Source organism: Bacillus sp. FSL P4-0248, from assembly GCF_038593305.1.
Taxonomy (GTDB): domain Bacteria; phylum Bacillota; class Bacilli; order Bacillales; family Bacillaceae; genus Bacillus; species Bacillus safensis.
Genome location: NZ_CP151983.1, coordinates 2588896 through 2646566, shown reverse-complemented (window position 1 = coordinate 2646566; position 57671 = coordinate 2588896). Strand labels below are relative to the sequence as shown.

Below are 57671 nucleotides of genomic sequence, written 5' to 3'. Positions count from 1 at the left end.
GGTGTACAGCTGATCCAGGCTGGGTTACAGGCACAGTGTACGGTATTTTTTCACCGTGGTTAAATGGGGCGACGAATGTGATTTTAGGCGGCCGGTTTAATCCTGATACGTGGTATGAAACCATTGAATCACTCGGTGTAACCGTTTGGTACAGTGCCCCGACCGCCTTTAGAATGCTCATGGGGGCAGGGGATGATCTCATTCAAAAATATGACCTCAGCTCGCTCCGCCATGTCTTAAGTGTGGGAGAGCCGCTTAATCCAGAAGTCATCCGCTGGGGAGATGCTGTTTTTGGCAAGAGAATTCACGACACTTGGTGGATGACAGAAACGGGTGCACAGCTGATTTGTAATTATCCATGCATGGACATCAAGCCAGGCTCGATGGGAAAACCGATTCCAGGCGTAGAAGCGGCAATTGTCGATAATGCAGGAAATGAACTTCCGCCATACCGGATGGGCAACCTTGCGATTAAAAAAGGCTGGCCTTCTATGATGCATACGATCTGGAACAATCCTGAAAAATATGAATCTTACTTTATGCCGGGAGATTGGTATGTTTCAGGAGATTCAGCTTATATGGACGAAGACGGATACTTTTGGTTCCAGGGACGTGTCGATGATGTCATCATGACGTCAGGAGAGCGGGTCGGTCCATTTGAGGTGGAAAGTAAACTGGTCGAACATCCAGCTATTGCGGAGGCTGGTGTCATTGGAAAGCCAGATCCGGTCCGCGGTGAAATTATTAAAGCATTTATAGCGCTTAGAAGTGGATATGAGCCGACAGATGAGCTGAAAGAAGAGATTCGTACATTTGTGAAAAAAGGACTCGCAGCACATGCGGCACCGCGAGAAATTGAGTTCAAAGACAAACTGCCCAAAACGAGAAGCGGAAAAATTATGAGACGTGTGCTAAAGGCGTGGGAGCTGAATTTACCTGCTGGCGACCTTTCGACAATGGAAGATTAAATTTTTTCATCAGTTGACTTGATATCAAAAGTGTGTTAAAAATGACATTAGTTGAATATGAAAAGGTTTTGACTGAGATTCAGTAGAATGATCTTTCCCTGTTGAAGAGAGCTGACGGCTGGTGCGAGTCAGTACAAAGAGATATTCGAATTACCCTCACGAACCGCTTTTACGAAAAGGAGCATGCCCTGATTAGTGAAAGAACGGATCTGTCCGTTATCAGTGTAAGTGAAAAGACGAGATTTTTTGTCTTTTAAGCAGGGTGGTACCGCGATATATATCGTCCCTTCGTTCATTCGAAGGGGCGTTTTTTTGTTGAATTGTAAAAAAAGGAGATTTGGAAATGAGTCAATTGATGGAAGAGCTATCGTTCAGAGGATTAATCCAGCAGCAAACAGATGAAGAAGGTTTAACAAAATTATTAGCAGAAGAAAAAATCAAACTATACTCCGGCTTTGATCCGACAGCTGACAGCTTACACATTGGTCATCTATTGCCAATTTTAACATTACGCAGATTCCAAGAAGCAGGTCATCATCCGATTGCTCTTGTTGGGGGCGCAACTGGACTAATCGGCGACCCTAGCTTCAAGAAAGCAGAACGTTCACTCAACCCAGCAGAAATCGTCGAACAGTGGTCAGAAAAAATCAAAGGACAGCTGTCTCAATTTCTTGATTTTGAAGCAGGCGAGAATCCAGCCGTCATCGTGAATAACTACGACTGGATCAGCCAAATGAATGTCATCACGTTCCTTCGTGATATTGGAAAGAACTTCGGTGTAAACTTCATGCTGGCAAAAGATATCGTGAGCTCACGTATCGAAACAGGGATTTCTTACACAGAATTCAGCTACGTCATCCTGCAGTCTTTAGACTTCTTAAACCTTTACAGAAATGAAAATTGTAAGCTGCAAATTGGCGGAAGTGACCAGTGGGGAAATATCACATCTGGACTTGAGCTGATCCGTAAGTCTGAAGCAGAAGGGGCAAAAGCATTTGGTCTGACGATGCCGCTTGTCACAAAAGCAGACGGCACAAAGTTTGGTAAAACAGAAGGCGGCGCCATCTGGTTAGATAAAGAAAAAACGTCTCCATATGAGTTCTACCAATTCTGGATCAACACAGATGACCGTGATGTCGTGAAATACTTAAAATACTTTACGTTCTTATCAAAAGAAGAGATCGCATCGTACGAAGAAAAAGTGAAAACAGCACCTGAAAAGCGTGAAGCGCAGCGCCGTCTAGCAGAGGAAGTGACAACACTTGTACATGGCCGTGAATCACTAGAACAGGCTGTTAACATCTCAAATGCACTATTCAAAGGTGAGATCAAATCTCTTACAGCTGAAGAAGTGAAAGTAGGCTTTAAGGATGTTCCATCAATGGAGAAAAGCAGCACAGAAGAATTAACACTAGTCGATATCCTTGTGGAATCAAAGCTGTCTCCATCAAAGCGTCAAGCACGTGAAGATATTACAAATGGTGCTGTCTCCATCAACGGAGAGAGACAAACAGATAAAGATTATGTTCTTTCAGCTGACGACCGAATTGAAAACCAATTTACCGTTTTAAGAAGAGGGAAAAAGAAATACTTCCTCGTAACGTATAAATAAATCTTTATGAAACAGTAAGCATCATGGAAAAGCACCCCAACATTGAGGTGCTTTTCTTTTTTTATGTAGAAGTAGCTCATTCGTCTGCTTCTTGTTCAAGGAGTGAATCTTTGTTTGTATAAGCATGTTCTACCTTACAAATTCGGGTTGTATAGGATTCATACCAATCTTTTTTTCCCTTTTTTTGGACACGCTGATGTGCTGTATGTGCTTTCCATTCTTTGATGGCTTCTAATGAATCCCAGTAAGAGACAGTGATTCCAACACCATGTTCATCTCGTACACTTTCCATTCCAAGAAACCCATCTAGATCTTTCGCTAATTCTTCCATTTTTTGAGCAGCAGCAGCGTATTCTTTCTGCTCGACATTTGTTCGTTTTGATGTGAAAATCGCGGCGTAGTAGGGTGGTGCAGGTGTTTGAGTAAATAGCATCTAGTAGAACCTCCTTAGTCTATTGATATTATATATGAAAGAAAGAAGGTCTCGTAGTCTTTTTGTTTTAATTTAAAAAAGTCCAAGGTGCTTTTTGATTATTTATATTTTTGTAAAATCATCTCATAAACATTACCTTGTTCACTTTTCTGACATATTTTTCTTGTATAAAATAGAGTCGTATAAGATGAATAAGGGGGAATGAAAGTGATGTTTGTTAAGAAAAGGAGTTTGCAAATTCTCATTGCGCTTGCATTGGTGATTGGTTCAATGGCGTTTATCCAGCCGAAAGAGGCGAAGGCGGCTGAGCATAATCCGGTTGTGATGGTGCACGGCATTGGCGGTGCCTCTTATAACTTTTTTTCTATTAAAAGTTATTTGGCCACACAAGGCTGGGATCGAAACCAATTATATGCTATTGATTTCATAGACAAAACAGGAAATAACCGCAACAATGGTCCGCGTCTATCGAGATTCGTCAAAGATGTGTTAGACAAAACGGGTGCCAAAAAAGTAGATATTGTGGCTCATAGTATGGGTGGAGCGAACACGCTATACTATATCAAGAATCTAGATGGCGGCGATAAAATTGAGAACGTTGTCACAATTGGTGGAGCAAACGGACTCGTTTCAAGCAGAGCATTACCAGGCACAGATCCAAATCAAAAAATTCTTTACACATCCGTCTATAGCTCAGCAGATCTTATTGTCGTCAACAGCCTCTCTCGTTTAATTGGCGCAAGAAACATCCTGATCCATGGCGTTGGTCATATCGGTCTATTAACCTCAAGCCAAGTGAAAGGGTATATTAAAGAAGGACTGAACGGCGGAGGACAAAATACGAATTAAAAAACGAAAAAAGACAGCGGCATATGCTGTCTTTTTTGATGTCAGCTGGCATATGGCAGCTAGAGATATTGAAAAGAATGGCAAAACGATGATACAGAAACAGACCATCGTACATAGCTGAATAAAAACATGTACAAAACGTTCACCATTCCTTACACTACATGTAGTGAATGTGAATATTCGGAGGTGGGCGTTTGTGAAAACGAATCAAAAGGTTTTCATCATTGTCGATGTACAAAAGGCGTTCGAGCATGAAAAATGGGGAGAACGCAATAACCTAGAGGCAGAGGAGAATATTAGCCGGCTATTAACGTTTTGGAGAGAGAAAGGCTGGAAAGTGATTCATATTCAGCATACATCCGACAATCCGGACTCTGTATTTCATCCAGCAAATGAAGGGCACCTTTTCAAAGATATGGCTAAACCGCTAGAGGAAGAAATGGTGATACAAAAGAAAGTCAACAGCAGCTTTATTGGTACTAACTTAGAGGAACATCTAAGATCAAACCAGATTGACACGGTCGTCATTGCAGGATTAACAACCCCTCACTGCGTATCAACAACCACAAGAATGAGCGGAAATCTTGGCTTTGATACGTATCTGATCTCAGATGCAACAGCCGCCTTTGGACTAACAGATCAAAATGGTACATATTTTGACCCAGAATCGATCCACCGGCTCTCACTTGCAACCCTGCATGATGAATTTGCGACTGTCATGACAACAGAGCAGCTCATCGCAAAATGGACAAGTCAAGAATAAAAGTTTGAAAGCTCCTAGAAAGAGATCTAGGAGCTTTTTTTATGCTAATGATATGTGTCCAGCGATTGTTTTCGTTGTTTCTTACGTGAGTAAACGAGATCAATCTCAATAAATAAAAAACTGACAAAGAATGATAAAATCAATACGCCGGAATCCTCTATCGATACATTCATTAAGTTTAAGTAAAGGACATACTTGATAGAGAAATGTAAAACGATCCAAGAACTCACCCATTCCAAAGCATAAGTGAGCCATACAGGAAGTTTAAGGAGATAAGCCAGTCCTTTTCCTATGAATAGAAGGACAGGTGACCAAAAAACGACGATAACACTCACGAACAAAGAGAAAGAGATCAAAGAAAAAAACGAATCATACGTGATGGTTTCTCCAAAAAGAAAATTCACGCCTAAAACGGTGATGTATAGCAATACACTTGGAACCGCGATCACAAAGCAGATAGAAAAAAAGAGCAGGAAGATAAACAGACTTGCAGCAAATCTATTGGGCGGCTCATCGATAATCTGTTTTTTTCGTAGAAGAGAATAGGCAATCACTGATAAGGTTAAAAGTAAGAATAGAATGATCGTGATACTATACATGGAACTCCTCCATCTAAGTACTATAGAAGACCATACGACTGATATGTCATCTATCATGATTGTACCAATAGAAAAAAGGCACTTCAATGAAATGTTTCCTATATTTGTATATAAAAATAGAGACAGGTTTGATTGAAGTAAGAATGGAGCAGGCAGCCGGGGAAAATAAGTGTTGAAAATGGAAGATGACTTCAAATGATTTCATGTATAATTGAGAACATACAAAAAACCCTAGAAATCCTTGAACAATCAAGGGATCTAGGGTTTGTTTGCTCTCTCTTAGAGAAGTAAAGAAATTAACGAGAGTAGAACTCAACGATTAGTTGTTCGCTGATTTCAGGCGCTAATTCAGAACGCTCTGGAAGACGAGTGAAAGTTCCTTCAAGCTTTTCAGCATCGAAAGAAAGGTATTCAGGAACGAAGTTGTTTACTTCAACTGATTCTTTCACTACTGCAAGGTTTTGAGATTTCTCACGAAGAGCAATCGTTTGACCTGGTTTCACAGAGAAAGATGGGATGTCTACACGGCTTCCATCAACAAGGATGTGACCATGGTTTACTAGCTGACGAGCTTGGCGGCGAGTACGAGCAAGGCCAAGACGGTATACTAGGTTGTCAAGGCGAGTTTCAAGAAGGATCATGAAGTTTTCACCTTGTTTACCAGGAAGTTTAGCAGCTTTATCATATAGTGTACGGAATTGACGTTCGTTGACACCGTACATGTGACGAAGCTTTTGCTTCTCTTGTAATTGTAAACCGTATTCAGATAGTTTTTTGCGTTGTCCTGGACCATGTGGGCCTGGAGCGTAAGGGCGTTTTTCAAGTTCCTTACCTGTTCCGCTTAATGAAATGCCTAAACGGCGGGAAATCTTCCAACTTGGACCTGTATAGCGAGCCATAATGTGACTCCTCCTTATTGTTTTTATTTGTGAAAAATAAAAACCGTCTGTTCTTCCTCTTTTTCGTCATTATGTTTTCATGCATCCTCGCTCCAGCAGCAGGGAGTTACAAGATGCACCTTCATAATATAGAAGGAACAAAATGATACAAAAAAGCCGAACAAAAAGGCTGCCATATTTCACACAAACTCTATTATATGACGCTGGATAGGAGAAGTCAACCTATTTAGAGGCAGAGGTGACGTTCTCCATTATATAAAGAAACATAAAAAAGCAGACAATGTGCCTGCTTTTTCTGCATGATTACGCATCCGTAGAGACGGATAACGCCTGTTGGAGAATTTCTGTAAATTGAATAAGGTAGGACTCATCTACTTCACTGAAGCGGTCTTTCACAGGGCTGTCAATATCGAGGACCCCAATGATCCGTCCATTGACCTTGAGCGGAATGACTATTTCAGATTGCGATGCTGCGTCACAGGCAATATGTCCAGGGAATGCATGGACATCAGCGATACGCTGCACTTCACCTGTCGCAAACGCTGTACCGCAAACGCCTTTTCCAGAAGGGATGCGCACACATGCAGGCAGTCCGTTAAACGGTCCAAGCACAAGCTCGCCGCCCTTTGCTAAATAAAACCCTGCCCAATTGACTTCAGGAAGTGAATGATAGAGCAGCGCAGCTGCATTTGCCAAGTTGGCAATCAGATCAGGTTCACCATCTGTAATGGCTTCTACCTGTTTGACTAGCAATTGATAGTCTTTTGAAGGATCGCCAGACTGTTTTTCGACATGAAACATGAAAATCTCCTACTTTCTATCTTAAAAATACATAACTTGCGTCTCGCATGTGGGATTTGTCGAGCAATTGTAAAAGGAACTTCCGCCTTCATCTTGAAGTATGTACACATGAAGAGGGGTGAGCGGATGAAAACATCAACAACCGTGCAAACAAAAGACCGTATTATGGATGCTGCCATCAGACTTTTTAACCAAAAAGGATTTTCTGGAACCTCTGTCCGTGAGATTGCGAAGGAAGCAAACGTCAACGTTGCCCACATTTCTTATTACTTTCAAGGAAAAGGAGGGCTGCTTGAGCAGCTCGTATCCGATTTTTATGAAGGTTACATTCACATGATTGAATCACATCTCCATCACATGGAAACCCGTCATGCAAAAGAATGCTTACTACATGTGGTTTTTGATATTTTATCTTATCAGCACAAGCACCGTCAATTAACCCGTTTCGTTTATCGGGAGGTGACGATTGATTCGACACTCATCAGAGAAATCATGTCGACATATTTAACGAAAGAAAAATATTTGTTTCAGCTTATCATTGAAAAAGGAAAAAGCACCCATGTTATTTGTGAGCAGCTTTCACTCGCATCCTTTATGATTCAGCTTAAATCACTTCTCATGATGCCATATTTACAACCGCAATATTTAACAGAGGTGCTTTATTTGAACCCAAGTGAGCCGTATTTCTATCAAATGTACTTTAAGGAGCTGAGCCGCTCGCTTCATTATTTGTTAGAACCAAAAGAGCCGGCACTAGATTCTTATCTGAACCTCATGATGTCCTCGAATTGATCATACGCATATCCGAGATCTTCCGCTTGATGGGCATCAGAGCCGAATATGAGCGGAATTTTTTTCTTTTTTGCAAGGTCTATCATCCATTGATCTAAATAGATACTTCTGGCATATGTTTTCCGAAGACCTGATGTATTAAAATCTAAGGACATGCCTTTTTTTGCCGTTTCTTCAAGGCAGAGGGTGACCTTTTGACAAAGTTCAGGTGACATTTCATATGGAAAAAGCTGTTTGAATTTCTGGACAAGGGTGATATGACCGATTCTCTTTGGCTTATATTGGCCTAAAGATGATAGAATAGAAGAATGAATTTGGTCATAGTAGCTTTGATAGACCTGTTCGATGCTGCCATAGATGCTTATTAGCTGCTGGAAGGCATGCTCGTCAAAATCAAGGCAAATATAATCATCGCCAGCAGGAAGAAAGTGAACAGATAAAATGGCGTCGTCTAGTTCTGGACCGTAGCAGTCTAAAAAGGTTCTTGTTTCCTCTTCATACGCTTTGATAAAGTCAACCTCAAGCCCAGTTTTTACTATTAATTGTCCTTTGTATTCTTGTTTCAGCTGAGCCAGTTTCGTTATATACGCTTCAAGGTCTTGGAGCTTCATGGCACTATCCTGCTCAGGTGTTGGATCTTGAAACGATGGAGGCAGCGGGGCATGCTCGGTAAAGGTTATGGAATCAAATCCCTTTTTAATGGCTTTTTCAATATAAGAATGAAAAGAATCAAGCGAACCGTGCGGGCAAAACGGTGTATGTAGATGTGCATCTTGTTTCAGCATGTCGTCACCTCTTGTCGATATTTTGAAAAACGTGATGTTTATCAGCGAAAATAATGAAAAATCATGACCAAAAATGCTGGTTACATGGTATCATAATAACAATGAAAACGACAGCTTCCGCATACATAAAAGCAGGTCACATTGATACGTGTGATCAAATGATAGAAAGCGCACAAATACTTTCTTGAAAAAACATACATAAAACCGTGAATGGATGGTATTGGAAAACATACGATCCTGCTTATAAAAAAACAAATGCAAAGCGGACACGAAAGGGTTCTCAGGTCTACTCGGGACACTTTTACCCTGACATCACTTAGATCACAACAAGGGGGCTCATTATGGAGTTAATCATCGGTTTAATTGTCATTTTGCTTGCTTTGTTTTCAGTCGGTTATTTCCTGCGAAAAAATATATATAAAGAGATTGACCGATTGGAAGCATGGAAAATTGAAATTTTAAACAGATCAATTGTAGAAGAAATTTCAAAGATCAAACATTTAAAAATGACCGGAGAAACAGAGCAATTTTTTGAAAGATGGCGTGCAGAGTGGGACGATATCGTCACAGCCCATCTTCCAAAGGTAGAGGAGCTATTATATGATGCAGAAGAGTATTCTGATAAATATCGATTCTCCAAAGCCAAGCAGGTTCTTACGCACATTGAGGACTTGCTGAGTGCTGCTGATTCGAACATTGAAGACATTTTAAAAGAGATTGCAGACCTTGTCACAAGCGAGGAGCAAAATCGCAAGGACATTGAAAAGGTCAAAGAACAATATCAAACAGTTCGAAAAAATCTGCTTGCGTACAGCCATTTATACGGCACCCTTTATGACAAAATGGAGCAGGACTTAGATGAAGCCTGGGAAGGGATCAAGCAGTACGAAGAAGAGACAGAAAACGGCAACTATATGAAAGCAAGAAAGATTTTGCTTGAGCAAGACCGCAGACTCGATCAGCTTCAGCTGTATATCAATGATGTACCGAAGCTCATTGCAGACTGTAAACAAACCGTACCAGGCCAGCTGACGAAGCTGAAAGACGGATATAAAGAAATGACAGACAAAGGCTACAAGCTCGAGCACATCCAGATCACTAAAGAGCTTGAGAACTTAAACAAACAGCTGACCCGTGCGGAAAAACTACTGATTGATGAACTCAATCTGGAAGAAGCATCAAGCATTTTGCAAATGATTGATGATGCCATTCAGACGCTGTATGATCAGCTGGAAGCGGAAGTAGAAGCAGGTCAGGAAATCAAAAGTAAAATGCCTGAGCTGACGGAAGCATTTGAAAAGCTCGAGCAGGATCACACCCAAACCAAGGCAGAAACAGCTCTTGTAAAAGAAAGCTACAAACTGACAGCCGGAGAGCTTGATCAACAGAAGGCGTTCGAAAAACGCTTAGAAGAAATTGAAAAGCTCATGAAACAAATTCGCGAGAAGCTTGATCGTGATCATGTCGCATATTCACTATTAATGAATGAAATCAATCAGCTTGAGACCTTTATCGATGATGCAAAAACATTGCATGATACATTTAAGGATCATCTTCAATCATTAAGAAAAGAAGAGCTGCAAGCGAGAGAAACACTGGCTGAGCTCAAAACGATGCTGACAGATACAGTGCGTCAGCTGCAAAAAAGCAATATTCCAGGTGTACCTGCTGACATGAAAGAGCAGGCTGAAAAAGCGCAGGAGATGATTCAGCAAGTGCACGAGCAGCTGGAGAACCTGCCGCTCAACATGCCAGCTGTGAATGAGCAATTAAAAGAAGCCTCTGACATAGTGAGACATGCTGTGAATGAGACGGAAGAAATGCTCACTAAAGTGGATCAAATTGAACGAATCATTCAATATGGCAATCGTTTTAGAAGCCAAAATCATATTCTTTCAGAACAACTAAAAGAGGCAGAGCGAAGATTTTATGCGTATGATTATAATGGCTCATTTGATGTAGCAGCCTCAGCTGTTGAAAAAGCATCACCTGGAGCCGTTCAGAAGCTATTAGCTCAGCACGAAAAAGAATATCAGCATCAATAAAAAAGCTGAAGTCCATTGATAGGACTTCAGCTTTTTTTGTATTATGATGCCTGTTTCTGGCGTTCTTCTGAAGCAGAAGAAGTGAAAAGTGAGATCACGAACCCAATGGCGACCCCAAGTATCGCAGGGACAAGCCAGCCAATGCCAAGGTCATAAAAAGGCAGCACTGTTTGGAAAATGTCTTTTACTGGACCGATTGGAAGCTTTGCTGCTGCTAAGCCGTCAAATAAGCTGATGCACCCTGTTAAAATTAACGAGAGGACATATACTGGTCTTCTATGTCCAAGCCATTTATCAGCAAGTGATAGAACGATGATCACAATCGCCAGCGGATAAATCGCTGTTAAGACTGGAACAGAGAAAGCAACAATATGAGCAAGTCCAAAGTTAGAAATGATGAAACTAAATAATGTAACAAGTGTCACGACCATTTTATAAGAAAGTTTAGGAAGTAACTTTGAGAAATACTCTCCGCATGATGTGACAAGACCGATACTTGTTGTTAAACAAGCGACTGTGATGGCAGCACCTAACACAATATTTCCTAGACTGCCGAAAAGGAACTGAGAAGACTGAGCTAAGATTTTGCTTCCATCTCCAACGAATCCAATGGCATGTGTACTAGAAGCGCCTAGATACGCAAGCGACAGGTAAACGAAGGTTAATCCAGCAGCTGCAATCAAACCCGCTTTGATACAAGCAGAAGCCAGTGCCTTTTTGCTTGTCACACCGCGTCCTTTAATCGCGTTGATGACAACAATTCCAAATACAATAGAAGCAAGAGCATCCATCGTTTTATAGCCCTCTAAAAATCCTTTGAAAAACGATCCGTTGCTATAAGATACATCTGGTGTACCAATCACGCCCATCGGCGTCAAAATGGCTTTTACAATGATAATAAAAATAATCGTAAATTTAATCGGTGTTAAAATTTTACCTACACGATCCACGATTTTCGTTGGATTTAAAGCAAGGTAATACGTAATACCAAAAAAGACGAGTGTAAATAAAAGCAGAGACAGCCAAGCTGGTACGCTTGATAAAAATGGTAATGCGCCAATCTCATACGAAACCGTTCCTGTACGCGGAATAGCGAAAAGCGGCCCAATGGATAAATATAAAATAACGGTAAATGCTGTTCCAAACACTGGGTGAGCCTTATCCGCAAGTCCTTTTGCATCACGTCCTGTAATAGCGATCGCAATAATACCTAGTAGAGGTAAACCGACACCTGTTAATAAAAATCCGCCCATTGCTTTCCATACATTTGTTCCGGCATATTGCCCAAGCTCTGGTGGATAAATCATATTTCCGGCGCCGAAGAATAAAGCAAATAACATAAAACCTATAATAATCGTATCTTTCGTCGACAATGTTGCCTTCATTGAATATAAAGCCTCCAATATTATGTTGAAATATTCTGTTAATTAGCTGCTAAAACGGTTCTTCATTAACATTCACTAATTATAAAGGATGTACGCCTGATGTCAACATGTGTTTTCATACAAAAGTCATGAATTTTTCTATTTTAGTATATGAAGAACATAAAAAAACATCCCTTTCTCTTATGGAAAGGGATGTTTTTAGTTTTGATGCTTGATTAAGCAGGCTGTTTAGGTGGACTCGTAAACAAAGAAATAAGAAGACCAATAATGGCTCCAAGTACGGCAGGGATGGCCCAGCCGATCCCAAGTTTGTATAAAGGAACAGTAGCTTCTAAAATTTTATTTAATCCGCCAAGAGGAATCTTCGCTGCCACTAACCCGTCGATTACGGCAAAGATACCTGTAAAAATGAGTGAAGCGATATAAATAATCCGTCTTCCGTTGATCCAGCGATCAAGAAAAGATAAGAGAATGATCACGATGGCTAACGGATAAATCGCAACAAGAACCGGAACAGAGAGCGAAATAATTTGTGCCAGTCCAAGGTTTGCTACAACTGTACTGAATAAAGATACAACTAAAACAACTGTACGATAAGAAAAGCGTGGAAATAGTGAAGAAAAATATTCCCCACAGGATGAAACCAGTCCAATACTTGTGGTCAAACATGCAAATAAAATCGCAGCCCCTAGCACAATATTACCAGCAGAACCAAATAAAAAGTTCGCCGCAAGCGAAAGGAGTTTTCCGCCTTCATTTGCCCCGACCATGCCTGTAGCCTCAGGACTTGACGCTCCGACATAAGCGAGTGATATGTACACAAGAGCTAGTCCAGCAGCTGCGACAAGCCCAGCTTTAATACAGGCTGCGGCAATCGATTTACGATCTGTCATACCGCGCTCTTTCACAGCCGTGACAACGACAATTCCGAAAACGATCGAAGCAAGAGCATCCATCGTTTTGTAGCCTTCTAAAAAGCCGGTAAACAGCGGGCTTCCTTCATAGGTTGGATGCGGACTGCCAATTCCACCCATTGGTGTCGCGATCGCTTTGATCACAATTAAAGCAATGACAGCGAGTAAAATTGGTGTTAAAATTTTACCGATTCGGTCAACGAGTTTCGATGGATTTAAAGCAAGAGCATAAGTAATGCCGAAAAAAGCAATCGAAAACAAGAATAATGGAATCCATGATTCAGACTGCGCTTCAGTCAGAAACGGCGCCAGCCCAATTTCATAAGAAACCGTTCCAGTACGTGGGATCGCAAAGAAAGGCCCAATGGATAAATATAAAATGACGGTGAAAATGGTACCGAATGTTGGATGAGCTTTGTCAGCAAGCCCTTTTGCACCAGTTCCTGTCAGGGCAACGGCGATGACACCTAAGAGCGGAAGTCCAACTCCTGTCAGTAAAAATCCACCGATCGCAAGCCATACGTTTTCACCTGCGTACTGTCCAAGTACAGGAGGGAATATCATATTGCCTGCGCCGAAAAAGAGTGCAAACAACATTAAGCCGATGGCTAATGTGTCTGTTTGACTTAACTTATTATTCATAAGGTTATCCCCCTATTATTTTATTTTTCCGCCATGTTTAAATATTCTGTCAATTTAGGAAAAAATATGACAATGGCACTATGCATGATATAGTGAATTGATGAGGTTGTCAATATACCGCTTTATATTGAAATAAAAGGGAATTCGGATCATATTAGTTAAACGCAAGAGGATAAGGAGTTTCGCCATGATGTATCTTGATAATAGTGCAACCACAAAACCGTACCCTGAGGTTTTACAAGTATATCAGCAAGTGAGTGAACGTTATTTTGGAAATCCATCTTCGCTTCATCAGCTCGGAATTGATGCAAGCCGGCTGTTAAATGAAACGAGAAAACAAATGCTTCACTACACGGGCTTGAAACAATATGAGATTATTTTTACTTCTGGTGCAACAGAAGCGAATAACATTGCCATTAAAGGGGCAGCACTTGCCAAAATGAACCGGGGCAAGCATATTGTGACCACAGCAATTGAGCATCCTTCTGTTATTGAATCGTTTGAACAGCTGAAGGCGTTATTTGGCTTTGACATCTCCTATATTCAAGTAAATGAGCATGGCCATGCAGATATGACTCATTTAAAAGAAGTGCTTCGCCCTGATACAGTGCTTGTCAGCATGATGCACGTCAATAACGAAACCGGTGCCATCCAGCCAATTGAAGAAGCTGCTGGCATTATTCGCGAGCATGCCGAAAACGCACTTTTCCATGTCGACGGGGTGCAGGGAATGTGCAAGGTAGCACTCAATAAACAGCTGGATGTAGACCTTTTGACGATGTCAGGCCATAAAATTCATGGTTTAAAAGGCACTGGAGCACTCTTTTTAAAGAAAGATGTCACTCTCGCCCCTTTCATTACTGGGGGAGAGCAGGAATTAGGACTTCGTTCAGGTACTGAAAACCCTGCTGGAGCTGTCAGCTTAGCAAAAGCCATGAAACAATCATTTGAACAGCTTGACAAGTATCATGATGAGATGCTGAACTTAAAAACGCAGCTGCAAAAACAGCTTGGAGACATAGAAGGTATTGTGATGAACACACCGCAGGCGCTAAGTGCGCCGCACATTGTGAATTTTTCAGTGCCGGGTATTCAAATTGAGGTCCTCCTCCATATGCTTGAAAAAGAAGGCATATATGTTTCTACAACCTCTGCCTGCTCAGCTAAGAAAAAAGAGCCAAGCCGTGTCCTGCTGGCAATGGGAAAACCAGAGGAAGTAGCCAAAAGCAGTATGAGAATCAGCTTGACGTATGGACTAGGACCAGAGCTAACGCCGCAAATCATCACATCGATCGCACAAAGTGTGAAAAAATTAAAAGGAATGAGATAACAGCATGAAATATGATCATATTTTAGTCCGTTTTGGTGAGATCTCAACAAAAGGGAAGAATAGAAAGAAATTTATTGAAAAACTAAGACAGCACATTCGGTTCGTCTTAAAGGATTTTGAAGCATTAAAGGTTGCATCTGATAGAGACCGCATCACGATTATGCTGAACGGAGAAGACCCTGAACCAATTTCAGAACAGCTCAAAAGTGTATTTGGCATTCAGAGCTTTAGTCTTGCGGTTAAATGTGAGACGAATCTAGATGCGATTAAAGAAGCGGCACTAACAGCGGTACAGGAAGTGTATGAACAAGGAAATACATTTAAAGTCTCAACGAAACGCTCTTATAAACAATTTGAACTTGATTCAAATGAAATGAACCGTGAAATTGGCGGACATGTTCTAAGGAATACGGAAAACTTAACGGTCAATGTGAAACAGCCGGATGTGCATTTACGCATAGAAATCAGAGAGAACGCAACGTACATTACATTTAAAGATGTTAAAGGTGCAGGCGGCCTGCCGGTCGGTTCTAGCGGAAGAGCGATGCTCATGCTTTCCGGCGGCTTTGACAGCCCGGTTGCCGGCTATCAAGCAATGAAACGCGGAATTGAAATTGAAGCTGTGCATTTCTTTAGTCCGCCGTATACAAGTGAACGTGCCAAACAAAAGGTCATTGATCTTGCAGAATGCCTGGCAGCATATGGAGGCGAAGTGAAGCTTCACATCGTACCTTTTACAAAAATTCAAGAGCTGATTCACAAACAAGTACCTGAAAACTATACGATGACATCAACAAGAAGAATGATGCTGAAAATAGCTGACAAAATAAGAGAAAAGCGCGATGCCCTTGCGATTATTACCGGAGAAAGCCTTGGTCAAGTGGCAAGTCAGACACTTGAAAGCATGTATGCCATTAACCATGTGACCAATACACCAATCATCCGCCCGCTCATTGCTGTCGATAAAAATGACATTATTGATGAAGCGAGAAGAATTGGCACATACGATACAAGCATTCAGCCTTTCGAGGATTGCTGTACGATCTTTACGCCGCCGTCCCCTAAAACAAAACCAAAGCTTGAGAAGGTAGAACGCTACGAAAGCTTTGCTGATTTCGAGCCGATGCTGGACGAGGCAGTAGAGCAAATTGAAACAATTATTGTGACAAATGAAAAGAAAGCAGCAGACGAATTCGCTGATTTATTCTAAAACGAAAATTTCATAATAATTACCATAAAATCAATCGCATGAAGTCATGTGTTTCTACACATTCTATATTCACAAGGAGGTGAGAACACATGGCTCAACAAAACAGACAAAGCAGTTCTAACCAATTACTAGTACCAGGCGCTGCACAAGCTATCGACCAAATGAAGTACGAAATCGCTTCTGAATTTGGTGTAAACCTTGGTGCAGAAACTACATCTCGCGCTAACGGATCAGTTGGTGGAGAAATCACTAAGCGTCTTGTATCTTACGCTCAACAACATATGGGTGGCGGATCTTTCTAAGACACACAATTTAAAAGCTATGGCTTATGAGCGGGATCCTTCCCGCTCTTTTCTTTTTGTACATATAAATAGTTAGAATATTTTTAAAAAAGAAGACGGATGAAAAAAATTATGGCATAATACTAGGAGTAGGTCCTAATTCAAGCATTTTTCAGTTATGAGTGTTAAAATAGGTAAATTGAAACATGTTTCGTTTCATAAGAAAGAGGCTAAAAGGAGCTGTACCATGAAAAGAGAAGACTTAATTGCACCAGAACAATATAACTTAGTCAGCGAGATTGAAGCGTTCAGTCATGACAAGGAGAAAATGGCCCTGCACTGGCAGGATGGCAATGGCCACGAAGCGCATGTGACGTATGCAGCATTAGTGGAAGAGGCAAATAAAATTGGACATGTTTTATTAAAAGCAGGCTTCAAAAAAGGCGATAAAATCATTGTGATGGTGCCGCGCATGCTCGAGGCATACAGCATTTATTTAGCGATTTTGAAAACAGGAATGGTCGTGATTCCTTGTTCAGAAATGCTGCGTGCAAAAGATATAGATTATCGAATTGAACATGCAGAAGCAAAGGGAGCGATCGTTTACTCTTCATTCATTCAATCGTTCGACGGAACCAAACAGCCAAACGATTTTAAAACATTCTCAATCGGTGAAAACGATCATGGCTGGAGAAACATTCTAGCGCAAAAAGAAGAGCAATCAAACGAACTTGAATTGGCAGATACAAAGCGCACAGACATGGCGTTTTTATCCTACACATCAGGTACAACAGGGAACCCAAAAGGGGTTGTTCATACACACGGATGGGCGTATGCACATTTACGCACAGCTGCAAAAGCATGGCTCTCCATTAGTGAAGGAGATAAAGTATGGGCAACAGCAGGACCAGGCTGGCAAAAATGGGTGTGGAGCCCCCTCTTATCTGTGTTAGGAAGTGGAGCAGAAGGCTTTGTGTATGGAGGGAAATTCAATCCAAATACATACTTAGAGCTGCTTCAAAAAAATGAAATCAATGTCCTATGCTGTACACCGACAGAATACCGCTTTATGGCAAAAGTAGATGATTTAAGTCAGTACGAGCTGCCAAAGCTGCATAGTGCTGTTTCTGCGGGAGAGCCGCTGAACCGTGAAGTCATTGATACATTCAAAAAGCATTTCGATATAGAAGTACGAGACGGCTATGGCCAAACTGAAAGCACACTGCTCGTAGGGGTGCTAAAAGGAATGGACATCAAGCCAGGCAGTATGGGAAAACCAACCCCTGGCAACGAAGTAGATATCATTGATGAGGATGGAAACGTCTGCGCACCTGGAGAAATTGGTGACATTGCGGTCCATCTTGAAACGCCGGCTTTATTTAAGGAATACTATAAAGACGAAGAGCGTACAAAGGCGCAGCGCCGCGGAAATTACTTTATTACGGGTGACCGCGCGAAAAAAGACGAAGATGGGTACTTCTGGTTTGAAAGCCGCAGAGATGACATCATTGTCAGCTCAGGCTATACAATTGGACCGTTTGAAGTAGAGGATGCGCTGATCAAGCATCCAGCAGTGAAGGAATGTGCAGTTGTGGCAAGCCCGGATGAAATCAGAGGATCAATCGTGAAAGCATACGTCGTCCTTCGTGATGGAACTGTGCAAAGTGATGAATTGATCAAAGAGCTGCAAACACATGTGAAAAACACAACAGCACCATACAAATACCCAAGAGAAATCGAATTCATTGACGAACTGCCAAAAACACCGTCAGCGAAAATTCGCCGTGTAGAGCTGAGAGAAAGAGAGCTTGCACGAAAAAGTCAATCATAAAGAAGTGAGAAGCGTATGGATGGAAGCATCCAGCGCTTTTTTGTATGGAAAATCAAATTCGTTGAAAGTGAGCATAATGTTTTATGTTAAAATGTGTAGGAATTTCTGAAAAAGGAGAATGTTAGTAGATGTCCATTGCGATCATTCATGGAATTGTACTTGCCTTTGGTCTCATTTTACCTTTGGGCGCACAAAATGTATTTGTATTTCAACAAGGAGCGCTGCAGCCTCGATTATATCGAGCATTGCCTGTCGTCATCACGGCTGCTCTTTGTGACACACTTTTAATTGCTTTAGCTGTCATAGGTGTTTCTGTTGTGGTGTTTACCATTCCAGTGCTGCAAATCGGTCTTTATATCATTGGTTTTTGTTTTTTAGTTTATATGGGATGGTCTGTATGGAACACAAGCTCATCAGCAGGGGATCAAGAGAAGCAGAAATTAATGCCTGCAAGAAAACAAATTTTATTTGCTTGTTCAGTTTCTCTTTTAAATCCCCACGCGATTCTCGATACGATTGGTGTCATTGGTACGAATTCGCTGCAATATAGCGGCGCAGAAAAGCTGGCGTTTACACTTGCCTGTATCATCGTGTCCTGGTTATGGTTTATTGGGCTCGCCCTTTTAGGGAAGATGTTAGGAAAGTTAGATACAAACGGCAAATGGATGAACCGTATTAATAAGGCTTCAGCGGTCATGATCTGGCTGGTTGCGTTATACATTGCGTATCAATTGATTGTGTAAAGATACATAGAGAATTAAACAAAGAAGCGTTTGGACGTAATGATCCTGCGCTTTTTTTATGTTGGAAGTGTAGCAGTCTTACAATATATCGGAATCAAACCTATGAAATTCTTTGAGTTTGGGATGGTCGAAAGAACTATTTCAGAAACGTCTGCTCTTCATATGTTGAGATAAGTCACTTTTCTTCTAATTTGATCCTGTTCTGTTTTAAAATGACATTGAGACGGGGTCACTCATCCTCGTCATTTGAAAAGGGGGATATGGATGAAAAAAACATTGTTTAAAGATGCAGCTCTTTTAACACTGGATCCATCTTTAGGTTTTCTTGAAAAGGGAGATTTATTAATTGAAGGGAAACATATTTTAGAAGTTGGACCTTCAATTGAAGTAAGTGATGCTGACATTGTTGATGCATCTGATATGGTCATCATGCCAGGTCTTGTAGATACACATCGGCATGTGTGGCAGTCTGTCATCCGGGGCATAGGAACAGATTGGTCTTTGCAGACATATTTGAGCAAAATCTATTATGGCAACTATGGAGCGATGAGACGCCCATCCGACGATCGAATCGCCAATTATTTAGGGGCATTAGAGGCTTTAGATGCAGGTGTGACCACGTTTTTAGACTGGACGATGATCAATTCAATGGATCATACAGAAGAGCTCATTGAAGGATTAAAAGATGCGGGCATACGAGCTGTTTTTGCTTTTGGGTCCTCTGGAGATGCTGAATATTGGGATAGAGAGAGTACGCTCACCAATATGGAGGACGCAGCACGTGTGAAAAAAGCACATTTTCAATCATCAGATCAGCTTTTAACAATGGGACTTGCGATTCGTGGACCAGAGTTTTCTTCATGGGAGACGTCGGTATTTGAAATTGAAACAGCCCGGTCTCTAGATGCTCTATGCAGTATGCACATCGGCTTTGGGAATTGGGGAGCGGAGGATCGATCGATTGAGCGGCTTCACAAAGCAGGGTTACTCGGACCGGATTTGAACATGGTGCATATTAATGCAATAGATGCGGATCAAATGAAGATGCTGGCAGACAGCGGAAGCTCCATATCCATTACCCCTGAAATTGAAATGATGATGGGTCACGGTTATCCTGTCACAGGACTTGCGATTGCACAAGGTGTTCTTCCAACGCTCGGTGTAGACGTAGTGACAGCGACAGGAGGAGATTTGTTTGCCCAAATGAAATTCGGACTTCAAGCAGAGCGCGCGATCCAAAATCAATCGTTGTTAATGGATGGGATCATGCCGGGGCCTGAACTTGGGCTGTCTGCTCATCAAATGCTTGAAGCTGCGACGATCAATGGGGCTCGTGCATTACAGCTCGATCATAAAATTGGGTCGCTTACACCTGGGAAAGAAGCTGATTTCATCCTAATCGACCGGACAAGCATGAATCTTCTGCCGATGACAGATCCGGCTGGCGCGGTTGTCCAAACGGCACACCCTTCAAATGTTGATTCTGTTTATGTGGCTGGGAAAGCAGTGAAACGAAACGGAAAGCTTGTTGATGTGAACCTAGAAGAGGTCAAACGAAAAGCTTATGCAGCAAGAGACCATATTTTATCACACAAGTTTGAATCAACACCTTCGTAAATAAAATAACCCCATAGGCGATGCCTATGGGGAATTGTTTACAAGGATTCTTTGATGACCTTTTTATAATATTGGACAGACAGAAATCCGAAGACAGAATAGAGGGCAGTGTAAATCGACATGACGATGAGCATTGGAGTCCACAATTCTCCACCGAACAAAAACCAGCCTGATTGTACAGCAAAGTAGCTGTGCAGCAATCCGATGATGAGCGGAATCCCAAAGTTAAACAGCTGTTTAAGCCGGATGCCTTTTAATAGATCCTTCTCAGTAAAACCAAGCTTACGTAAGATCGTGTAGGAGCTTTGTTCCTCTTCACTTTCATTCATTTGTTTAAAGTATAAAATACAGCCTGATGTGACAAGGAAGCTGAGACCTAAAAATCCGACCACAAACATCATCAGTCCTATTGTTTGTTTTTGCTGCTGAGCTGAAGCTAATTGAGACATGCTTTTGTCACTTAGTTTTAAAGATGTAAACACGCTATTTGCTTGTTCAAGATTTTTATCATCTTTTATATTGACTGCGTTATATTGGCTATTCTTAAGCTGCAGCTTTGAATCTTTCTGCTTGTCGAGCTGCTCAAAAACATTTTGACTCACGACGGCAACAGGCAGACCGCCAAAAGTGAAGTTGTAAGAAATGAGATAATCTTTCTTCATATCCATGACTTTCAAATCAACAGGCTTTTTGATGAGAAGTTTCACATTGCCTGAGCTTTGAATCGGCATGAATTTCTTTAATAGATCACTGTAGCCGCTTAAAATCACTTCGCTTTTCTCCACATGAATATTTGGTGCGTTTTTCTCACTGATCACAGGCAGTGTCAATACGCCTGGATCATTATTCATATTTTTCAACTCTGAATCCATGATTTTTTTCGCATCAAATTTTGCTTGAATCACTTTGACCTGCTTTTGATCATAAGCAATATGTTTGTCAGAAAGTGCACGAGTGAAGGTTGCTGCTTCTTTTTCTGAGCCCATGACGAAATGAGCTGGAATTTGCTGCTCAGCGGTTTTTTCTGCTGAGTAATAGGAAATGTAGCTAAGAGCCAGCAAACCGATGGCAAGTGCAGATACGGTTGTAATAATCGTTAAAAGCAGTGCATTTGATTTTAGCCGGAACATAATGGATGACAAAGATAACACTTCGTGAATGGCGAGATAGCCATTTTTTCTTTTGCGTACGATATTGGCAATGAAAGAAACAGAGCCTTTGTAAAAAAGAAAGGTACCGATGATGACAGAGGCTAAAATATAAATCATGGCTAAAAGTAACTCAAGCATCGACGTATATGACCCGGTAAAAAGCTTAGAAGAAATATAATAGCCTGAGCTGATCAGGACAATACCGAAAACCCCAATGATGATTTCAAACACAGAGATCTTTTTCACACGCTGTTCTGTCGAAGATGTTGTTCTAAACAAAGATAAAATCGTCTGTCTATTAATAAACCATCTATTTCTTAACATGATTAATCCATAGATGATGAAAAAGACGATAAGTGTCTGTAAAAGGGCCATGCCTGAAAAGTGCAGGTTGGCGATGGCGCTGACGCCGGTTACTTTAAATAGCACCATCAGCATGAGTTTTGAACCGATAAATCCAGCTATGATGCCAACACCCATGGAGAATACGTATAGAATAAAATTTTCTGCATTAAGCAGTTTGGCAATTTTTTGTTTCGTCATGCCAATGAGCTGAAGGAGGCCTATTTCTCTTCCTCTGCGTTTAATAAAAATGCTGTTCGCATATAACAGGAAGATCCCAACAATGGCAATGAGTAGTACAGAAGCGGCTTTGATCGCCGCACCGCCCTTAATGGAGCCTTTTACATCATCAAGTGCTGGTGAGTACTGCAAGGTGACAAAGGAAAAATAGAGCGCGACACTAAACACGAGAGCAAACACATACAAATAGTAATTCTTCAAATTTTTCTTCAGGTTACGGAAGATGAGCTGATTAATGTTCATGCTTCACACCGCCTAAGACACCTTGCGTTTTCATAATATCCTCGAAAAACATTTTTCTTTCTAAAGCGCCTTTATTCAACTGTGTATAAATCTGTCCATCCTTGATAAAAATGACGCGGCTTGAATAGCTGGCTGCGACAGGATCATGTGTCACCATCACAATGGTCGCTTTTCGTTTACGATTGAAATCTTGCAGCTTGTTGAGCAGGTCAGATGCAGATTTTGAATCAAGTGCGCCTGTAGGTTCATCAGCGAAAATAAGACTTGGTTCATGAATGAAGGCACGAACCGCCGATGTCCGCTGCTTTTGTCCACCAGAGAGTTCATTCGGGTATTTGTCTCTTAGTTCATAAATCCCCATGTCTTCTGCGAGCTGCTGAAAACGTTCAAAAGCTTCTTTTTTTGGTGTTTTGGAGATGGATAAAGGCAAAAGAATATTTTCTTTGACCGTGAGTGTATCAAGTAAATTATAATCTTGAAAAACAAAGCCAAGCTGCTTTTTTCTAAATTCCGCAAGCTGCTGATCCTTCATTTGCGTCATCTCAGCATCTGCAATACGAATGGATCCGCTGGACACATGATCGATAGACGACAATACGTTCAGAAGGGTTGTTTTCCCCGAGCCTGATGGCCCCATGATACTGACAAATTCCCCGGCTTCAATGGTCAAATCAATACCGCTCAGCACCTCTTGTTTGTTGAATTTATTTCCATAGCTTTTATAAATTTTGCGAGCTTCTAAAATGTTCATTTGCTGAACCCCTTTTTCTTTTAATTGATATCTCTAGTATAAAAAGAAGCCTGCTAGACGTCCTTCGATTTGGCGAACAAAATAGACGAGCATGTGACATTGTTGTCACATGCTCGCAATATGAACAAAATCATTCTTTTTCGGAAAGATGAAGGTGAAGGTTGTACCTTGATCTATCGTGGAGTTGACCTCGATCGTGATATGAAGAGCGTCTGCTCCTTTTTTCGTTAAATAGAGCCCCATTCCCGTTGAGGCGGTGTCATTGTGATGTCTTGTTGAGGTAAAGCCTTTTTCAAAAATACGAGAGATGTCTCTTGGATCAATTCCTCTGCCTTGATCTGTGATCGTCAGCATGACTTTTTCATCTATTTGCTTGCTTTCAATGACAATATCGGAAGAATGGCTGTATTTGACTGCATTTGTGAGTACCTGTCTGATCATAAAGGATAACCATTTTATATCACTTAATACGGTACGTTCCTCCAGCGTCAGCTCAAAGCCGATTCCTTTTTGCATACACCAGGATTGGAGCGCTTTGATTTCTTTCGCTATGATGCTTTGCAGGTCCAGCTTTTCAATGAATAAATCATTTTCGATATGACGTACTCTGCTTTGGTGCAGCTGGGCATCAAGTAATAAATGGATTCTGAGCCACTCATACGTCATATTTGATTTCAGCTGCTGATCTGTTAAGCGGTCAATCATTAAGCGCATCGCTGTAAGCGGTGTTTTGACCTCATGTATCCAAGAGAGCAATTCATCTTTTTCTTCTTCAAGAGCGATTTTCTGCTCTGCTGCCATCCGCCGGTAGCGTGCAATTTGCTCTGACGTCGCATCATGGATGAGCTGCTCAAATGGGGAAGAGGGGATTAGCCGCATTTGATGTTCAATGTCATCATCCCATTCTTTGAGCCTCTCATAATAAGCCGTTTCTTTTCGATATCGAAAAAAGAGAAAGACAATCATGAGAAATGTAGACAATAGCACAATATAAAAAAGAGAAGCGATTGGAATGGTCGTATCCAAATAAGCAACAAACAGAATGAGGAGCTGCAAACTAAGAAAGAAAAGAATCCAGCTTCTTCGTTCTTTTAAAAATGCTTGCAGCATCATTGATCATCCTTTTCCTTTGCAAGATAGCCTTGACCCACTTTTGTCTCAATGAAGGCACCAAGGGAGATCTCGTCTAGTTTTTTTCTGAGGCGGTTGACGTTTACAGTCAGTGTGTTGTCACTGACAAAACGTTCATCCTCCCACAATGCTTGAATGAGTGATTCACGGCTGACGATATGATTTTTATGCTGAATCAATTCCTTGAGAATAAATAACTCATTTTTCGTTAATTCAACCTCACCATGATCATTTGTTACGGTGTTTTTTTCTAGGTCAATCGCAGCGCCGCACCATACCTTTAGGCTGGCCTGTTCTGCATTATAATCATGCACGCGGCGAAGAACAGCACTAATTTTGGCAATGAGCACGTCAAAGTGGAAGGGCTTTTGCACAAAATCATCGGCTCCGAGCTGCATCGACATGACCATATCAGCAGGGTGGTCTCTTGAGGAGAGGAAGATGATCGGAACATTTGAATGATGCCGAATCATCCGGCACCAGTGAAAGCCATCGTATTTTGGCAGCTGTATATCAATAATGACGAGATCAGGCTGGACAGACGTGAATTCCTGCAGCACCTGATGAAAATCTTGAATCCCATAGACATCATAGGACCAGTTGACTAGACGTTCTTTGATTTCTTGGAAGAGGGTTGTATCATCTTCAATCAGTAGAATCTTAAACAAAATCAGCACCACACTTTTTGTATTCGCTTGTTGTCATTGTAGCGGAAAAAAGTCCCTGCCGCTAGAAGCAGACAAGAAAAAAGCAAGGGAAGAGGTCCCTTGCTTCAGCTTATTTACCTAAAAAGTGCTTTTTAAAGAATGATAGTTGGAATTCAAGTGTGAGTGGGTCATTAAAATAGAATTCCTCTGCATTGGCTTCATACACACGATGTTTTTTGACAGCCGGGATGGACTTGTAAATTTCACTGTTTTGATAGGAATTGTCCATTTCGCTGTTTTTACTAATGATCATATAGTCTCCTGCAAATTCAGGGATGACCTCCTGTGAAACTGCGTAGTAGCCGGCTTTTAATGCTTTTTCTTTCACTTTCTCAGGCATTTTCAGTTTCATGGCTTGATAGAGAATTTCTGTTCCGCGGCCCCATGCATCTCCAAAGACGTAAAGATCTTTTGTGCCACTTTCAAAGACAGAAACGGTTGCATCTTCGCCGATTTTTGCTTTGATTTCTTTTCCAGCTTCAGCTGCGCGTTTTTTGAAATCTTTTACCCAAGCTTTTGCTTCTTTTTCTTTGTTTAAAACTTTTCCAATTTCAATGTGCTGCTGAAGGTAATCAACTTTGTTATACGTAAATAAAACGGTTGGTGCGATTTTTTTGAGCTTTTCTACATTTTTAGTATTGCTTAAGCCAATGATGACATCAGGCTTTAGCTTCATGATTTTCTCTACATTTGCATCAGATACTTCTTCCACATTTTTTAATTTCTTTTGGAAACGCGGATTCTTTTTGGACCAAGAGTCAACGCCGACAAGGTTCACACCAAGTGACATGACATTCCCTGTGTAAGAACCGAGCACAACGACACGTTTTGGATGCGCTGGCAGCTTCACAGGACCATTTTCTGATTGATATGTAATTTTGTCTGATGATGTGGATTGATTTCCTTTATTTGAGGAAGAGGTGCTGCTATTGCCACATGCGCTCAATGCAAGTACAAAGATGAGCATCAGAGGGAACAATATTTTCTTCATGAATGTAGACTCCTTTGAAATCGGCACATAAGCCGGATATTGGTTGTATTAGTGATAATGATAATTATTATCACTTGGATATCATATCATAGAACTGTGGGCTGTTGTCAATGACATTTTGATAGCTGGTGATAAAAAATAAAGAGGGGATTTTCGATAAAAAAAAGATCAAGGCAGCATGTGTCCTGATCTTTTTTTTATTTAAACCAGCCTTTTTCTTTTGATCGTGTAATGGCTTCGATGCGGTTTTTCACTTCCAGCTTATCTAAAATAATGGAAATGTAGTTCCGGACAGTGCCGCTTTTAATGCTCAGTTCTTTTGCAATTTCTTTTGTGTTTTTACCATCTGCGACGAGTTCAAGAACCGATTTCTCCCGCTCCGTTAAAGGGTTTTCGTCACTATATAAGTCTTCCATCAATTCAGGTGCGTACACCTTTTTCCCTTTCATCACACTGCGAATGGCACTTGCCAGCTCCTCGCTTGGGCTGTCTTTCAGCATGTAGCCGCTGACGCCAGCTTTTAGCGCCCTTTGGAAATAACCGGAGCGGGCAAAGGTCGTTAAAATGATGATTTTCACATCTGATCCTTTAAGCTCTTCCGCTGCATCAAGCCCGGTTTTTCCCGGCATTTCAATATCCATTAAGAAAATATCAACAGGGTGTGTTTTGGCAAAATCGATGGCATCTTGGCCGTTCGTACCTTTCCCAACAACCGTCATATCGTCTTCTAAATCGAGAAGTGAACCGAGTGCACCAAGCAGCATTTGCTGATCTTCTGCGATAAAGATGTTGATCATTTCATCCCCTCCTTTTCTTTTGCTGCTGAATCATTTGGAATGCTCATAATGAGCTTTGTCCCGTCTTTTGTTTCAATACGCAGGCGGCCATTTGCAAATTCCAATCTTTCTCTTATTCCTAAAAGGCCGTGACCCTTCGTTTGAGAGGGCGGATAGTCGCCTTTAAATGTTCCGTCGTCCTCAACGGTGATGATGGCTTCCTTTGATTTTTGGTGAATGGTGATTTTACAAACAGTCGCGTCACTATGTTTGACGACATTTGTCACCGCCTCTTTGATGCACATGCTCACAATGTTTTCGTTCAGAAGTGAGATGTGTTTCGGTGCTTCCTTTTCATCATAGATCAACTCAATGCCAGCTGCATCGAGAATTTGCTCGATGTTCGACATTTCCTCTTTGATTCGGATCCCCTTCATGGAGGAAACAATCTTCCGTACTTCATTGAGAGACGTTCTGGCGGTCTGCTGGACGCTTTTGAGTTCGGCACGGGCCTGTTCAGGGTCTTTATACACGAGTTTACGGGCAAGGTCACTTTTTAACCCGATCAAAGAAAGCTTTTGTCCAAGGGTGTCATGCAGGTCGCGTGCAATGCGCTGCCTTTCTTCAAGCTTCACAAGATCAGCAATCCGTTCATTGGCATATTCCAATTTCTCCTCAAGCCGTTCACGTTCCTTCCTGCTTCGAATGCTGAGAGGAAGAAGAATGGCACTAATCAGGGTGATCACGACAAAAGGAATTTGTGTGAGAAACCAGCCCTTTTTTAAGATCAAACTAAAGTTCACCGCTATAGCAGCGCTCCCTAGATGAATATAGTATAAGATATAAAAAGGTACTTTTCTTTTAATATGCCCATTGAAATAGGCGATGCAAAAAGCGAAATAAATATAGCTGTAGAGCATCACATAACCAGTTGAAATACCGATCAATAAAAGACCGAAGACATATAAAGACCAGCCTTTTGCGACAAAGGCAAAACGATACACAGCGAAAAAGACGACGTTCAAAATAATGCCGATCACAATACCTAAAGTCGAAGGTGTCTTAAAGATAAAATAGAAGGGCAGGATGAAAAAAATGGCCCATATATAGGGAGAAATCCCATGCAACTTTTGAATTTTAAACTGTTTTTTCATCCGTGTGCCACCTTTTCCGTTTTCGTTCTTTTTCCTTACTTTATCAAATTCAACTTATGGTTGCATCCTGTAAATGACAACAAGCTCCTTCTAGTGTAAGAAAGAGCTTGCACCAATTATGCATTTTTCTTTAGAATGTCTCCTTTAATGACAGGTGCGGGCATCTTCTTAGATTGCCGTGCTTCTTTAAAGGTAACGAATGCTTTCGTTTCTTCATCCCAAAGTCTAAATTTCATTGATTCAATACTTGTTTTTAAAGTGATGGTTGGAACATTTTGAAGCGGCTCACTATGATCATGTGCATGCTCCAAGTGATAATTCGGTACCCTCGGACTTAAATGATGGACATGGTGATAACCGATATTGCCTGTTAACCACTGAAGAAGCTTTGGCAATTTGTAAAAAGAACTGCCTTCTACCGCTGCCTGCACATAATTCCAATGTTCATCTGCTTCAAAGTAAGAATCCTCAAACGTATGCTGAACATAAAACAGCCATACACCGATTGATCCTGAGATCAGGAAGATTGGACCTTGGACAAGCAGGAACTCCTGCCAGCCAAAAAGAAGACACGTTGCAGCTGCTAGCGCAATGATGCTCACGTTTGTGAAATACGTGTTCCAGCGCTCTTTTTTACGAGCATTTTTGACGTTGAAACGGTTTTTTAAGAGAAAGACAAAGATCGGACCTAAAATAAACATCACAAAAGGGTTACGGTAAAATCTGTAGCGAAATTTTGTCCATGCTGATGCTTCTTGATATTCTTTGACTGTCAGGAGCCAAATGTCGCCAGTACCTCGTTTGTCTAAATTACTACTTGTGGCATGGTGAATTGAATGATCTCTTTGCCATTGAAGATAAGGGAAAAGGGTGAGTACGCCCGTTAAAAAACCGAACAGGTGATTCAGCGGCTTCTGTTTGAAAAAGGATTGATGGCAGCAGTCGTGAAAAATAATAAAGACACGTACTAAAAAACCAGCTGCAATAACCGCAAAGAAGAGGGTTAAAAGGTAGGAGATGTTCAGGCTATAATAGGCAAGAAACCAAAGCCCCAAAAATGGGATGAATGTATTAAAGAGTTGAATGATACTTTTTTTCGAATCAGCACCAGAGAATTGGCCAACTTGTTTTCTTAAAGAGGCTTGCTGCTGTGTGTTTGTTGAAGTCGTCATGAACGTTCAAGTCCTTTCCGTTTCTTTCTTCTTCAAAGTATAGAAGGAAAGGTGTCATACTCATAGTAGCACCCATCATGTATTCAATATGACATTTGTCATGTTTGACCTCAAAAAGGCTGATGGGATCACGGTTTTGAGTTTATTTCTCATCAATAAAAAAAGTAAAGGCGCTGGGCCTTTACTTTTTATGAACGAGCTTCATGTACTTTTAACTGCTTGCCTTTAATGGTTGTGTGGCGCATAGCATTCAGCACAAGAGGGCCTTTGCCGTTTAAAATATCGACATATGTTTTCGTGTCTTGAATCGTAATAATCCCAATGTCATCGAATGCAACGCCTTCTATTTTGGCAATGGTCCCAACGAAATCAACAGCCCGCAGTTTCTTTTTCTTTCCGCCGTTAAAATAAAGCTTCATAATATCCTTCTCAACGCCTGCCTGTTTATTTTCCTTTTGAATAGGCGTTTCAATCTTTTCTTCAAAGCTTTCTACATGCTTTTCTGCTTCTTCCTTTGTCGGATAAGGCTGAGTTTGAAAATCTATGCCGGCATCCTGCTTTAATTCATCAATAAGCGGCTTTGCATTCTTTGTCATAAACGCAATCGTTTTCCCGCTTTTCCCCGCTCTGCCTGTTCTGCCAGTCCGGTGAATATAGCGCTCTTTTTCATAAGGAAGATCATAATGAATGACATGTGTCATATCACTGACATCAATTCCCCGGGCTGCTATATCTGTTGCGATCAGATATCGGAATTCACCTTTTTTAAATTCATCCATCACATCAAAGCGGTCTTCCTGTCTCATGCCGCCATGAATTTTGTCACAGGGCACATCCCATTCGTCCAGCTTCATCGTGAGTTCATTCACCCGGTCTTGTGTATTACAGAAAATAATGCAGCTATCTGGATTTTCAATGACGATCGTACGCTGAAGAAGGGAGAATTTCGATTCTTCTTCTGTTTCAATCACGGTGTGAGTGATTTGCTGTACAGACGTTTCTTCACGTGCGATCTCAATGACTTTGGGTGATTGTAAAAACTGTTCGCTCAATTTCTTCATGTCATCAGACATTGTCGCTGAAAACAGCATCGACATGCGCTTTGGCGGCAGATACTGAATAATAGAAGAGACTTGATCGATAAATCCCATGTTCAGCATTTCATCCGCTTCATCTAACACGAAAAATTTGAGATTTTCTAAAGAAAGGGTGCCTTTCTCAAGGTGATCCAAAATGCGGCCTGGTGTCCCGCACACAATATGGTTTTTCTGTGAAAGCTCTACTTTCTGCGCTTGAAAAGGGGCTTTTCCATAAATGGCTGCGGCTTTGATTCGTTTGAATCGCCCGAGGCTTGTGAGGTCTTGTTTGACCTGCATGGCGAGCTCTCGTGTTGGAACGAGGATGAGGGCTTGAGGTTTATTTTCAGCCCAATCAACCATTTCACAAATCGGCAGACCATAGGCTGCAGTCTTGCCGCTCCCAGTCTGAGATTTGACGATTAAATCCTGCTTTGAAAAAGCAATTGATAAAGTCTCGTGCTGAACAGGTGTAGGTGTATGGAAGTGAAGCGCTTCTAACGCTTGTTTCAATTCATCACTTAATGGATATTGATCAAAATGTTGTAATGTCATCGTGTTCTCCTTTTCGTACATTCATACTTGTGACATCATACCATAACCATGACCGTGAATGAAAAGACATAGAAAAAAGCCCCGTAAAGGAGCTTTCAGCGTGCGGACAAATTCTCAAAGGAATCTGCGTTTTACTTTTTCCCAGTAAGAGTTGTCTTTTAATTTCACCGTTTTAATGACTTTTCCTGAAAGGCCAATGTCAATTTGTTTGACGTGTTTTGTGCCGAGTGCTTCGTTATCAAGCCCGATAATTGGATGATCGTTTCCATCCTGCACTACCTTCAGCGTCAGCTTGCGGTCACTGCTCAAGATGAAAGGAGCGCCTAATGTACGGTAAGAGTTGTTATTCAGCGATGCAAGTTCTGTGACCTGCATACAAGGAAGCATCGGATCAACCACGGCGCCGCTCACGGATTTATTGTAGGCCGTTGAGCCAGTCGGAGTGGAAATAATCATGCCGTCGCCTCTAAAAGTTTCAAAGTGGAAATCATCTATATACACATCGATCACAAATGTTTTAATAATGCTGGAGCGGATTGACAGTTCATTTAAGCAATGGAACTGGTTTGTGCTGTCAACGCTTACATCGATGATCGGATATTTTCTCACTTCAAGCTGTTCAGTATTCATGGCATCAATCATTTTATCAAAATGTTCTAACGAGAAATCGCAGTATAGGTGCGTATTCTCTGATTTTGATACCCCTACATACAAGCAGTCATCCCGGAATTTTGTTTTACGTACTGCTTGAAGAAATGTGCCATCCCCGCCAATTGAAGCAATAATGTGGGCATCCTCTGCACGCTTGACGACGTGAAAGCCTTGATCAGTAGCGAGCTTCTCGAGAGAAGAAATGTGTCCATCCAATTCATGATCTTTTTTGTAAAAGAAAAATACATTGCGACGATTGTCTGTCATTGACGTTCTCCCCTTTGCTGTCAAAAATAAATTTCAATGATAAAGGGCTTACATGAAAACCCTTGCTCACATTTTACACTTTTTTCATATGAAAGTAAAAACTTTAGAAAGAACCATCTGATGATCGGATTGCTTTATGAGAAATGAGTCGATGTGAGTGATTTGAAATGGCTGAATCCTGAGCATAATTGAATAGCCGTTTTCTCATGAAAGAATGGTTTAGGTGTTTCGTTGCGGTGAAGATCTAGCCTATTAGGTGCAGGGAGAGGATAAAAAAGCCAATTTTTCGTCATGCGCATATCTAAGTAGACGATGTAAAGTTGATCGTTATTTAAGAGAGGTGCTATCATATGCCTACATGAAATGTAAAAAAACCACAATTCCTGTGAAACATTTCGTGCGGGCATTCGTATGAATGAAGTGAGATAAAAAGGAGGAGAAAAAGATGAATGCGAAAAGATGGGTAGCACTAATTATTGCACTTGGTGTTTTCGGATTTTCAATTGTGATTAGTGTCACGATGGCCTTGTTCGATAGCTTCAATGACAATAAAATGATCTATCAATTCGGGGATGAAATAGAAGAGAAGGTACTAGAGAATGGCAGCGGTGCAGGCAAGATTGCTGTTCTTGAGATTAATGGAACCATTCAAGATAATGGCGGCGCATCGAGCCTATTAGGCGGAGAAGGTTATGATCATCGTGCATTCCTCAAGGAACTAGATAAAGCGAAAGAGGATGCTTCTGTAAAAGGTGTACTTCTGCGCGTAAACTCTCCTGGCGGCGGTGTCTATGAAAGTGCTGAAATACATAAAAAATTAGAAGAAGTGAAAAAAGCGAAGAAGCCGATTTACGTATCTATGGGATCAATGGCAGCTTCAGGCGGCTACTACGTGTCAACTCCAGCGAAGAAAATCTTTGCTTCACCTGAAACATTAACAGGATCGTTAGGTGTCATCATGCAAAGCTTGAATTATTCAAAGCTCGCAGATAATCTGGGTATTAAATATGAAACGATTAAGAGCGGGAAATTCAAAGATATCATGTCTCCAAACCGTGATATGACAAAAGATGAGCGCAACATCATGCAAAGCATGGTCGACAACTCTTATGAAGGATTTGTCAAAGTGATCTCTGAAGGACGCGGCATGTCAAAACAGGAAGTCAAGAAAATTGCTGACGGCCGGGTATATGACGGGACACAGGCAAAATCGAACGGATTAGTCGATGAGCTTGGGTATTATGAAGATGCATTAAAAGCGATGAAGAAAAATGAAAAAGGCTTAAAAGGAGCAACAGTGGTCAGCTATTCTCAAAGCTTTGGCTGGAACTCTCTTTTCAACATGAGTGCAAGCAAGCTCTTTAAAAGCGAAATTGATTTTCTGAATTTAAAAGAAACACTGGCTGGCTCAAATGGGTCTAAACCGATGTATCTCTATTCAAAATAAAGGAGGGATCATAGATGGATTCTACATTCGATGAAGTAAGCGAAAGCCGCAGCCAAGAGGAAGAATCGAAGCCGGCCTTTGTGAAGCGCGCTTCAATTGAAGCACAGGCGTTTGCAGGTTTTTGGATTAGATTTTGGGCATTTATTCTTGATTGGCTCGTCGTCTGGGGTGTAAACCATTTGACGGTTTCTCCAATCTTTAGTCTGTTTGGCTGGTCCAAAGGAGGGGGATGGTTTTCTCCATTTTCCGTCACAACGACGATTGTATTCCTCCTTTATTTCGCCATCATGACGAAAATCTTTCAACAAACACTTGGCAAGATGGTGTTTGGGATTAAAGTGGTCTCACTTCAGCCTGAGAAGAAGCTGGCATGGGATGTTATTTTCTTTAGAGAGATTGTGGGACGCTACATTAATACGATCTTTATTCTCTATGCTATCGTTGGGTTCTCACCGAAAAAGCAAGGGGTTCATGATTACTTTGCCGATACGGTGGTCGTCCATGAACATTTATATGAAAAAACAGAATCAAACGTATAATCAGAGGGAGTTTGGCCGTAACGGTCAAACTCTTTTTTGTTGATTGGGTATAAAATCCAGAATGAGAGCCATAATCGTAGGGGAAGCATCATTTGTTATGGAGGAAGTGAGCACAGTGCTTTACGTTTGGATCGCAGCGTTTTTGTTTCTTGTGATCTTGTTGATTTTCATGAAAGTAACCATTTCGCTGGACTATTCGCATACAAACGACAATGACCACATTGCACTGAAGGTCATCACCTTATATGGATTGGTCAGACTCAAAAAAGAGATTCCGATGGTGAGGATCAATCCAGAAGACCAAACGATTGATATTCGTGAGAAGAAAATGAAGAGCGCCAAAACGCCTGATCACGAAAAAGAATCGATGCATAAAAAAGTAGGAAAACGTGATATGAAGCAGATCCTTCATCAAATGGAGCGCATCACAAAAGAGATTGTCGATTTAAACCGGATCATGCGCAAGTTCTTCATCCACGTAAAGATTGACTCGTTTCACTGGTCGACATGGATCGGCTTTCAAGACGCCGCTTTAACAGGTGTAGCAGCCGGCGGTGTGTGGTCAGTTAAAGGAGCACTGCTTGCCTTTATGCAGGAGCATCTCACCTTTAAGCATAAACCGATATATGAAGTCATTCCGGCCTTTCAGCACAATGTGTCACAGACTCAGTTTACATGTATAGCTTATTTCCGTATTGGACATGCTATGCTTGCAGCCATTCGTTTACTTGTCCATTGGTTAAAAGGAAGAAAGGCGAGAAAAAGTGCCTCTCTTCAAGCAACGAAGAATGAATCATCTGTTTAAGGAGGAACCCGAAAATGGCAGATCATCCAATCCAAGGTCTCATGAAGACAGCGATGGAAAACTTAAAAGAAATGATAGATGTGAATACAATCATCGGCGATCCAGTCGAAACCCCTGACGGCAGTGTCATTCTCACTGTGTCAAAGGTTGGTTTTGGATTTGCAGCCGGCGGCAGTGAATTTAACGGGAACCAAAAGAAAGAAAAGCGTTCTGATGAACAGGAACGAAAAGAGCCGAGACTCCCATTTGGCGGCGGAAGCGGCGGCGGGGTGTCGATTACACCAATCGCCTTCTTAATTGTAGGAACAAACGGAGTTCGAATGCTTCATTTGGATGAACACACCCATCTGCTCGATAAAATATTGGATTCTGCTCCTCAAGCAATTGAACGTCTTCAGCACATGTTTAAGAAGGATGAGCGGGAGCACCGTCACAAAGAACGAAAACTAGATGACATAGACCTTTAAAAAGTTAGCTGCGCTGCAGTTAACTTTTTTTGCAAAATGGACGATTAGGCTTTGCAGTTTTTTGCTTTCTCTACTATGATAGAACCATACATTTGAAAAGGGAGGAATTGTTTTGGCATCGATCACATTTAAAGGAAGTCCTGTCACGCTTGTAGGAAATGAAGTAAAAGTAGGCGAGCAGGCTCCTGATTTTACGGTATTAACGAACTCACTTGGAGAAGTTTCACTTTCTGATTTAGCAGGAAAAGTGACGATCATCTCAGTGATTCCTTCTATTGATACAGGTGTGTGTGACGCACAAACAAGACGTTTCAATGAAGAGGCAGCGGGTTTAGGTCCTGTCAATATTTATACGATTAGTGCAGACCTTCCATTTGCACAAGCACGCTGGTGCGGAGCAAACGGAATTGAAAATGTCGAAACATTATCTGATCACAGAGATATGTCATTTGGTGAAGCATTCGGAGTGTATATGAAAGAATTGCGTTTATTGGCGCGCGCAGTCTTCGTATTAGACCCTAACGGAAAAGTGGTTTACACTGAATACGTAAGTGAAGCAACGAATCACCCAAATTATGAAAAAGCCATTGAAGCTGCAAAATCACTGTTATAAAAGCAGCATCGACAAGAGCTCCGGCTTCATCCTGGGGCTCTTTTCAATGAGAACATATAGCTTTTAACAAAGCGAGGAGAGAAAAGCATTGCAGAAAGATCAAGTAAGTACGATTTTTGAACTGCTCGATACAGCTTCTATTCGATTAAAAAAGGAACAGAGCATTTCTTATATTGAAGCATTGGCAGAAGCAGGAGAAGCCTTTTTCCAAGCAAATGATCGAAACGGTTTATTAAAGGATTTAATAGAGAAAGCAGATTTTGCTTCTTATGATCATGAGCAGATTCGTAAAGCGTTTCAGCTCGCCGTATTGAAAGGTCAAAAGGATATTTCTCATCCAAATCGCCAGATGACACCAGATACGATTGGACTGTTTGTCAGCTATTTGGTGAACAAATTTTTAGATGGTCAAAAAGAGCTTGTAGTCTTTGATCCAGCAGCGGGAACAGGAAACTTACTTCTTGCTGTTTTAAATAATCTCACTGCAGAAACAAAACGCGGCTTTGCGTCTGAAATTGATGATGTGCTCATTAAAATTGCTTGGGCGCAGGCGAATTTAGAGGAGAAAGAAGTTGAGCTTTTCCACCAGGACAGTCTTGAGCCGCTTCTGATCTCACCGGCAGATGTCACTGTATGCAGTCTCCCAGTCGGCTATTATCCAAATGATGAGCGTGCAGCAGACTTTGAATTAAAGGCAAAAGAAGGACATGCTTTTGCCCATTATTTATTCATTGAACAAAGCCTTCGCTACACAAAAGAAGGCGGCTTCCTATTCTTCATCATTCCAAATGATTTGTTTGAAGGAAAAGAGAGCGTACAATTAAAGGATTTCATCAAAGATCATGCGTATATGAATGCGTTAATTCAGCTGCCAGTGTCCATGTTTAAGGATAAAAAACACGCCAAAAGCTTATTTGTGATGCAAAAGAAAAAAGAAGGGCTGGAAGCACCAAAACGAATGCTGTTTGCCAATCTTCCATCTTTCTCACAGAAGGAAGCAATGGTCGGTGTGATGAGAAAACTAGACCAGTGGTTTATAGAAGAAAAAGAAACGAAAGAATAGCCAGAGTGATTTCTGGCTATTTTACTATTCAGAAAATAACGACTTATTGATGTAAGCGATAACAGTTTGAAGGTGCACTTGAAATGCAAAGTTTTCAATGTTTAAATGAAAAAGTCAGATATTTTTCGGACTTATCGTTAAACTATAAAAGACCCGTCAAACAGGTTGAATATAGCACCGGAAAAAACGTGAAACCTTATATAACAACTGAGTAAAAGGAGCGACAGTAATGTCCAAAATTATTGCAATTAACGCAGGAAGCTCATCTCTTAAATTCCAATTGTTCGACATGCCAGAAGAAACCGTTTTAACAAAAGGGCTTGTTGAAAGAATCGGAATGGACAACAGTATCTTCACGATCTCTGTAGATGGAGAAAAGAAAACAGAAGTGACAGATATTCCAGATCACGCAGTAGCGGTCAAAATGCTGCTTGAAAAACTAACTGAATTTCACATCATCAAAGACTTTAATGAAATTGATGGCGTAGGACACCGCGTTGTTCACGGCGGAGAGAAATTCAGCGATTCTGTTCTTTTAACTGATGAAGTGATCAATGACATTGATCAGCTTTCAGAGCTTGCACCACTTCACAACCCTGCAAACGTTGTAGGAATCAAAGCATTCAAACAAATTCTGCCTGACGTACCAGCGGTTGCTGTGTTCGATACAGCATTCCACCAAACTATGCCAGAGCAGTCTTACCTATACAGCCTTCCGTACGACTACTACAAAAACTTTGGTATTCGTAAATACGGATTCCACGGGACAAGCCACAAGTTCGTTACAGAGCGTGCAGCAGAGCTATTAGGCCGTCCACTAGAAGAGCTTCGTCTGATTTCTTGCCACCTTGGAAATGGTGCGAGTATCGCAGCAGTTGAAGGCGGAAAATCAATCGATACATCTATGGGCTTTACACCACTTGCTGGTGTTGCAATGGGTACACGTTCTGGTAACATTGACCCTGCCCTTATTCCATTTATTATGGAAAAAACAGGACATACTGCTGAAGAAGTGCTTTCTACTTTGAATAAGAAGAGTGGTCTTTTAGGTGTGTCTGGTCTGTCAAGTGACCTTCGTGATATCGAAGAAGCAACAGAAGAAGGAAACGACCGTGCAGAAGTTGCTCTTGATATTTTTGCGAGCCGTATTCATAAATACATCGGTTCTTATGCAGCTAGAATGAATGGCGTAGATGCGATCATCTTCACAGCTGGAATCGGTGAAAACAGTTCAGAAGTTAGAGCACGTGTACTTCGTGGTCTAGAATTCATGGGCGTTTACTGGGATCCATCCCTAAACAACATGAGAGGCGAAGAAGCATTCATCAGCTACCCGCACTCACCTGTAAAAGTAATCGTCATCCCAACAAACGAAGAAGTAATGATTGCAAGAGACGTTATGCGTTTAGCGTAATCAAGTTTGAGAAGCTCTTTTCCAATAAGGAAAAGAGCTTTTTTCTGTTAAAAGCAGCATGCTATAATGTTGTCCAATACGAAGCAAAAGGGAGCGGTGCGAAAGATGAGCGTGACAGAACATAAACGTGAGGCGAAAGAAAGGCTTTATGTGAAAGTCATTACGGTCAGTGATACAAGAACGAAAGATACAGATAAAAGCGGCCGTCTGATGATTGATTTGCTCAAAGAACAGGGACATCTTGTTCTTGCATACGATATTGTAAAAGATGATATAGGATCGATTCAAGACGCTGTGCTGGAGGGAACAAGCGAACCGAAAATAGATGCCGTCTTGTTAAATGGCGGCACAGGAATTGCTGCAAGGGATGTGACCATTGAAGCGATCACCCCTCTTTTTTCCAAGGAACTGCCTGGCTTTGGCGAAATCTTCCGCATGCTCAGTTATACAGAAGACATAGGTTCAGCTGCTATTTTATCCAGGGCAACGGCAGGGGTCGTCAATCAAAAGGCTGTCTTTGCCACGCCGGGATCTACCGGAGCCGTTCGTTTAGCCATGACCAAACTCGTGATTCCAGAGCTTCCTCATGTCTTACGAGAGCTTGAAAAGGATCAAAAATAGCCCAAAATGACTCTGCCAAGAAAATTTGGCAGAGTTTTTTTCATAAAGGGGTTGAAAAAACAATTTTTCCTTGTTACAGTGTATACATACTAAATGCATGTTTATAAATTAAAACTTATTTTTATGCAAAAACATTCACAGAATCAAAACAAGCGAGAGGAGCTTTTCAATCATGTCACAAAATAAAAAAGTCGTATTAGCATATTCCGGAGGTCTTGATACCTCTGTTGCAGTTAAATGGTTACAAGAGCAAGGATACGAAGTCGTTGCTTGCTGCTTGGACGTAGGTGAAGGAAAAGATTTAGCATTCGTTCAACAAAAAGCACTTCAAGTCGGAGCTGTTCAATCATACATGATTGACGCAAAAGAAGAATTTGCTGAAGAGTTTGCGCTCACTGCATTACAAGCACACACAATGTATGAAGGAAAATATCCACTAGTATCTGCCCTATCCCGCCCGCTTATTGCAAAAAAATTAGTGGAAGTGGCAGAAAAAGAAAATGCAGTAGCAGTTGCTCATGGATGTACTGGAAAAGGGAACGACCAAGTTCGTTTCGAAGTATCCATTAAAGCATTGAATCCAGACCTAGAAGTTCTTGCACCAGTGCGTGAATGGAAATGGTCTCGTGATGAAGAAATCGATTATGCACAAAAACACGGTATTCCAATCCCGATTAACTTAGACAGCCCATATTCAATCGACCAAAACCTTTGGGGCAGAAGTAACGAATGTGGCATTTTAGAAGATCCTTGGGCTGCGCCGCCAGAGGGTGCATACGATCTGACAAATCCACTTGAAAAAACGCCTGACACACCTGAAATCATTGAGATCACGTTTGAAAAAGGAAAACCGACTGCGATTGATGGTATCCAATATTCATTATCTGATCTCATCCTTCATTTAAATGAAGTCGCTGGTCAGCATGGTGTAGGCAGAATCGATCACGTTGAAAACCGTCTTGTCGGCATCAAATCCCGTGAAGTGTACGAGTGCCCAGGTGCTGTCACACTTCTTAAAGCACATAAAGAGCTTGAAGACTTAACGCTTGTCAAGGAAGTGGCACACTTTAAACCAATCGTTGAACAAAAAATGGCTGAATTAATATACAACGGCTTATGGTTCTCACCGCTTAAAGAAGCACTAGATGCATTCTTACAAGAAACACAGCAGAACGTAACGGGTGTTGTACGTGTGAAACTATTTAAAGGTCATGCCATTGTAGAAGGACGTAAATCACCATATTCACTTTATGATGAAAATCTAGCAACTTATACAAAAGCAGACGAATTCGATCATGATGCAGCTGTAGGATTTATTAACCTTTGGGGCTTACCGACAAAAGTAAACAGCATCGTGAATAAAAAGGAGCAGGTTAAAGCATGAAAAAGCTTTGGGGAGGCCGATTTCAAAAAACACCAGAAAAATGGGTCGATGAGTTTGGCGCGTCCATTCATTTCGACAAACAATTAGTCAAAGAAGATTTGACCGGCTCCCTTGCTCATGCAAGTATGCTGAATAAATGCGGTATCCTCGGCGATGAGGAGGCCGCTGCCATCAAAGACGGACTAAATACACTCATGAAAAAGGCAGAGGCGGATGAACTGGAATTCTCAGTAGATTATGAAGACATTCATTTAAACCTTGAAAAAATGCTCATTGATGAGATTGGTCCGCTTGGCGGCAAATTGCACACAGCGAGAAGCCGGAATGATCAGGTTGCAACCGATATGCACTTATATTTGAATAACCAAGTCGAGCATATTATTGAGCTGATCTCTTCTTTTCAAACGGTGCTTGTAGAAAAGGCAGAACAGCACGTTGAAACAATTTTTCCAGGATATACGCACCTGCAGCGTGCACAGCCTATTTCGTTTGCCCATCATATGCTCGCCTATTTTTGGATGCTTGAGCGTGACAAAGCGCGCTTTCAAGATTCATTGAAGCGAATTAACGTGTCTCCACTTGGATGCGGAGCGTTAGCAGGAACGACATTCCCGATTGATCGTGAATATACAGCAGAGCAGCTTGGCTTTGACCACATTTACGAAAACAGCCTCGATGGTGTGAGTGACCGGGACTTCATTTTAGAGTTTTTATCTAATAGCAGTCTTGTGATGATGCACCTCTCACGTTTTTGTGAGGAAATCATTTTATGGTGCTCGCAAGAATTTAAATTCATTGAACTCGATGACACGTATGCAACAGGCAGCAGCATGATGCCGCAGAAGAAAAACCCGGATATGGCTGAATTAATCCGCGGGAAAACAGGCCGCGTGTATGGCAACCTGATGGGGCTTCTCACGATTATGAAAGGCTTGCCGCTTACGTATAACAAAGACCTGCAAGAAGATAAAGAAGGCATGTTTGATACAGTGAAAACCATCGCTGGCAGCCTGCAAATTTTTACAGGCATGATTCAAACGATGACAGTGAACGAAGATGTCATGAAAAAGGCAACAAAAGAAGATTTCTCAAACGCGACAGAAGTGGCAGACTACCTTGCGAAAAAAGGCATGCCATTCCGTGAAGCACACGAAATCGTTGGCAAGCTTGTGTATACATGTATTCAAAAAGGCATCTATCTAAGTGATCTTCCTTTTGAAACATTTACAGAAGCAAGTGAGCTTTTTGAACAAGACATTTACACAGTTCTTGATCCATATGTTGCTGTTGAAAAAAGAACAAGTGCAGGCGGAACTGGATTCAAACAAATTCAGCTCGCTTTAGAAAAAGCAAAAACCTGCCTGGCATAACTTATCAAAACCATTCATTTATACGGATGGTTTTTTTGTCATGGAAAAAGGAGATTGATGATCATTGGAGAAATGAAAGCATACCTGCGTCAAGCAGAAGAGGGAGTGACAGCAGATCATGAAGAAAACGCTTGAGGCTTTGTTTCATCAACCAATCGTATCAGTGAAAACGTTAGGAGAACAATATGACGGACGGGTTAATGATGTGTGGCTGATCTCCTTACAAGATAAAACGGAATATGTAGTCAAATCTCCTAAAACTGCAAGAGAAGAAAGTGAATTTGTATTTGGGATCAAGATGATCTATGGAGTAGATGACCGTACTGTACAAGAGCATATCGATCAAATCAATCAAAAGCTGTCTCATATGAATTCCTTTCATATTCCAGAAGTTGTTCGTAAAGTGAAGAAGGCAGGGAGACATTTTTATGTAATGGAAAAAGTAGAAGGAACACCTTGTACATCTTTTGAGGGACGTTCATCAGACTTTTATAAGGATTATGGGAGGAAACTAGCACAACTTCATTCATATCGTACTGACTTTTTTGGTGCAGTCTACGGAGCTGAAAAGAAGCATTTGAGAGAATTCCATGCTGTGTTAAAAAAGGCTGTATCCAAACTCATAGACCGCTATTACGCTGATCAGCCTGAATTTCACTGTTATGCAGAAATTGTGCTGCAAAAGATTGAAAAGCTAAGGACGCCTGATTCAGCCAGTCTTATTTTAATTGATTTAGATCCGTCTCAATATATTGAAAATGATGATCTAGTGACGAGTTTAGTTGATACAGAATATGTCGTATATGGACCAGCTGCGTTTGATTTTATTGCATTGGAATACCTTTTGACGAAAGAAGCTGCCCGCAATGTTCAATTGGGTTATGAAGAGATTTGCCCGCTTCCTCGTGATCTTCATGAGGTGAGAGAGTGCTATCGTTTTGTTTCGCTGCTTCTCGATATCCATGGCTCATGGGATTTGAAAAAGTGGATGAATCACCCTATACTGTTTGACTCATATCGATAAAGGGTTCATAAGTGCGCCAGATGCCGGTTTATAGTAAAGTAAAAGATAAGATAAGAAACACGTGAACTTGCAACCTTTGCTTTAGGAGGAGATTGTGTGCGACACGCATTAATAACAGCGGGTTCTAAAGGACTTGGCCGGAAAGTCACCGAGTCTTTACTGAATATGGGGTATTCTGTGACAGTGAATTATCGAAGTGATGATGAAGCTGTCCGGCAGATGAAAGAAGAATTACAGCAGTACGAAGATAAGCTTCAATTTGTCCAAGGTGATGTGACAAAAAAAGAAGATTTAAAAAACATGGTAGAGCTGGCAGCAGAGCGATTTGGGCGGATTGATGCCCTGATTAACAATGCTGGCCCTTATATTTTTGAACGAAAAAAACTGGCGGATTATTCTGAGGATGAATGGTATCAAATGATGGAAGGCAACCTATCAGCAGTATTCCATTTGTTCCGAATGGTCATCCCAATGATGAGAAAACAAGGCTTTGGCCGCATTATCACTTATGGCTTCCAAGGTGCAGACCATGCGCCAGGCTGGATGCACAGATCAGCCTTTGGAGCGGCAAAAGTGGGTCTTGCGTCATTGACGAAAACCATTGCGATTGAAGAAGCCGAAAATGGTATCACGGCCAATATGGTGTGTCCAGGCAAAATCGTTGGAGACATGAAAGAATCGACAATAGAGGAAGCCCGCCAAATCAAAGACGATGAAACGCCGATAGGCAGGTCTGGCACTGGAGAGGATATAGGACGTATCATCTCATTTCTATGCGATGACCGTTCAGATCTTATTACAGGGACCGTCATTGAAGCAACAGGTGGTCTTAACGTGATTCACAGGCATTAAGTTTTTCAGCTTTTTATAGAGGGAATAAATGATATGAGATCAAAAATTGAAAGGTGGATATACTCACATGAAAGCTACATATCATGGACATTCAGTTGTACACATTGAAACAAACGGATACCATATTTGGATTGATCCATTTTTAAATGGAAATAAGCACACAGATATCAAACCGCAAGATGTGAAAGCGAATGTCATTTTACTGACACATGGACATGGAGATCACATCGGCGACACCATTGAAATTGCTAAAAACAATGATGCACTTGTTGTCGCGCCTTTCGAACTTGCCACGTATTTAAGCTGGCAAGGGGTGAAAACGCACCCGCTTTCTATTGGAGGCGGCCGTGAGTTTGAATTTGGTAAAGTGAAGCTCACGCAAGCGTTCCATGGTTCAGCTGTCATTGATGAAGAGGCACAGACGATTACGTATACAGGGATGCCATCAGGTATTTTATTTACCGCAGAGGGCAAAACCATTTATCATGCTGGAGACACTGCACTCTTTTCAGATATGAAGCTGATTGGTGAACTGAATCATATTGAGCTCGCATTCCTTCCAATTGGTGATAACTTCACGATGGGACCGGAGGATGCAAGAATCGCAGCAGAATGGCTGCGGGCAAAACAGGTCGTTCCGATTCACTACAGCACATTCCCGCCAATTGAACAGGATCCGCATGCATTTGCAGACAGCCTGCATGGCGGCGTCGGTCATGTGTTAAACAGCGGGGAATCAATCGAGATTTAATCCTCATATGAATAAAGCTGGCACACAAATGCCGGCTTTTTTTATTTGCCTTCATCTGCTGAAAGAAAAGACAAATTGCTATTAAAAGCCTCCTGCCCTTATAATGAAACATAGATGAAAACGCTGAAAACAAAAAGGGTGAACGGGATTGGCGACAAAGCATGAGCAAATTTTATCGTATATTGATTCATTAGATGTCGGGGAGAAAATCTCTGTCCGGCGCATAGCGAAAGAAATGAAAGTGAGTGAAGGCACCGCTTACCGGGCCATCAAAGATGCTGAAAATAAAGGATTCGTCAGTACCATTGAACGAGTCGGCACCATTCGAATTGAACAAAAGAAAAAAGAAAATATTGAAAAACTGACATATGCAGAAGTGGTCAATGTCATTGATGGCCAGGTCCTTGGAGGACGCGCCGGATTACATAAAACGTTAAACAAATTTGTCATTGGAGCGATGGAGCTGGACGCAATGATGCGCTATACGGCTGCTGGCAACCTGCTCATCGTCGGAAACCGGATCAATGCCCATAGGCAGGCATTAGAGGCAGGAGCGGCTGTGCTGGTCACAGGCGGATTCTCAACAGATGATGAAATCATTCAGCTCGCAGATGAGCTGGAGCTGCCGATTTTATCGACAAGCTACGATACATTTACCGTAGCGGCCCTCATTAACAGAGCCATTTATGACCAATTAATTAAAAAAGAAATTGTGCTTGTAGAAGATATTTTAACGCCGATTGAACGCACCGTGTATTTATCACCAGAGGATAAGCTTGAAAAATGGTATGAAAAGAATTATGAAACTGGCCACGGTCGTTTCCCGGTCGCAGATGATCAAATGAAGATTCACGGAATCCTCACCTCAAAGGATATTGCGGGGCATGACCGCTCCACACCGATTGAAAAAGTGATGACGAAAAATCCACTGACGGTCATTGGCAAAACATCTGTCGCCTCAGCTGCACAAATGATGGTGTGGGAAGGCATTGAGGTGCTGCCAGTTGTGGATGATCATGCGAAGCTGATCGGTATGATCAGCCGTCAGGATGTGCTCAAGGCGCTCCAAATGATTCAAAAGCAGCCGCAGGTCGGAGAAAAGCTGGATGATGTTGTCTCAAGAGGGTTTAAAGAAACCGATACAGAGAAACCAAAAGCGGATGCGGTTTATCAATACGAGGTTACCCCGCAAATGACGAATCAGCTTGGAAACATTTCATATGGGGTGTTCACACAAATTTTAATCGAATCTGCCAACCGCTTCTTAAAATCTCATAAAAAGGGCGAACTGATCGTCGAGAGTCTCTCTGTCTATTTCTTAAAACCGGTCCAAATGGAATCCACAATCCAGATTAAGCCGAATATTTTAGAAGTAGGGCGCAAGTTTGGAAAGCTGGAAGTGGAGGTTTATCACCAATCGAATATCGTAGGCAAAGCGATGCTGATGGTGCAGCTGATGGAGAGGGGATAATGATAAAAAGGGCGAACTTATGTCGCCCCTTTCCTTATTACGCGTGATCTTTTTCGCCTTCCTTTAAGAAGAGCGGAAGGTAATGCTTGTAGGCTTTATACCCAGCCCACGTACTGCCGATACCGACGGCAACAAAAATAAATCCGATGACAAATGCGAGTGACGAGCGGTTTAAAAATAATTGATTCACACCGAAGAGCAGGACAAAGCAGCCAAGTGCCATACTGGATTTCGCCGACCAGAATTTTTTCTCGACTGGCCGGTTCGTACGGACATTTTTTGCTTTGTAGTATAAATAAAACATGGCAGAACAAATAATAAACACAATCAAAACAAGCATGTGCCAAGCCTCCATTGTAAGTGGTTACAACCCTATTTTAAACGTAAATAGGCTTGCTTACTAGAATAAATTGTCTATTCCTCACTTTTCCGTCACGATAGATTATGATTTAATAATAAAAAGAGTATCGCATGAGAAGGAGTTTTTATGAAAAAAGAACTGATTAGAACCATATCATTATATGACACCATCATCATCCATAGACATGTAAGACCAGATCCTGATGCGTATGGATCGCAGTGCGGCCTTACGGAAATCTTGCGTGCCACCTATCCAGAAAAAAATATTTATGCGACAGGAACGCCTGAGCCATCCCTTTCATTTTTATATGAACTCGATGAGGTACCAGACGACGTGTATAAAGGGGCCCTTGTCATTGTCTGTGATACGGCCAATCAAGCAAGAATCGATGATCAGCGCTATTTAATGGGCGATAAGCTGATGAAAATCGACCATCACCCAAATGAAGATCCTTATGGTGATTTGCTTTGGGTGGATACAGAGGCAAGCTCTGTGAGCGAGATGATTTATGAATTGTACTTAGAGGGGAAAGAAGAAGGATATCAGCTGAATACAAAGGCGGCTGAATTGATCTATGCCGGCATTGTAGGAGACACAGGCCGCTTCCTTTTCCCAAACACAACGAAAAAGACACTCAAATATGCAGGTGAACTCATCGAATATCCATTTTCATCTTCAGATCTTTTCAATCAATTGTATGAGACAGATTTGAATGTCGTGAAATTAAATGGTTATATTTTTCAACATATTTCTTTGTCAGAGAACGGGGTTGCATCTGTTTTCATTAAGCGTGAAATTTTGGAATCGTTCCAAACAACAGCGCAGCAAGCCTCACAGCTTGTTGGGACACTAGGAAATATTGCAGGCATTAAGGCATGGGTCTTTTTTGTGGAAGAAAACGATCAGATTCGTGTTAGATTCCGCTCTAAAGGAGTCGTCATTAACACCATTGCGAAAAAATATCATGGCGGCGGCCACCCGCTTGCAGCCGGTGCGTCCATTTATGATTGGGCAGTAGCAGATGAGATTTTGCGTGATTTAGAGGAAGTATGTAAATCATCATCATAAGAGAGGAGGGATACTTAAGTCCCTTCTCTCTTTTTTGTCATGGAGAAAAGGGTTACTTGCATACAGGGATAAACCAGCAGCCGATGTCTGTTGAATCTTCATAGGCTTGGAGATTTTGATGCTTTAATTCTTTTTTAATTAAATGAGCCATCATTTCTGTCTCAGCATAGGCGCACATGCCGTCTTTGATCCGGCTTGCTTTGTCTCGTGCCATTTGACGATAGCTGTAAACCTCCATTGTCCTCACCTCTTTCTATTTAAGATTTCATTCTACTTTTAGTGTATAAAAATGAAGCGTGAAAAGCGATCATTGAGGGCAGAAATTCATAAAAATTCCACAACCTCCTTATTCAGCAAATGAAATACGTACTTCAAGTGAAAGCTTCGTATAAATTGTCAGCTCTGTCACTTTCGCGCGATATGCCTTTTCCCGAATGGTATATTCTTTATTTTCCACTGTCCGTTTTAGTAATTCCTTTGTTTTATAGACACTTTCAATATCCTTTGTAATGACTTCTGAGATATCCTCCTTGACCTGATCTTCAAACTTTAGCGTATCTGGCTCTGGGATTTTATACTGCTCACGATTCACGAGATGAACATCTACGCTTTGAATCAGCAGCCGCTTCTTATTATCCTCATTTAACTTATGCAAATCTTCCCGATAGAGTGTGATTTGTTCTTTTAGACTGTCCATATGATGCTGCTGGCTTCTCAGCAGTGTCACTTGCTTTTCCTGAAAGGTTCCGTATGTAAAGAGAAAAATGAGCCAGCTTACAATCGCACCAAACATCATTCCTGCAAAAAAACGCTGCCAGCCTGGGCGTTTATACAGCTCCGGCACCCTCATGATGACACATGCTCCTGGGTGAGCCACGTAATAATGAGATACCCCGTTTGTGCACCGCCCATGGCAGAGATAATTAATAAAATCTGCTTGAAAATATCACGCGTGTTTCCTTCGAAAATGCCTCGTTCAAAGCTATAAACAGCATCAAATGTTCCACCGATAGCGGCGACAAGCGCCCAAATCTTTAAACGGTTGGCAAGACTAGTAATAATGGATAAAGGCGGCTGACCAGATAAATACGCACCAACACCGCCTATGATAGCACCACCCAAAATGACTCCAAGGGCGATAAAATAACAGCTGATAAAATTCGGAATAAAAGCTTCCTTCACATCCATTTTGTCCACCTCACTCTATTCAATATATGGCGTGTGCTGGACAAGTATGAACGGTCAGAAAAGAAAGAACATTTGTTTCTCATCGCATCGCGTTTTATAATGAAAGAATGACTTTAGACGAAAGGAGTGGATTAAGCATGTCTTATGTTCATCTTCAGGTCCACAGTGGATACAGCTTGTTAAGCAGTGCAGCTAAAGTAAAGGAGCTTGTGCTGAAAGCAAAAGAACTTGGCTGCAAGGCGCTTGCTCTTACCGATGACCATGTGATGTATGGCACGGTTGAATTTTATAAGGAATGTAAAAAACATGGCATCAAGCCGGTTATCGGTTTAACAGCTTCTGTCTTCATAGATGAACAAGAGACAGAGGCTTATCCCTTGGTACTCCTTGCAAAAAACAATGAAGGCTATCAAAACCTGATCAAAATCAGCAGTGTGCTGAAATCAAAATCAAAAGCCGGATTGAAAGAGAAATGGCTCAAAAGCTATCACCGCGGGCTCATTGCCATCACACCAGGCGCATCTGGGTATATTGAAACGCTTTTGCAGCATGATCAGTTAGAAGAAGCGCGTGAAGCCGCCAAACAATTGAAGCATATATTCGGCGAGGGACATGTGTATATCGCACTTCAGCCATTTCAGCAGGACGAATCGCTCGCCGGCAAACTGCGGGACGTCTCACAAAGTACGGACATTCCTCTTGTTGCGACGGGTGATGTTCACTATATCAATCGAGAAGACAAAATGGCTTATACGTGCTTAAAGGCGATTAAAGCAGGTAAGCAGCTTTCAGAGATAGAGGAAGACCGAGGAGAAAAGCATTTCAAATCCTTTGATGAAATGTTGGAATGGTATAGAGATGATCGAGAGCTGCTGACAAGAACGGTGGAGATTGCAGACCGCTGTGAAGTCGATTTAAATCTTGGGCAGACAAAACTTCCATCCTATCCAACTCCTGATCAATCAACAGCAGATCAGTTTTTACGCAGAGTGTGCGCAGAAGGGATGAAGCAAAGAAAGATTGCTTCAAATGACATGTATGTTAAAAGGCTTGAATATGAGCTGAGCATTATCCAAAAAATGAATTTCAGTGATTATTTTCTCATTGTGTGGGATTTTATGAAGTATGCGCATGACAAAGGGATTGTCACAGGCCCTGGACGGGGATCAGCAGCGGGTTCACTTGTTGCTTATGTTCTGTTTATTACGGATGTCGATCCGATCCGTCACGGTCTTTTATTTGAGCGTTTCTTAAATCCAGAGCGGATCAGTATGCCAGATATAGATATTGATTTCCCCGATACGAGAAGAGATGAAATCATTTCTTATGTAAAAGACAAATACGGAGACATGCATGTGGCGCAAATTGTCACGTTTGGAACACTTGCAGCAAAAGCTGCTTTAAGGGATGTTGGACGTGTGATGGGAATTGATTCAAAAGCAGCGGACCGTCTTGCCAAGCTGATTCCATCAAAGCCAGGAACGACGCTGAAAGAAGCGGTGACTGCATCTTCTGAATTAAAAACGATGCTTCAGCAATCCGAAGAGCTTCGAAAGGTCTTCCAAACTGCTTTAAAAGTAGAGGGCTTGCCAAGACACACCTCGACACATGCAGCCGGCGTGGTGCTGAGCGAAGAGCCGCTGACAGAGGTCGTTCCGATTCAAGACGGCCATGAAGGTGTGTATTTAACGCAGTACGCCATGAATTATTTAGAAGACCTTGGACTTTTAAAGATGGATTTCTTAGGGCTCAGAAACTTAACATTAATTGAATCCATTAAAAACCAGATTGAAAGACAGGAAAACGTCCACATTAACTTTAGTGACATTTCATACGAGGATCAGAAAACGTTTGAATTGTTATCCGCCGGAGATACAACTGGAATATTCCAGCTTGAATCACAGGGAATGCGACAGGTGCTGAGACGCCTGAAGCCGTCTAGTTTAGAAGATATCGTGGCGGTCAATGCCCTCTATCGTCCAGGTCCAATGGAAAATATCCCGCTTTTTATCGACCGAAAGCATGGCAGAGTCAAGGTCTCCTATCCTCATCCTGATTTGTATGACATATTAAAGGATACATATGGGGTCATCGTCTATCAGGAGCAAATCATGCTGATTGCAGCGAAGATGGCTGGTTTTCAGCTGGGCGAGGCAGATCTATTAAGAAGAGCTGTTTCGAAGAAGGATAAAAAGGTCCTTGATGAAGAGCGAAGCCATTTTGTTGAAGGATGCCTAAAAAAGGAGTATCCTGTTAACATTGCAAATGACGTTTATGACTTAATCGTCAAATTTGCAAACTATGGTTTTAATAGAAGCCATGCTGTTGCATATAGCATGATTGGCTTTCAGCTTGCTTATTTAAAAGCGCATTATCCGTTATATTTTATGTGCGGTCTTTTAACGAGTGTAATTGGAAATGAAGACAAAGTTGCTCAATATTTCTATGAGGCGAAGGAAAAAGGGATATCTGTGTTGAAGCCTTCTATTAATAAGAGTGAGTTTCCATTTACGGTTGAAAAAGGGGAGATCCGCTACAGCTTAAGAGCGATCAAAAATGTCGGAGTGTCAGCTGTAAAGGATATATACAGAGCAAGACAGGAAAAGCCGTTTGAAGATTTATTTGATTTTTGCGCAAGAGTATCACCAAAGAGTGTCAACCGAAAAACGATTGAAGCGCTCATTTTTTCAGGGGCGATGGATGAATTTTATCCCAATCGTGCTTCGTTATTAGCATCGATAGATATTGCGTTAGACCACGTGTCATTTTTAAATCCAGAGGATCAGCTGGACTTTCTTGGGGATACAACCTTCTCCATTAAGCCAAAATATGCGGAGATAGAAGAAATGCCGCTTGTTGACCTCCTGCAATTTGAAAAAGAGGCACTCGGGTTATATTTATCAAATCATCCAGTACAAGCGTACCGAGACCGCTTAAGAGAGAATGGTGCAGTGGAAATCATCAGACTTTCTTCCTATATAAAGCGTAAAATCTCAATGGGTGGTCTTTTGACAAAAGTGAAATCGATTCGGACAAAAAATGGACAATCGATGGCATTTGTTACATTTGGGGATGAAACGGGAGAAATGGAAGGCGTCGTCTTTCCAGAGCAATTTAGAAAGCTGTCCCCCTTACTTGAGGAGGGCACCATGCTTTATGTTGAAGGCAGAGTAGAGGTCAGAAATGACAGCAGTCAAATCATCGTGCAAGAAGCTGCTTTGCTGGAAGAGATGGACGCAAAAAGAAAAGAGTCTGTCTACATTCGGGTCAAAGAAGAGAATCATACGCAGGAGCTGCTAGAGCAAGTAAAACGAGTCCTCTCGATGCACAGCGGAGAAGCAGATGTCTATTTGTATTATGAGAAGCAAAAAAAGACGATGAGACTTCCAGATGCATACAAAGTTCATGCAAATCATGCTGTGATTTTCCAGTTAAAAGAGCTGCTAGGTGAACAAAACGTTGTGATTAAATGATGACAAATCGCCTGAATATGTTTTACAAATTCACCTATTGTGTTATCATTTTAAAGATTCTGTGTATTTAAAACTGCCAGTATGTGCTTATCAACTTAGCAAATCATTAAATCATTTTCCACTTGAAGGAGTGTTCATCACATGTCATTAAGAGAAGAAGCATTACATATGCACAAAGAGAATCAAGGCAAACTCGAATCAAAATCAAAAGTACAAGTGAAAAATGCGAAAGACTTGAGCTTGGCTTATTCACCTGGTGTTGCAGAACCATGTAAAGATATTTATGACGACACAAGCAAAGTGTATGATTATACAATGAAAGGCAATATGGTCGCTGTTGTCACAGACGGAAGCGCTGTTTTAGGGCTTGGAAATATTGGTGCAGAAGCATCTCTTCCAGTAATGGAAGGGAAAGCTGTATTATTCAAAAGTTTTGCAGGCGTGGATGCTTTCCCAATCGCGCTTGCAACGAACGATGTTGACAAAATCGTTGAAACAGTGAAGCTTCTTGAGCCGACTTTTGGCGGTGTGAACCTTGAAGATATTGCAGCACCTAACTGCTTTATCATCGAAGAGCGCTTGAAAAAAGAGACAAACATTCCAGTTTTCCACGATGATCAGCACGGAACAGCCATTGTGACAGTAGCAGGACTTGTGAATGCACTGAAGCTATCTGGAAAATCCATGTCTTCAATCAAAGTAGTGGCAAACGGCGCCGGGGCAGCAGGAATTGCGATTATCAAACTTCTTTATCATTTCGGTGTACGTGATATCATTATGTGTGATACGAAAGGTGCTATTTACGAAGGCCGCCCGAACGGTATGAATGCAGTGAAAAACGAAGTAGCTAAATTCACGAACCAAGACCGCAAAGAAGGTTCATTAGAAGAAGTCATTGAAGGTGCAGACGTCTTTATCGGGGTTTCTGTAGCAGGCGCTTTAACAAAAGAAATGGTTGGAAAAATGGCAAAAGATCCTGTCATCTTTGCTATGGCTAATCCAAATCCAGAGATCATGCCAGAAGATGCACATGCAGCAGGTGCAAGTGTTGTAGGAACTGGCCGTTCTGACTTCCCGAACCAAGTGAACAACGTACTGGCATTCCCAGGAATTTTCCGCGGAGCATTAGATGTACGTGCGACTCACATTAACGAAGAAATGAAAATCGCAGCTGTTGAAGCGATTGCGTCTCTTGTTTCAGATGAAGAATTGTCAGCTGAATATGTCATCCCTGCACCATTTGATGCACGCGTAGCACCAGCGGTAGCAAAAGCGGTGGCAAAAGCAGCAATGGAAACTGGCGTTGCAAGAATCAAGGTCGACCCAGAAGCTGTCGCTGAAAAAACAAGAAAATTAACGATTATCGGCGAATAATCAACTGGAAAAGTGTGCACGTTCTTTCTGAAACTGGAGGAAAAACGTGCACCATTTCCTCTCTTATGCGAAAAATTTTTCATCCGGAATGAGATTTTTTTGTAGACGTTCACAATTCAAACATATCAACTGCTCAGCGCCCCAAACACATACTCATTTCTCATCAATTCCCCACTGAAAAAATTGAATGAAGGATGACAGCGTTTGACAAAAAAAGTACAATAGTTTCGGTACAGTTATGACATGTCCTATAATAGTGGATGTGCGTGTAAAGAAAAAACCCTTCAAAAAGGGAGGTAGTCATTTGTCAATCAAGAATATTTTCAGTAAAAAGAAAAAATATGCATCTGTACCCTCTGAACAGGCAAGTCAAGATGTGCCTGAAGGCATCATGACCAAATGTCCGCAATGTAAAAAAATAATGCTCACCAAAGAACTAGATAAAAATTTACGTGTTTGTATGAATTGCGGCAGACATTTGCAAATGAATGCAAAACAGCGTATTGAAAGCCTTGTAGATGAAGGCACATTTGAAGAATTTAACGGGCACCTCATTTCAGCAAACCCGCTCGGTTTCCCAGGCTACGAAGAAAAGCTTGAGAAAGACAGAGAAAAGACATCTTTGAATGAAGCCATTGTCACAGGTAAAGGTGAAATTGAAGGCCAAAGTGCTGTGATTGCTGTCATGGATGCCACGTTCCGTATGGGCAGCATGGGATCCGTTGTTGGTGAAAAGATCACGCTGGCGATCGAGAAAGCAAAAGCGGACAAGGTGCCATTTATTATCTTTACTGCATCTGGCGGAGCGAGAATGCAAGAGGGAATTCTTAGTCTCATGCAGATGGCAAAAACAAGTTCAGCATTAAAACTGTTCAGCGAGGATCAAGGTTTGATTATCTCTGTGATGACGAACCCAACAACTGGCGGTGTATCAGCTAGTTTTGCGTCTCTCGGTGATTACAATTTTGCAGAACCTGGTGCTTTAATTGGTTTTGCAGGACGAAGAATCATTGAACAAACGATTCGTGAAGACCTGCCAGAGGACTTCCAGACGGCTGAATTTTTAATGAAGCATGGACAGCTTGATGCTGTCATCCATCGTGCAGAAATGAAAGAAACACTAGGCCGAATCTTAGCACTACACAGCACAGGAGGTGAACGAGAGTGGCTGGAGAACTAGAATTTGAAAAACCTGTCATTGAACTTCGAGCGAAAATTGATGAACTGAAAAAGTTCACACAAAACTCAGAAATGGATTTAAGTGCAGAAATTGAGCGCCTTGAAACACGTCTGAGCAAGCTTGAAGCAGACATTTATACAAATTTAAAGCCGTGGGACAGAGTGCAGATTGCTCGGCATGCGATGCGCCCAACAACTCTCGATTACATTCAAGAGCTGTTTGACAACTTTTTCGAATGTCACGGTGACCGTTTTTATGGTGATGATGAAGCGATCGTTGGAGGAATTGCCACGTTTAAAGGGCTTCCTGTCACTGTTATTGGCCATCAGCGCGGTAAAGATACAAAAGAAAACTTGCGCCGTAATTTCGGAATGCCTCATCCAGAAGGCTATCGTAAAGCGCTGCGCTTGATGAAACAAGCAGATAAATTTAATCGCCCGATCATTTGCTTTATTGATACAAAAGGAGCTTATCCTGGTAAAGCAGCTGAAGAGCGCGGACAAAGTGAAGCAATTGCGAAAAACCTATTCGAAATGGCAGGACTTCGTGTACCAGTTGTCTGTATTGTCATTGGAGAAGGCGGAAGCGGCGGCGCACTAGGCTTAGGCGTAGGAAACCACCTATTCATGCTAGAAAACTCAACGTATTCAGTGATTTCACCTGAAGGTGCAGCAGCGCTGCTCTGGAAGGACTCATCACTTGCGAAAAAAGCTGCAGAATCAATGAAAATTACCGCTCCAGACCTAAAAGAATTAGATATTATAGATGATGTTATTAAAGAAGTGCAAGGTGGAGCACATCGAGACGTGAAACAACAAGCAGCTTACATGGAAAAAACATTAAAACAGTCACTTACATCTTTGCTCAAACTAACACCTGAAGAACTAGTCGAACAAAGATATGAAAAATATAAAGCAATCGGGAAAGTATCGATTGAAAATCAATATATTGGGGTAAACTAAATAAACGTACAGCCATTTTGGCTGGCGTTTATTTTTTTTCATCTTTTTTCATGAAAACCGACTTCATGTAAGCGCTATTTGAAAATAATTTTCTTTTGTTTTCATAAAATTTGAAACGTCTGAAAACCTTGATATGATAAGGTTTATAGCACCTCCCTTCACAGATTTCAGAGAGATTTGCTTTCATGACGTTCTTAACTTTTGTTTAAAAACGGTTTATTTAATTGTATAATAAGTACGGTTTTAGAAATTCGTATTGAAAACATCCAAATTTGCTCATGATTGTTTTCAAGCAGTGGAAATGGTATGTTTAATTCATATATGGTCTCTGAGGTGAAAAAGATGAAGCGTATAGGAGTTTTAACAAGCGGTGGGGATTCCCCAGGAATGAATGCAGCTGTGCGCGCAGTTGTAAGGAAAGCAATTTACCATAATGTTGAAGTTTACGGTATTTATAATGGATACTCAGGTCTAATTAACGGTAAAATTGAGAAACTCGAAATAGGTTCAGTAGGCGATATCATTCATCGTGGAGGAACAAAACTTTACACGGCAAGATGTCCTGAATTCAAGACAGTTGAAGGTCGTGAAAAAGGAATTGAAAACTTAAAAAAATTCGGTATTGAAGGACTTGTAGTCATTGGTGGAGACGGGTCATTTATGGGAGCGAAGAAATTAACAGAGCTCGGTTTTCCATGTGTAGGTGTTCCAGGCACGATTGACAACGATATTCCAGGTACTGATTTCACTATTGGCTTTGATACAGCACTGAATACTGTCATTGATGCCATTGATAAAATTCGTGATACAGCCACATCTCATGAACGTACATACGTAGTGGAAGTAATGGGAAGACATGCTGGTGATATTGCCCTTTGGTCAGGTCTTGCGGGCGGAGCCGAATCTATTTTGATTCCTGAAGCAGACTATGACATGGACGAAATTATTGCTAGGTTAAGAAGAGGTCACGAACGCGGCAAGAAGCATAGTATCATCATCGTTGCAGAAGGCGTAGGCAGCGGTGTTGAATTTGGTAAGCGGATTGAAGAGGAGACAAGCCTTGAAACACGTGTATCTGTCTTAGGGCATATTCAGCGCGGAGGTTCTCCGAGTGCGTTTGACCGTGTACTGGCAAGCCGTTTAGGAGCATATGCAGTTGAGCTTCTTCTTGAAGGACAAGGCGGACGCTGTGTAGGCATTCAAAGCAATGAACTCGTTCATCACGATATTTTAGAAATCTTAGATAAAAAACATACAGTCGATAAAAATATGTACCGACTTTCACAAGAGCTCTCTATATAAAACGAGAAGACCTTAGGAGGAACAGTAATGAGAAAGACAAAAATCGTTTGTACAATCGGTCCAGCAAGTGAAAGCATTGAAAAGCTGACTGAATTGATTGAAGCAGGAATGAATGTAGCCAGACTCAACTTCTCCCATGGAGATTTTGAAGAGCATGGTGCACGCATTGAAAACATACGTAAAGCAGGTAAAACATTAGGCAAGGACATTGCGATCCTTCTAGATACAAAAGGTCCAGAGATCCGTACACGTACAGTTGAAAACGGCTCAATTGAGCTAGTCGCTGGTGCTGATCTTATCGTGAGTATGGAAGACATTGTTGGAAATACGGAAAAAATTAGTGTGACATACGAAGATTTAATTCATGATGTAGAAGTAGGCTCAACGATTCTATTAGATGATGGTCTGATTGGTTTAGAAGTAAAAGAAATTAACAAGGACCGCAAAGAAATCGTCACTAAAGTCATGAATACAGGCACGCTCAAAAACAAAAAAGGCGTCAACATACCTGGCGTCAGTGTGAACCTGCCAGGTATTACAGAAAAGGATGCCAATGATATTCTGTTTGGAATTGAACAAGGCGTCGATTTCATCGCAGCTTCTTTTGTGAGACGAGCTTCTGATGTTCTTGAAATTCGTGAGCTTCTTGAAAAGAACAATGCGACTGATATTCAAATCATCCCTAAGATTGAAAACCAAGAGGGTGTTGATAACATCGACGAGATCCTTGAGGTATCTGACGGTTTAATGGTTGCGCGTGGAGATCTTGGTGTAGAGATCCCGGCAGAAGAAGTACCGCTTGTTCAAAAAATGCTGATCAAAAAATGCAATCGTTTAGGCAAGCCTGTCATCACAGCGACTCAAATGCTGGACAGCATGCAGCGTAACCCACGTCCTACCCGTGCGGAAGCAAGTGACGTGGCAAATGCTATTTTTGACGGCACAGATGCGATAATGCTTTCTGGTGAAACAGCAGCAGGAACATATCCAGTAGAAGCCGTACAAACAATGCATAACATTGCATCACGTTCAGAAGAAGCACTAAACTATAAAGCCATCCTTTCTCGCAGAAGCGAAGAAGTAGAAGTCAGCATTACAGACGCGATTGGTCAATCTGTTGCACATACAGCAATGAAGCTTGATGTAGCAGCCATTGTGACACCGACAGAAAGCGGACATACAGCAAGAATGATTTCAAAATATAGACCAAAAGCACCAATCGTAGCAGTTACTGCA

General features: G+C 41.5%; 54 protein-coding genes and 1 other annotated feature (2 of these 55 only partly in view). Of the genes, 33 read left to right on the top strand and 21 right to left on the bottom strand.

Features of this window, described 5'->3' with window-relative positions; translation table 11 throughout:
• Together acsA and tyrS are read left to right on the top strand one after the other, a co-directional pair.
• Positions 1-968, top strand: the 3' portion of a protein-coding gene (gene acsA, locus NST65_RS13575) for an acetate--CoA ligase (protein ID WP_025092287.1). 757 nt of this gene lie to the left of the window's left edge; the window shows 968 of its 1725 coding nt (coding positions 758-1725); its start codon lies beyond the left edge, outside the window; its stop codon occupies positions 966-968.
• Positions 969-1027: 59 nt separating this feature from the next.
• Positions 1028-1259: a binding site (T-box leader), on the top strand.
• A gap of 52 nt (positions 1260-1311) precedes the next feature.
• Entirely contained in the window at positions 1312-2580 is a 1269-nt protein-coding gene (gene tyrS / locus NST65_RS13570) for a tyrosine--tRNA ligase (protein ID WP_034279538.1), read from the top strand.
• Between the two features lie 76 nt (positions 2581-2656).
• Here the strand turns inward: tyrS and NST65_RS13565 are convergent, their stop codons facing one another.
• Complete coding sequence (locus NST65_RS13565; protein WP_041114974.1) at positions 2657-3013, bottom strand: antibiotic biosynthesis monooxygenase; 357 nt, start codon at positions 3011-3013, stop codon at positions 2657-2659.
• A gap of 207 nt (positions 3014-3220) precedes the next feature.
• Here NST65_RS13565 and NST65_RS13560 point away from each other — a divergent pair, with 207 nt between their 5' ends.
• Positions 3221-3862 carry a triacylglycerol lipase gene (locus NST65_RS13560; protein WP_117603436.1) on the top strand — a complete coding sequence of 214 codons (642 nt, stop codon included), beginning with the start codon at positions 3221-3223 and terminating at the stop codon, positions 3860-3862.
• Between the two features lie 196 nt (positions 3863-4058).
• On the top strand, positions 4059-4625 hold the full coding sequence (locus NST65_RS13555; RefSeq protein ID WP_342488998.1) for a cysteine hydrolase family protein: 567 nt from the start codon (positions 4059-4061) through the stop codon (positions 4623-4625).
• Positions 4626-4669: 44 nt separating this feature from the next.
• Here NST65_RS13555 and NST65_RS13550 read toward each other — a convergent pair whose 3' ends face one another.
• From NST65_RS13550 to NST65_RS13540, 3 genes are all read right to left on the bottom strand, one after another.
• Complete coding sequence (locus tag NST65_RS13550; protein WP_342488997.1) at positions 4670-5224, bottom strand: hypothetical protein; 555 nt, start codon at positions 5222-5224, stop codon at positions 4670-4672.
• A 296-nt stretch (positions 5225-5520) separates the two neighbouring features.
• Positions 5521-6123 (bottom strand): 30S ribosomal protein S4, encoded by a 603-nt coding sequence (gene rpsD, locus NST65_RS13545; RefSeq protein WP_024424838.1) that lies wholly within the window; start codon positions 6121-6123, stop codon positions 5521-5523.
• Positions 6124-6426: 303 nt separating this feature from the next.
• The gene (locus tag NST65_RS13540) at positions 6427-6924 is read right to left on the bottom strand and encodes a GAF domain-containing protein (RefSeq protein WP_111926303.1); all 498 of its coding nucleotides are present in this window, start codon (positions 6922-6924) and stop codon (positions 6427-6429) included.
• A 126-nt stretch (positions 6925-7050) separates the two neighbouring features.
• Between NST65_RS13540 and refZ the strand changes: the two genes are divergently transcribed.
• Complete coding sequence (refZ, locus tag NST65_RS13535; protein WP_111926305.1) at positions 7051-7716, top strand: forespore capture DNA-binding protein RefZ; 666 nt, start codon at positions 7051-7053, stop codon at positions 7714-7716.
• Here the strand turns inward: refZ and hisJ are convergent.
• A complete protein-coding gene (hisJ, locus tag NST65_RS13530) occupies positions 7686-8501 on the bottom strand; it encodes a histidinol-phosphatase HisJ (protein ID WP_111926307.1) in 816 nt (271 codons plus the stop codon). The genes refZ and hisJ overlap by 31 nt on opposite strands.
• 341 nt (positions 8502-8842) lie before the next feature.
• Between hisJ and ezrA the strand changes: the two genes are divergently transcribed.
• On the top strand, positions 8843-10546 hold the full coding sequence (gene ezrA / locus NST65_RS13525) for a septation ring formation regulator EzrA (protein WP_111926309.1): 1704 nt from the start codon (positions 8843-8845) through the stop codon (positions 10544-10546).
• Positions 10547-10587: 41 nt separating this feature from the next.
• Here ezrA and brnQ (NST65_RS13520) read toward each other — a convergent pair whose 3' ends face one another.
• Together brnQ (NST65_RS13520) and brnQ (NST65_RS13515) are read right to left on the bottom strand one after the other, a co-directional pair.
• Positions 10588-11931: a branched-chain amino acid transport system II carrier protein gene (gene brnQ / locus NST65_RS13520; protein ID WP_081124671.1), complete on the bottom strand. Its 1344-nt coding sequence runs from the start codon at positions 11929-11931 to the stop codon at positions 10588-10590.
• A gap of 215 nt (positions 11932-12146) precedes the next feature.
• Positions 12147-13487, bottom strand: a complete 1341-nt coding sequence (gene brnQ, locus NST65_RS13515) for a branched-chain amino acid transport system II carrier protein (protein WP_111926311.1) — start codon at positions 13485-13487, stop codon at positions 12147-12149.
• A gap of 187 nt (positions 13488-13674) precedes the next feature.
• Between brnQ (NST65_RS13515) and NST65_RS13510 the strand changes: the two genes are divergently transcribed.
• From NST65_RS13510 to NST65_RS13485, 6 genes are all read left to right on the top strand, one after another.
• Positions 13675-14817, top strand: coding sequence for a cysteine desulfurase family protein (locus NST65_RS13510; RefSeq protein WP_111926313.1), 1143 nt, complete (start codon positions 13675-13677; stop codon positions 14815-14817).
• A gap of 4 nt (positions 14818-14821) precedes the next feature.
• Positions 14822-16027 carry a tRNA uracil 4-sulfurtransferase ThiI gene (gene thiI / locus NST65_RS13505; protein WP_034279564.1) on the top strand — a complete coding sequence of 402 codons (1206 nt, stop codon included), beginning with the start codon at positions 14822-14824 and terminating at the stop codon, positions 16025-16027.
• An 89-nt stretch (positions 16028-16116) separates the two neighbouring features.
• Entirely contained in the window at positions 16117-16329 is a 213-nt protein-coding gene (locus tag NST65_RS13500; RefSeq protein WP_024424829.1) for an alpha/beta-type small acid-soluble spore protein, read from the top strand.
• 226 nt (positions 16330-16555) lie between these two features.
• Entirely contained in the window at positions 16556-18139 is a 1584-nt protein-coding gene (locus tag NST65_RS13495; protein ID WP_342488996.1) for an acyl--CoA ligase, read from the top strand.
• A gap of 128 nt (positions 18140-18267) precedes the next feature.
• Entirely contained in the window at positions 18268-18882 is a 615-nt protein-coding gene (locus NST65_RS13490; protein ID WP_034279570.1) for a LysE/ArgO family amino acid transporter, read from the top strand.
• Positions 18883-19146: 264 nt separating this feature from the next.
• Positions 19147-20499, top strand: coding sequence for an amidohydrolase family protein (locus NST65_RS13485; RefSeq protein WP_342488994.1), 1353 nt, complete (start codon positions 19147-19149; stop codon positions 20497-20499).
• 38 nt (positions 20500-20537) lie between these two features.
• On the opposite strand, the gene NST65_RS13480 is transcribed toward NST65_RS13485, so the two are convergent.
• The 10 genes from NST65_RS13480 to NST65_RS13435 form a co-directional block, all read right to left on the bottom strand.
• Positions 20538-22475 carry an ABC transporter permease gene (locus NST65_RS13480; RefSeq protein WP_342488993.1) on the bottom strand — a complete coding sequence of 646 codons (1938 nt, stop codon included), beginning with the start codon at positions 22473-22475 and terminating at the stop codon, positions 20538-20540.
• Positions 22465-23226: an ABC transporter ATP-binding protein gene (locus tag NST65_RS13475; protein ID WP_024426158.1), complete on the bottom strand. Its 762-nt coding sequence runs from the start codon at positions 23224-23226 to the stop codon at positions 22465-22467. Before NST65_RS13475 ends, NST65_RS13480 begins: the two co-directional genes overlap by 11 nt.
• A 105-nt stretch (positions 23227-23331) precedes the next feature.
• A complete protein-coding gene (locus tag NST65_RS13470; RefSeq protein WP_111926325.1) occupies positions 23332-24336 on the bottom strand; it encodes a sensor histidine kinase in 1005 nt (334 codons plus the stop codon).
• Complete coding sequence (locus NST65_RS13465) at positions 24336-25025, bottom strand: response regulator transcription factor (RefSeq protein WP_081125290.1); 690 nt, start codon at positions 25023-25025, stop codon at positions 24336-24338. Before NST65_RS13465 ends, NST65_RS13470 begins: the two co-directional genes overlap by 1 nt.
• A gap of 109 nt (positions 25026-25134) precedes the next feature.
• Complete coding sequence (locus NST65_RS13460; protein WP_211043098.1) at positions 25135-26055, bottom strand: iron-hydroxamate ABC transporter substrate-binding protein; 921 nt, start codon at positions 26053-26055, stop codon at positions 25135-25137.
• A 197-nt stretch (positions 26056-26252) separates the two neighbouring features.
• Positions 26253-26852 (bottom strand): response regulator transcription factor, encoded by a 600-nt coding sequence (locus NST65_RS13455; RefSeq protein WP_034279592.1) that lies wholly within the window; start codon positions 26850-26852, stop codon positions 26253-26255.
• Positions 26849-27985 (bottom strand): sensor histidine kinase, encoded by a 1137-nt coding sequence (locus tag NST65_RS13450; protein ID WP_034279595.1) that lies wholly within the window; start codon positions 27983-27985, stop codon positions 26849-26851. Before NST65_RS13450 ends, NST65_RS13455 begins: the two co-directional genes overlap by 4 nt.
• A 116-nt stretch (positions 27986-28101) precedes the next feature.
• Complete coding sequence (locus tag NST65_RS13445) at positions 28102-29157, bottom strand: fatty acid desaturase (protein ID WP_034279598.1); 1056 nt, start codon at positions 29155-29157, stop codon at positions 28102-28104.
• A gap of 188 nt (positions 29158-29345) precedes the next feature.
• Positions 29346-30788 carry a DEAD/DEAH box helicase gene (locus tag NST65_RS13440; RefSeq protein WP_342488988.1) on the bottom strand — a complete coding sequence of 481 codons (1443 nt, stop codon included), beginning with the start codon at positions 30786-30788 and terminating at the stop codon, positions 29346-29348.
• A gap of 114 nt (positions 30789-30902) precedes the next feature.
• Entirely contained in the window at positions 30903-31706 is an 804-nt protein-coding gene (locus NST65_RS13435) for an NAD kinase (protein ID WP_034279604.1), read from the bottom strand.
• A 445-nt stretch (positions 31707-32151) separates the two neighbouring features.
• Here NST65_RS13435 and sppA point away from each other — a divergent pair, with 445 nt between their 5' ends.
• The 14 genes from sppA (at position 32152) to NST65_RS13365 (ending at position 45527) form a co-directional block, all read left to right on the top strand.
• On the top strand, positions 32152-33153 hold the full coding sequence (sppA, locus tag NST65_RS13430; protein ID WP_111926329.1) for a signal peptide peptidase SppA: 1002 nt from the start codon (positions 32152-32154) through the stop codon (positions 33151-33153).
• A gap of 14 nt (positions 33154-33167) precedes the next feature.
• Complete coding sequence (locus tag NST65_RS13425) at positions 33168-33692, top strand: RDD family protein (RefSeq protein ID WP_024424812.1); 525 nt, start codon at positions 33168-33170, stop codon at positions 33690-33692.
• 97 nt (positions 33693-33789) lie between these two features.
• On the top strand, positions 33790-34497 hold the full coding sequence (locus tag NST65_RS13420) for a DUF2953 domain-containing protein (RefSeq protein ID WP_111926331.1): 708 nt from the start codon (positions 33790-33792) through the stop codon (positions 34495-34497).
• Positions 34498-34511: 14 nt separating this feature from the next.
• A complete protein-coding gene (gene ytfJ, locus NST65_RS13415; protein WP_007501733.1) occupies positions 34512-34964 on the top strand; it encodes a GerW family sporulation protein in 453 nt (150 codons plus the stop codon).
• A gap of 112 nt (positions 34965-35076) precedes the next feature.
• Positions 35077-35577, top strand: coding sequence for a thiol peroxidase (tpx, locus tag NST65_RS13410; RefSeq protein ID WP_024424810.1), 501 nt, complete (start codon positions 35077-35079; stop codon positions 35575-35577).
• Between the two features lie 88 nt (positions 35578-35665).
• Positions 35666-36640, top strand: a complete 975-nt coding sequence (locus NST65_RS13405) for a class I SAM-dependent methyltransferase (protein ID WP_034279615.1) — start codon at positions 35666-35668, stop codon at positions 36638-36640.
• A 229-nt stretch (positions 36641-36869) separates the two neighbouring features.
• Complete coding sequence (locus NST65_RS13400; protein ID WP_024424808.1) at positions 36870-38054, top strand: acetate kinase; 1185 nt, start codon at positions 36870-36872, stop codon at positions 38052-38054.
• 105 nt (positions 38055-38159) lie between these two features.
• Positions 38160-38675 carry a MogA/MoaB family molybdenum cofactor biosynthesis protein gene (locus tag NST65_RS13395; RefSeq protein ID WP_024426150.1) on the top strand — a complete coding sequence of 172 codons (516 nt, stop codon included), beginning with the start codon at positions 38160-38162 and terminating at the stop codon, positions 38673-38675.
• Positions 38676-38847: 172 nt separating this feature from the next.
• Positions 38848-40059: an argininosuccinate synthase gene (locus NST65_RS13390; protein WP_024424806.1), complete on the top strand. Its 1212-nt coding sequence runs from the start codon at positions 38848-38850 to the stop codon at positions 40057-40059.
• Positions 40056-41429 (top strand): argininosuccinate lyase, encoded by a 1374-nt coding sequence (gene argH, locus NST65_RS13385; protein ID WP_034279618.1) that lies wholly within the window; start codon positions 40056-40058, stop codon positions 41427-41429. Before NST65_RS13390 ends, argH begins: the two co-directional genes overlap by 4 nt.
• Before the next feature lie 118 nt (positions 41430-41547).
• A complete protein-coding gene (locus NST65_RS13380) occupies positions 41548-42453 on the top strand; it encodes a phosphotransferase (RefSeq protein WP_034279621.1) in 906 nt (301 codons plus the stop codon).
• Positions 42454-42549: 96 nt separating this feature from the next.
• Positions 42550-43305, top strand: a complete 756-nt coding sequence (locus NST65_RS13375) for an SDR family oxidoreductase (protein WP_034279624.1) — start codon at positions 42550-42552, stop codon at positions 43303-43305.
• Between the two features lie 67 nt (positions 43306-43372).
• Complete coding sequence (locus tag NST65_RS13370; RefSeq protein WP_034279627.1) at positions 43373-44056, top strand: metal-dependent hydrolase; 684 nt, start codon at positions 43373-43375, stop codon at positions 44054-44056.
• A gap of 148 nt (positions 44057-44204) precedes the next feature.
• A complete protein-coding gene (locus NST65_RS13365; protein ID WP_034279630.1) occupies positions 44205-45527 on the top strand; it encodes a CBS domain-containing protein in 1323 nt (440 codons plus the stop codon).
• A 37-nt stretch (positions 45528-45564) separates the two neighbouring features.
• On the opposite strand, the gene NST65_RS13360 is transcribed toward NST65_RS13365, so the two are convergent.
• Positions 45565-45867 (bottom strand): YtpI family protein, encoded by a 303-nt coding sequence (locus tag NST65_RS13360; RefSeq protein WP_003216665.1) that lies wholly within the window; start codon positions 45865-45867, stop codon positions 45565-45567.
• 147 nt (positions 45868-46014) lie between these two features.
• Between NST65_RS13360 and NST65_RS13355 the strand changes: the two genes are divergently transcribed.
• Positions 46015-46956: a bifunctional oligoribonuclease/PAP phosphatase NrnA gene (locus NST65_RS13355; protein WP_024424800.1), complete on the top strand. Its 942-nt coding sequence runs from the start codon at positions 46015-46017 to the stop codon at positions 46954-46956.
• A gap of 52 nt (positions 46957-47008) precedes the next feature.
• Here NST65_RS13355 and NST65_RS13350 read toward each other — a convergent pair whose 3' ends face one another.
• The 3 genes from NST65_RS13350 to NST65_RS13340 all read right to left on the bottom strand — a co-directional run bounded on the left by NST65_RS13350 (position 47009) and on the right by NST65_RS13340 (position 48144).
• Positions 47009-47194, bottom strand: a complete 186-nt coding sequence (locus NST65_RS13350; protein WP_003216400.1) for a hypothetical protein — start codon at positions 47192-47194, stop codon at positions 47009-47011.
• Positions 47195-47302: 108 nt separating this feature from the next.
• The gene (gene ytrI / locus NST65_RS13345; protein ID WP_003216226.1) at positions 47303-47806 is read right to left on the bottom strand and encodes a sporulation membrane protein YtrI; all 504 of its coding nucleotides are present in this window, start codon (positions 47804-47806) and stop codon (positions 47303-47305) included.
• A complete protein-coding gene (locus tag NST65_RS13340; RefSeq protein ID WP_024424798.1) occupies positions 47803-48144 on the bottom strand; it encodes a YtrH family sporulation protein in 342 nt (113 codons plus the stop codon). Before NST65_RS13340 ends, ytrI begins: the two co-directional genes overlap by 4 nt.
• A 137-nt stretch (positions 48145-48281) precedes the next feature.
• Between NST65_RS13340 and dnaE the strand changes: the two genes are divergently transcribed.
• The 6 genes from dnaE to pyk form a co-directional block, all read left to right on the top strand.
• Complete coding sequence (dnaE, locus tag NST65_RS13335; RefSeq protein ID WP_034279637.1) at positions 48282-51617, top strand: DNA polymerase III subunit alpha; 3336 nt, start codon at positions 48282-48284, stop codon at positions 51615-51617.
• Between the two features lie 141 nt (positions 51618-51758).
• On the top strand, positions 51759-52991 hold the full coding sequence (locus tag NST65_RS13330; RefSeq protein WP_025092260.1) for a malic enzyme-like NAD(P)-binding protein: 1233 nt from the start codon (positions 51759-51761) through the stop codon (positions 52989-52991).
• 304 nt (positions 52992-53295) lie between these two features.
• Positions 53296-54171: an acetyl-CoA carboxylase, carboxyltransferase subunit beta gene (gene accD / locus NST65_RS13325; protein ID WP_034279640.1), complete on the top strand. Its 876-nt coding sequence runs from the start codon at positions 53296-53298 to the stop codon at positions 54169-54171.
• Positions 54156-55133: an acetyl-CoA carboxylase carboxyl transferase subunit alpha gene (gene accA / locus NST65_RS13320; protein WP_024424795.1), complete on the top strand. Its 978-nt coding sequence runs from the start codon at positions 54156-54158 to the stop codon at positions 55131-55133. Before accD ends, accA begins: the two co-directional genes overlap by 16 nt.
• Positions 55134-55475: 342 nt before the next feature.
• Positions 55476-56435 carry a 6-phosphofructokinase gene (gene pfkA / locus NST65_RS13315; protein WP_024424794.1) on the top strand — a complete coding sequence of 320 codons (960 nt, stop codon included), beginning with the start codon at positions 55476-55478 and terminating at the stop codon, positions 56433-56435.
• A 27-nt stretch (positions 56436-56462) separates the two neighbouring features.
• Positions 56463-57671 carry the 5' portion of a pyruvate kinase gene (gene pyk, locus NST65_RS13310; RefSeq protein ID WP_024426143.1) on the top strand. The gene runs 552 nt beyond the window's last position, so 1209 of the gene's 1761 nt are visible here — the first part of the coding sequence; it begins with the start codon at positions 56463-56465; its stop codon lies off the right edge, out of view.

What these genes read in the sequence shown, in the direction of transcription:
- tyrS (WP_034279538.1), top strand. Translation starts at nt 1,312, where the DNA reads ATGAGTCAATTGATGGAAGAGCTATCGTTCAGAGGATTAATCCAGCAG.
- NST65_RS13565 (WP_041114974.1), bottom strand. Translation starts at nt 3,013, where the DNA reads ATGCTATTTACTCAAACACCTGCACCACCCTACTACGCCGCGATTTTC.
- NST65_RS13550 (WP_342488997.1), bottom strand. Translation starts at nt 5,224, where the DNA reads ATGTATAGTATCACGATCATTCTATTCTTACTTTTAACCTTATCAGTG.
- rpsD (WP_024424838.1), bottom strand. Translation starts at nt 6,123, where the DNA reads ATGGCTCGCTATACAGGTCCAAGTTGGAAGATTTCCCGCCGTTTAGGC.
- NST65_RS13540 (WP_111926303.1), bottom strand. Translation starts at nt 6,924, where the DNA reads ATGTTTCATGTCGAAAAACAGTCTGGCGATCCTTCAAAAGACTATCAA.
- refZ (WP_111926305.1), top strand. Translation starts at nt 7,051, where the DNA reads ATGAAAACATCAACAACCGTGCAAACAAAAGACCGTATTATGGATGCT.
- hisJ (WP_111926307.1), bottom strand. Translation starts at nt 8,501, where the DNA reads ATGCTGAAACAAGATGCACATCTACATACACCGTTTTGCCCGCACGGT.
- ezrA (WP_111926309.1), top strand. Translation starts at nt 8,843, where the DNA reads ATGGAGTTAATCATCGGTTTAATTGTCATTTTGCTTGCTTTGTTTTCA.
- brnQ (WP_081124671.1), bottom strand. Translation starts at nt 11,931, where the DNA reads ATGAAGGCAACATTGTCGACGAAAGATACGATTATTATAGGTTTTATG.
- brnQ (WP_111926311.1), bottom strand. Translation starts at nt 13,487, where the DNA reads ATGAATAATAAGTTAAGTCAAACAGACACATTAGCCATCGGCTTAATG.
- NST65_RS13510 (WP_111926313.1), top strand. Translation starts at nt 13,675, where the DNA reads ATGATGTATCTTGATAATAGTGCAACCACAAAACCGTACCCTGAGGTT.
- thiI (WP_034279564.1), top strand. Translation starts at nt 14,822, where the DNA reads ATGAAATATGATCATATTTTAGTCCGTTTTGGTGAGATCTCAACAAAA.
- NST65_RS13500 (WP_024424829.1), top strand. Translation starts at nt 16,117, where the DNA reads ATGGCTCAACAAAACAGACAAAGCAGTTCTAACCAATTACTAGTACCA.
- NST65_RS13495 (WP_342488996.1), top strand. Translation starts at nt 16,556, where the DNA reads ATGAAAAGAGAAGACTTAATTGCACCAGAACAATATAACTTAGTCAGC.
- NST65_RS13490 (WP_034279570.1), top strand. Translation starts at nt 18,268, where the DNA reads ATGTCCATTGCGATCATTCATGGAATTGTACTTGCCTTTGGTCTCATT.
- NST65_RS13485 (WP_342488994.1), top strand. Translation starts at nt 19,147, where the DNA reads ATGAAAAAAACATTGTTTAAAGATGCAGCTCTTTTAACACTGGATCCA.
- NST65_RS13480 (WP_342488993.1), bottom strand. Translation starts at nt 22,475, where the DNA reads ATGAACATTAATCAGCTCATCTTCCGTAACCTGAAGAAAAATTTGAAG.
- NST65_RS13475 (WP_024426158.1), bottom strand. Translation starts at nt 23,226, where the DNA reads ATGAACATTTTAGAAGCTCGCAAAATTTATAAAAGCTATGGAAATAAA.
- NST65_RS13470 (WP_111926325.1), bottom strand. Translation starts at nt 24,336, where the DNA reads ATGCTGCAAGCATTTTTAAAAGAACGAAGAAGCTGGATTCTTTTCTTT.
- NST65_RS13460 (WP_211043098.1), bottom strand. Translation starts at nt 26,055, where the DNA reads ATGAAGAAAATATTGTTCCCTCTGATGCTCATCTTTGTACTTGCATTG.
- NST65_RS13455 (WP_034279592.1), bottom strand. Translation starts at nt 26,852, where the DNA reads ATGATCAACATCTTTATCGCAGAAGATCAGCAAATGCTGCTTGGTGCA.
- NST65_RS13450 (WP_034279595.1), bottom strand. Translation starts at nt 27,985, where the DNA reads ATGAAAAAACAGTTTAAAATTCAAAAGTTGCATGGGATTTCTCCCTAT.
- NST65_RS13445 (WP_034279598.1), bottom strand. Translation starts at nt 29,157, where the DNA reads ATGACGACTTCAACAAACACACAGCAGCAAGCCTCTTTAAGAAAACAA.
- NST65_RS13440 (WP_342488988.1), bottom strand. Translation starts at nt 30,788, where the DNA reads ATGACATTACAACATTTTGATCAATATCCATTAAGTGATGAATTGAAA.
- NST65_RS13435 (WP_034279604.1), bottom strand. Translation starts at nt 31,706, where the DNA reads ATGACAGACAATCGTCGCAATGTATTTTTCTTTTACAAAAAAGATCAT.
- sppA (WP_111926329.1), top strand. Translation starts at nt 32,152, where the DNA reads ATGAATGCGAAAAGATGGGTAGCACTAATTATTGCACTTGGTGTTTTC.
- NST65_RS13425 (WP_024424812.1), top strand. Translation starts at nt 33,168, where the DNA reads ATGGATTCTACATTCGATGAAGTAAGCGAAAGCCGCAGCCAAGAGGAA.
- NST65_RS13420 (WP_111926331.1), top strand. Translation starts at nt 33,790, where the DNA reads ATGGAGGAAGTGAGCACAGTGCTTTACGTTTGGATCGCAGCGTTTTTG.
- ytfJ (WP_007501733.1), top strand. Translation starts at nt 34,512, where the DNA reads ATGGCAGATCATCCAATCCAAGGTCTCATGAAGACAGCGATGGAAAAC.
- NST65_RS13400 (WP_024424808.1), top strand. Translation starts at nt 36,870, where the DNA reads ATGTCCAAAATTATTGCAATTAACGCAGGAAGCTCATCTCTTAAATTC.
- NST65_RS13395 (WP_024426150.1), top strand. Translation starts at nt 38,160, where the DNA reads ATGAGCGTGACAGAACATAAACGTGAGGCGAAAGAAAGGCTTTATGTG.
- NST65_RS13390 (WP_024424806.1), top strand. Translation starts at nt 38,848, where the DNA reads ATGTCACAAAATAAAAAAGTCGTATTAGCATATTCCGGAGGTCTTGAT.
- argH (WP_034279618.1), top strand. Translation starts at nt 40,056, where the DNA reads ATGAAAAAGCTTTGGGGAGGCCGATTTCAAAAAACACCAGAAAAATGG.
- NST65_RS13380 (WP_034279621.1), top strand. Translation starts at nt 41,548, where the DNA reads ATGAAGAAAACGCTTGAGGCTTTGTTTCATCAACCAATCGTATCAGTG.
- NST65_RS13370 (WP_034279627.1), top strand. Translation starts at nt 43,373, where the DNA reads ATGAAAGCTACATATCATGGACATTCAGTTGTACACATTGAAACAAAC.
- NST65_RS13360 (WP_003216665.1), bottom strand. Translation starts at nt 45,867, where the DNA reads ATGCTTGTTTTGATTGTGTTTATTATTTGTTCTGCCATGTTTTATTTA.
- NST65_RS13355 (WP_024424800.1), top strand. Translation starts at nt 46,015, where the DNA reads ATGAAAAAAGAACTGATTAGAACCATATCATTATATGACACCATCATC.
- NST65_RS13350 (WP_003216400.1), bottom strand. Translation starts at nt 47,194, where the DNA reads ATGGAGGTTTACAGCTATCGTCAAATGGCACGAGACAAAGCAAGCCGG.
- ytrI (WP_003216226.1), bottom strand. Translation starts at nt 47,806, where the DNA reads ATGAGGGTGCCGGAGCTGTATAAACGCCCAGGCTGGCAGCGTTTTTTT.
- NST65_RS13340 (WP_024424798.1), bottom strand. Translation starts at nt 48,144, where the DNA reads ATGGATGTGAAGGAAGCTTTTATTCCGAATTTTATCAGCTGTTATTTT.
- dnaE (WP_034279637.1), top strand. Translation starts at nt 48,282, where the DNA reads ATGTCTTATGTTCATCTTCAGGTCCACAGTGGATACAGCTTGTTAAGC.
- NST65_RS13330 (WP_025092260.1), top strand. Translation starts at nt 51,759, where the DNA reads ATGTCATTAAGAGAAGAAGCATTACATATGCACAAAGAGAATCAAGGC.
- pfkA (WP_024424794.1), top strand. Translation starts at nt 55,476, where the DNA reads ATGAAGCGTATAGGAGTTTTAACAAGCGGTGGGGATTCCCCAGGAATG.